48 protein-coding genes and 1 other RNA gene (2 of these 49 cut by a window edge) are annotated in these 57,671 nt (G+C 52.2%); 19 read left to right on the top strand and 30 right to left on the bottom strand.

The window, feature by feature from the left end; all coding sequences use genetic code 11:
- The 4 genes from CX650_RS06960 to CX650_RS06945 all read right to left on the bottom strand — a co-directional run.
- Positions 1–261, bottom strand: the 5' portion of a protein-coding gene (locus CX650_RS06960) for a rhomboid family intramembrane serine protease (protein WP_039035796.1). Its footprint begins 822 nt before the window's first position; the window shows 261 of its 1,083 coding nt (coding positions 1–261); it begins with the start codon at positions 259–261; the stop codon falls past the left edge of the window.
- A gap of 3 nt (positions 262–264) precedes the next feature.
- On the bottom strand, positions 265–852 hold the full coding sequence (locus CX650_RS06955; protein WP_039035795.1) for a hypothetical protein: 588 nt from the start codon (positions 850–852) through the stop codon (positions 265–267).
- A gap of 91 nt (positions 853–943) precedes the next feature.
- Complete coding sequence (locus tag CX650_RS06950; protein ID WP_039035794.1) at positions 944–1,525, bottom strand: hypothetical protein; 582 nt, start codon at positions 1,523–1,525, stop codon at positions 944–946.
- A 96-nt stretch (positions 1,526–1,621) separates the two neighbouring features.
- The gene (locus CX650_RS06945) at positions 1,622–1,906 is read right to left on the bottom strand and encodes a type VI secretion system PAAR protein (RefSeq protein WP_101095392.1); all 285 of its coding nucleotides are present in this window, start codon (positions 1,904–1,906) and stop codon (positions 1,622–1,624) included.
- 478 nt (positions 1,907–2,384) lie between these two features.
- Between CX650_RS06945 and CX650_RS06935 the strand changes: the two genes are divergently transcribed.
- Positions 2,385–2,621: an HP1242/YdcH family protein gene (locus CX650_RS06935; protein ID WP_039035791.1), complete on the top strand. Its 237-nt coding sequence runs from the start codon at positions 2,385–2,387 to the stop codon at positions 2,619–2,621.
- Positions 2,622–2,736: 115 nt separating this feature from the next.
- On the opposite strand, the gene CX650_RS06930 is transcribed toward CX650_RS06935, so the two are convergent.
- On the bottom strand, positions 2,737–3,318 hold the full coding sequence (locus CX650_RS06930) for a hypothetical protein (protein ID WP_101095390.1): 582 nt from the start codon (positions 3,316–3,318) through the stop codon (positions 2,737–2,739).
- A gap of 59 nt (positions 3,319–3,377) precedes the next feature.
- A complete protein-coding gene (locus tag CX650_RS06925; RefSeq protein WP_101095389.1) occupies positions 3,378–4,667 on the bottom strand; it encodes a DUF2254 domain-containing protein in 1,290 nt (429 codons plus the stop codon).
- Positions 4,668–4,839: 172 nt separating this feature from the next.
- Here CX650_RS06925 and CX650_RS06920 point away from each other — a divergent pair, with 172 nt between their 5' ends.
- A complete protein-coding gene (locus CX650_RS06920; RefSeq protein ID WP_039035788.1) occupies positions 4,840–5,778 on the top strand; it encodes a LysR family transcriptional regulator in 939 nt (312 codons plus the stop codon).
- A gap of 217 nt (positions 5,779–5,995) precedes the next feature.
- Here CX650_RS06920 and CX650_RS06910 read toward each other — a convergent pair whose 3' ends face one another.
- From CX650_RS06910 to CX650_RS06850, 12 genes are all read right to left on the bottom strand, one after another.
- Complete coding sequence (locus CX650_RS06910; protein WP_039035786.1) at positions 5,996–7,936, bottom strand: multiheme c-type cytochrome; 1,941 nt, start codon at positions 7,934–7,936, stop codon at positions 5,996–5,998.
- Positions 7,937–8,666: 730 nt separating this feature from the next.
- Positions 8,667–9,935 (bottom strand): serine hydrolase domain-containing protein, encoded by a 1,269-nt coding sequence (locus CX650_RS06905; protein WP_101095388.1) that lies wholly within the window; start codon positions 9,933–9,935, stop codon positions 8,667–8,669.
- A 587-nt stretch (positions 9,936–10,522) separates the two neighbouring features.
- Positions 10,523–12,196 (bottom strand): hypothetical protein, encoded by a 1,674-nt coding sequence (locus tag CX650_RS20240; protein ID WP_208622108.1) that lies wholly within the window; start codon positions 12,194–12,196, stop codon positions 10,523–10,525.
- A gap of 426 nt (positions 12,197–12,622) precedes the next feature.
- Positions 12,623–13,732: a hypothetical protein gene (locus CX650_RS06895; protein ID WP_157823004.1), complete on the bottom strand. Its 1,110-nt coding sequence runs from the start codon at positions 13,730–13,732 to the stop codon at positions 12,623–12,625.
- Positions 13,733–14,522: 790 nt separating this feature from the next.
- On the bottom strand, positions 14,523–14,972 hold the full coding sequence (locus tag CX650_RS06885; RefSeq protein WP_101095386.1) for a hypothetical protein: 450 nt from the start codon (positions 14,970–14,972) through the stop codon (positions 14,523–14,525).
- Positions 14,962–15,414: a hypothetical protein gene (locus CX650_RS06880; RefSeq protein WP_101095385.1), complete on the bottom strand. Its 453-nt coding sequence runs from the start codon at positions 15,412–15,414 to the stop codon at positions 14,962–14,964. Before CX650_RS06880 ends, CX650_RS06885 begins: the two co-directional genes overlap by 11 nt.
- Before the next feature lie 570 nt (positions 15,415–15,984).
- The gene (gene gcvP / locus CX650_RS06875) at positions 15,985–18,873 is read right to left on the bottom strand and encodes an aminomethyl-transferring glycine dehydrogenase (RefSeq protein ID WP_039034561.1); all 2,889 of its coding nucleotides are present in this window, start codon (positions 18,871–18,873) and stop codon (positions 15,985–15,987) included.
- A 114-nt stretch (positions 18,874–18,987) separates the two neighbouring features.
- Positions 18,988–19,377: a glycine cleavage system protein GcvH gene (gene gcvH / locus CX650_RS06870; RefSeq protein ID WP_025009008.1), complete on the bottom strand. Its 390-nt coding sequence runs from the start codon at positions 19,375–19,377 to the stop codon at positions 18,988–18,990.
- Between the two features lie 23 nt (positions 19,378–19,400).
- Positions 19,401–20,495, bottom strand: coding sequence for a glycine cleavage system aminomethyltransferase GcvT (gene gcvT / locus CX650_RS06865; RefSeq protein ID WP_101095384.1), 1,095 nt, complete (start codon positions 20,493–20,495; stop codon positions 19,401–19,403).
- A 249-nt stretch (positions 20,496–20,744) separates the two neighbouring features.
- A complete protein-coding gene (locus tag CX650_RS06860) occupies positions 20,745–21,956 on the bottom strand; it encodes an FAD-dependent monooxygenase (RefSeq protein ID WP_101052595.1) in 1,212 nt (403 codons plus the stop codon).
- 2 nt (positions 21,957–21,958) lie between these two features.
- Positions 21,959–23,230, bottom strand: coding sequence for a 2-octaprenyl-6-methoxyphenyl hydroxylase (gene ubiH, locus CX650_RS06855; RefSeq protein WP_101052597.1), 1,272 nt, complete (start codon positions 23,228–23,230; stop codon positions 21,959–21,961).
- A 67-nt stretch (positions 23,231–23,297) separates the two neighbouring features.
- Entirely contained in the window at positions 23,298–23,879 is a 582-nt protein-coding gene (locus CX650_RS06850) for a UPF0149 family protein (protein WP_028779383.1), read from the bottom strand.
- A 264-nt stretch (positions 23,880–24,143) separates the two neighbouring features.
- Between CX650_RS06850 and zapA the strand changes: the two genes are divergently transcribed.
- The 5 genes from zapA to sodC all read left to right on the top strand — a co-directional run bounded on the left by zapA (position 24,144) and on the right by sodC (position 26,580).
- A complete protein-coding gene (zapA, locus tag CX650_RS06845; RefSeq protein ID WP_039034557.1) occupies positions 24,144–24,452 on the top strand; it encodes a cell division protein ZapA in 309 nt (102 codons plus the stop codon).
- A 40-nt stretch (positions 24,453–24,492) separates the two neighbouring features.
- Positions 24,493–24,673, top strand: a non-coding RNA gene (ssrS, locus tag CX650_RS06840) — 6S RNA.
- A 7-nt stretch (positions 24,674–24,680) separates the two neighbouring features.
- Complete coding sequence (locus CX650_RS06835) at positions 24,681–25,337, top strand: 5-formyltetrahydrofolate cyclo-ligase (protein WP_101095383.1); 657 nt, start codon at positions 24,681–24,683, stop codon at positions 25,335–25,337.
- A gap of 50 nt (positions 25,338–25,387) precedes the next feature.
- Positions 25,388–25,846, top strand: coding sequence for a hypothetical protein (locus CX650_RS06830; RefSeq protein ID WP_101052601.1), 459 nt, complete (start codon positions 25,388–25,390; stop codon positions 25,844–25,846).
- Positions 25,847–26,058: 212 nt separating this feature from the next.
- Positions 26,059–26,580 carry a superoxide dismutase family protein gene (gene sodC, locus CX650_RS06825; protein ID WP_101052603.1) on the top strand — a complete coding sequence of 174 codons (522 nt, stop codon included), beginning with the start codon at positions 26,059–26,061 and terminating at the stop codon, positions 26,578–26,580.
- A gap of 76 nt (positions 26,581–26,656) precedes the next feature.
- On the opposite strand, the gene CX650_RS06820 is transcribed toward sodC, so the two are convergent.
- Positions 26,657–27,610 carry a DUF808 domain-containing protein gene (locus CX650_RS06820; protein ID WP_101095382.1) on the bottom strand — a complete coding sequence of 318 codons (954 nt, stop codon included), beginning with the start codon at positions 27,608–27,610 and terminating at the stop codon, positions 26,657–26,659.
- Positions 27,611–27,899: 289 nt separating this feature from the next.
- Between CX650_RS06820 and rpiA the strand changes: the two genes are divergently transcribed.
- Positions 27,900–28,556 (top strand): ribose-5-phosphate isomerase RpiA, encoded by a 657-nt coding sequence (rpiA, locus tag CX650_RS06815; protein WP_071475467.1) that lies wholly within the window; start codon positions 27,900–27,902, stop codon positions 28,554–28,556.
- Positions 28,557–28,650: 94 nt separating this feature from the next.
- On the opposite strand, the gene CX650_RS06810 is transcribed toward rpiA, so the two are convergent.
- From CX650_RS06810 to brnQ, 5 genes are all read right to left on the bottom strand, one after another.
- A complete protein-coding gene (locus tag CX650_RS06810) occupies positions 28,651–28,965 on the bottom strand; it encodes a cupin domain-containing protein (RefSeq protein ID WP_101095381.1) in 315 nt (104 codons plus the stop codon).
- Between the two features lie 134 nt (positions 28,966–29,099).
- Positions 29,100–30,824: a single-stranded-DNA-specific exonuclease RecJ gene (gene recJ, locus CX650_RS06805; RefSeq protein ID WP_101095380.1), complete on the bottom strand. Its 1,725-nt coding sequence runs from the start codon at positions 30,822–30,824 to the stop codon at positions 29,100–29,102.
- An 86-nt stretch (positions 30,825–30,910) separates the two neighbouring features.
- Entirely contained in the window at positions 30,911–31,639 is a 729-nt protein-coding gene (dsbC, locus tag CX650_RS06800; RefSeq protein ID WP_039034550.1) for a bifunctional protein-disulfide isomerase/oxidoreductase DsbC, read from the bottom strand.
- Between the two features lie 187 nt (positions 31,640–31,826).
- Positions 31,827–32,771: a site-specific tyrosine recombinase XerD gene (gene xerD, locus CX650_RS06795; RefSeq protein WP_083399719.1), complete on the bottom strand. Its 945-nt coding sequence runs from the start codon at positions 32,769–32,771 to the stop codon at positions 31,827–31,829.
- 143 nt (positions 32,772–32,914) lie between these two features.
- On the bottom strand, positions 32,915–34,324 hold the full coding sequence (gene brnQ / locus CX650_RS06790; protein WP_071475464.1) for a branched-chain amino acid transport system II carrier protein: 1,410 nt from the start codon (positions 34,322–34,324) through the stop codon (positions 32,915–32,917).
- 575 nt (positions 34,325–34,899) lie between these two features.
- Between brnQ and CX650_RS06785 the strand changes: the two genes are divergently transcribed.
- From CX650_RS06785 to CX650_RS06760, 6 genes are all read left to right on the top strand, one after another.
- A complete protein-coding gene (locus CX650_RS06785) occupies positions 34,900–35,631 on the top strand; it encodes a tRNA1(Val) (adenine(37)-N6)-methyltransferase (protein ID WP_101095379.1) in 732 nt (243 codons plus the stop codon).
- A gap of 174 nt (positions 35,632–35,805) precedes the next feature.
- Positions 35,806–37,029 (top strand): ATP-dependent RNA helicase SrmB, encoded by a 1,224-nt coding sequence (gene srmB / locus CX650_RS06780; protein WP_101095404.1) that lies wholly within the window; start codon positions 35,806–35,808, stop codon positions 37,027–37,029.
- A gap of 281 nt (positions 37,030–37,310) precedes the next feature.
- A complete protein-coding gene (locus CX650_RS06775; protein WP_101095403.1) occupies positions 37,311–38,525 on the top strand; it encodes an efflux RND transporter periplasmic adaptor subunit in 1,215 nt (404 codons plus the stop codon).
- On the top strand, positions 38,525–41,674 hold the full coding sequence (locus CX650_RS06770) for an efflux RND transporter permease subunit (RefSeq protein ID WP_101095378.1): 3,150 nt from the start codon (positions 38,525–38,527) through the stop codon (positions 41,672–41,674). Before CX650_RS06775 ends, CX650_RS06770 begins: the two co-directional genes overlap by 1 nt.
- Before the next feature lie 164 nt (positions 41,675–41,838).
- Positions 41,839–42,456, top strand: a complete 618-nt coding sequence (locus CX650_RS06765) for a TatD family nuclease-associated radical SAM protein (RefSeq protein WP_101095377.1) — start codon at positions 41,839–41,841, stop codon at positions 42,454–42,456.
- Positions 42,457–42,637: 181 nt separating this feature from the next.
- Positions 42,638–44,857 (top strand): PAS domain-containing protein, encoded by a 2,220-nt coding sequence (locus tag CX650_RS06760; protein WP_101095376.1) that lies wholly within the window; start codon positions 42,638–42,640, stop codon positions 44,855–44,857.
- A 187-nt stretch (positions 44,858–45,044) separates the two neighbouring features.
- Here CX650_RS06760 and CX650_RS06755 read toward each other — a convergent pair whose 3' ends face one another.
- The 3 genes from CX650_RS06755 to hldE form a co-directional block, all read right to left on the bottom strand.
- Positions 45,045–45,524 (bottom strand): TetR family transcriptional regulator, encoded by a 480-nt coding sequence (locus CX650_RS06755; protein WP_071475461.1) that lies wholly within the window; start codon positions 45,522–45,524, stop codon positions 45,045–45,047.
- A 155-nt stretch (positions 45,525–45,679) separates the two neighbouring features.
- A complete protein-coding gene (locus CX650_RS06750) occupies positions 45,680–46,507 on the bottom strand; it encodes a hypothetical protein (RefSeq protein ID WP_101095375.1) in 828 nt (275 codons plus the stop codon).
- Entirely contained in the window at positions 46,507–47,937 is a 1,431-nt protein-coding gene (hldE, locus tag CX650_RS06745; RefSeq protein ID WP_039034542.1) for a bifunctional D-glycero-beta-D-manno-heptose-7-phosphate kinase/D-glycero-beta-D-manno-heptose 1-phosphate adenylyltransferase HldE, read from the bottom strand. The genes CX650_RS06750 and hldE overlap by 1 nt, the downstream gene beginning before the upstream one ends.
- A 106-nt stretch (positions 47,938–48,043) precedes the next feature.
- Between hldE and lpxL the strand changes: the two genes are divergently transcribed.
- A complete protein-coding gene (lpxL, locus tag CX650_RS06740; protein ID WP_101095374.1) occupies positions 48,044–48,967 on the top strand; it encodes an LpxL/LpxP family Kdo(2)-lipid IV(A) lauroyl/palmitoleoyl acyltransferase in 924 nt (307 codons plus the stop codon).
- Between the two features lie 51 nt (positions 48,968–49,018).
- Here the strand turns inward: lpxL and CX650_RS06735 are convergent, their stop codons facing one another.
- Complete coding sequence (locus tag CX650_RS06735; RefSeq protein WP_101095373.1) at positions 49,019–50,743, bottom strand: potassium/proton antiporter; 1,725 nt, start codon at positions 50,741–50,743, stop codon at positions 49,019–49,021.
- Positions 50,744–51,257: 514 nt separating this feature from the next.
- Here CX650_RS06735 and CX650_RS06730 point away from each other — a divergent pair.
- The 3 genes from CX650_RS06730 (at position 51,258) to CX650_RS06720 (ending at position 56,162) form a co-directional block, all read left to right on the top strand.
- Entirely contained in the window at positions 51,258–53,531 is a 2,274-nt protein-coding gene (locus CX650_RS06730) for a nitric-oxide reductase large subunit (protein WP_101095372.1), read from the top strand.
- Positions 53,532–53,615: 84 nt separating this feature from the next.
- Positions 53,616–55,136, top strand: a complete 1,521-nt coding sequence (norR, locus tag CX650_RS06725) for a nitric oxide reductase transcriptional regulator NorR (protein WP_101095371.1) — start codon at positions 53,616–53,618, stop codon at positions 55,134–55,136.
- A 111-nt stretch (positions 55,137–55,247) separates the two neighbouring features.
- A complete protein-coding gene (locus CX650_RS06720) occupies positions 55,248–56,162 on the top strand; it encodes a L,D-transpeptidase family protein (protein WP_025890079.1) in 915 nt (304 codons plus the stop codon).
- Positions 56,163–56,214: 52 nt separating this feature from the next.
- On the opposite strand, the gene CX650_RS06715 is transcribed toward CX650_RS06720, so the two are convergent.
- Positions 56,215–57,036, bottom strand: a complete 822-nt coding sequence (locus CX650_RS06715) for an N-acetyl-ornithine deacetylase (RefSeq protein ID WP_101095402.1) — start codon at positions 57,034–57,036, stop codon at positions 56,215–56,217.
- Positions 57,037–57,136: 100 nt separating this feature from the next.
- A complete protein-coding gene (locus tag CX650_RS06710) occupies positions 57,137–57,478 on the bottom strand; it encodes an FKBP-type peptidyl-prolyl cis-trans isomerase (RefSeq protein ID WP_025890081.1) in 342 nt (113 codons plus the stop codon).
- A gap of 184 nt (positions 57,479–57,662) precedes the next feature.
- On the opposite strand from CX650_RS06710, the gene zapE reads away from it, so the two are divergent.
- On the top strand, positions 57,663–57,671 hold the beginning of the coding sequence (gene zapE, locus CX650_RS06705; RefSeq protein WP_101095370.1) for a cell division protein ZapE. The gene runs 1,110 nt beyond the window's last position; 9 of the gene's 1,119 nt are visible here — the first part of the coding sequence; it begins with the start codon at positions 57,663–57,665; its stop codon lies beyond the right edge, outside the window.

Raw genomic sequence — 57,671 nt, 5'->3', positions numbered from 1 at the left:
CTGATAGCCGTCCATCAGATGGTATCTGTGCATCTGTTCTTCACAGTGCATGCAGTGCCGCTTGGAAAGCCCAAGATGAGGCCCGAGCGACTCTTCAATGCGTACATGATCATTGCCATTGTCAGCAGTTGACAGCGCGCCGTTAAGCTCGCCATTATCAAACCAAATGCCTTCACAGTGATTGCAGCTGTCCACCTGCTCACCGTATAGTTCGAAGGTGCGCATCGATTCGCTGTAACACCCGGGACATTTTAAATTCATGGATTATTCCTCTGTGATATTCACATCCACGCCACTACGTTGCAACTCAAGCTCCATACGCTGAAAATTCAGTTGCAGCTTAGGCAAAGTGTCGGCCGAAATCTTCCCTACCAAGGCTCTTAACCTGGTTGTACCGACACCACGGCTCAACTCTTGCTTTTCCATTTTTTCAATCAGCTGGGCAGATTCAATTCTGAACCTGCGGATAGCGGTCAGGATCTCAGCCGGTGTTTCCAGCGCATTGGCCGAGTAATACATGTTTTGCCAAACAAAATCACTGAGCTGGGGATGCAATGACTTCAAGTCCAGCGGTCTCTGTTTATCTATGTCCGCCATATAGGCTTCCAGCGTCTGCAAGTTATCCCGCACTTCATCATACAAGGCTCGCTGCAGATGATAGTTATTCTGGGTATTAACCAGAGAGTCAAACTTAATCGCCTGTGACAGCCCTTGCTGCGCCGCCAAATAAACGCCCAGAACCGTTGCCAGCACCATAAACAGTTGGCTCACCCAGAAGCTGGTTTTAACCAACTCACTATTGTCAAAATGAATTTTACGACCGTTTGATACCGACTCAGATTTCCTTTCCATAGCAACTCCCGATGATGGTATTTAACCTGTCATTGTGAGTCAGAAAAACCTGGTTATCCGTCGGCCAATTCCCAAGTAACAACCTGAGTTGTCAGTTAACGTCGATCCCGGCGCGCTTGAGCTCATCAGCCATCTTTTTATAGCTCTGCTCTAACTTAGGTAAGGTGTGGGTTTCCACCTCTTCAATCAGGGTTCGCAGCTGTTTGGAGCCAAAGCTGGGTCCATAAAACTTACGTTCTATCTTGCCGACAATATCAGCAGAACCCATATAGAAACGGCGGGCACCGGAGAGAATATCACTGGGGGTTTCCAGGGTATAGGCCGAGTACTTCATATTTTCCCAGATGAAGTCTGCCATAACTGGATGATATTCTTTGATATTATAAGGTTTTTCTTTCTCGATAAGCTCAGTGTACTCTGTCATGACTTTGACATTGTCTTTCAGCTCCTCATAGAGAGAGTGCTGCAGATGATAATTGTTCTGCATATTGGTCAGGCTATCAAACTTAATCGCCTGTGACAGACCTTCCTGCGCCGCCAAATAAACCCCGGCAACCGTGGCGATAATCATAAAAATCTGGCTGACCCAAAAACTGGTTTTCACCAACTCCTGATTATCGAATCTGATCTTTTTGGCGCCCCGGCGCTGACTTGACTCTTGATTGACTTCCATTTCAATACCTCTATGAAACTGAATGGGTTTTTAAGGTCGACATCATACAGAAGGGCAATGCAACGAGCTAGCCAAAAGGGCTTTTCTCCTCTGTTCTCAACCGATATTCACAGTACCACCGCCCACCAGAATACCGCCGCAGTCAACCGCATCGCCGGTTCTGGCGGCGGGTTTCCCATCGATAAAAACACTGCCCGAACCCGCGGCAATGGTACGAGGGTGCGGCGGATGCTTGGGCTTGTCGTGGGGGGCCAATGAATCGCCCTGACGTGCCAGCGGAATATCATCCACCTTGACCGTGGAAGAGGCCGAAGTCACCGGCGTGGGTGGAAACCCATCATGATCTGTCCCTATATCGCCCAACTTAACGGCATTACCCATAACTGACTCCTTAATACCTTGATTAACGTCCGCAAAATTCATCTGCCCATTGCTACACCTTGGCAAGCGCTGCCTCCGTTAATTGGATATTGTTGACCAAACATCTTTTCCACTGAAATTTATGCCTTAACTTATTAAATATTATGCTATTGGTATCGACAGATGCCATATGTATGCAGGAAACTTAAATTCCTTCGACTTCAAAAAAGAGGCCATAGTTAGTAATGCTTTTAGTCAACAACACACTTTCCGCTACAAGCCAAGGAAGCTAAAGCGGCAGTTATACAGGGGTCCAATCCAACTACAGCTTTATCAGCTCAGTTTTGCCGTGTCCGGCATTGTGGTTAATCGGTATAGCCAAGACAGGGATTAGCGTCAGTTGTCGGCTTTCTCTGGATGACAGACAAGGCGTCACTGGGTAGAGTAGGAATCAAGGCTTAAGCCTGCGTCGACCAGACACCATTGGAGGAGATAGCTTATGTTGGGCGAAAATCATGCGCTGATCCTGGAGTTTCCGGAGTACAAACAGAAAATCCATCAACTCAAGGAAAACGATCCGCACTTTAGTGAATTGGCGGCAGAGTATCAGGCTCTCGACCTTGAGATCCGCGGTCTGGAAGAAAACTGTGTGCCCACGGCAGAAGAACGTTTCAGCCAACTGACATTGCGCCGCGCCGAACTCAAGTCCTGGCTCTACCAGCAGTTACTGCGCTGAGGAACACTCGCTCCCAAACACCCCCGGATATCTCCCTGTAAAACAAGAGCTCCGTGTTGCTTAAAGCGCCGGAGCCCTATCAAGCCGATACTTCAGCATTCAAAAACACCAAAGCTTAGAGCTTATCCAGTTGCAGAGCATTGGCAAACGCCTGTAATTCACTGACCTTAACCCCTTCACCCGAGAGGGTAAACATGGCATTGCCATTGACTATCACAGTCAACTCAGGCTCACCGGACTCTGTGCTCAGCATGGCGTTATGCCCCTGAACCTTGACCAGCTTGCCGCCGCTCATGGCAATCATTGAAGGATTGGTCAGCATGGCCATCACAGACTGCAATAAGGGAGAATCAAGCACCAACTCTATCTCCAACCGCGCACTGTCTTCTTTATAATAATGGCGGCTGGCATTGATGCCGCCCCCCAACATCATGCCACCACTTTCACTTGCAGGTTCATCTGCTTGCCAGCCAGGTAATGGCTCTGGAAATACCCCCACCACTTCCCCGGCCCGCTGCTGCCGGATAAGGGCTGAAGCATAATCCAGCTGGGAACTGGCCTGGCTCAATTCACCCTTACGGTAATGCTGTAACCCGGCCTCAATAGCTTCGGCTACAGCAGGATCTTCAGCGGCCTGCAGCGGCGCCGCCAATGCCAATGCCAATGAGGCAACAAGTAATAGATTTGAAGGTTTCATTATCTTTCCCTGATAAAAAGTCCGCGATTAGCATAGCCGCAAGCTGAACCCTACGCCAGCTATCCGTTACCGGGCCCTTGCTGTAGCTCGGCGGCAAGCTTCCGAAGCAGTGTAACATCTGGCTCAAACGTCAGTGCCTGCTCGGCTCTTGCCAGCGCCAGCTCAGAGTGTTTACGACACACCTCGGCAAACTCTGCCCGGTTGGACAAGGCTTGAAAGGCTTTTTGCAGCCGAATATGAATTTCCACCAGCGCCGCACCATCCCGGGCGATCGGCATAAAGAAGTCATCGAACAGTTCTTCAAGACGTATCGGCAGCATCCAAACTCTGGGATAGGGAATAGCCTCCGGCGCCGGCAGATTCTGCTCATCGGTCACCTGCCATTTGGCTATCAATCTAACTCCGCGGCCAATCACATCTATCGCTGTGCCAGGATCATTCACCGCCGCCGACAAGGCCCTCGATGCCACTTCGGCCAATACCGATAACCCAAAGCGAGGGTCTTGATCGAAAGAACGTTCATTAGCCACGGTAAAAGCCTTGTGCAATGGTTGCAACTGAGCGTCATCGACACCGCCATCCTCGGCCTGAAAACTCAACCACAGCAGTGGCCGTCCCTGATGGACAAAGGCACCTGGCAATGACGTGATATAGGCTTCGGCGCCGTAATCTTCGGCCCATTGATTGATGCTGCCGAGATCCACATGCTGCACATAGCCTGTGTCGGCCGGATAGAGAGCTAAAGCCCCTTTGGGAATCTCCTCCTCTGATGCCAGGCGCTGCCCATCCAGCCAAGGATGCTCACAGCGCCGCTGGATAGCCGCTCCGGCCGCCTTTTCAATTCTGTCTGTGGTTTCCCCTACCCGGCCTAGCTTGGACAGATGATTGATCCAAACCAGAATAGTGGCCACTATCAATACCACCACTGCCACAGTCACCAGAAACAGTACCACCCGCCCCTCTTCGCCATAAACACCGGTACTGAGGGCGATAATGCCCACTATGCTGAAAACAAAGGAGCCGACAAAGGTGGCCAGCGCCTGCTGGGCAGTGGAGTCTTCCATCAACAGTTTGGTGGCTCTGGGGGAAATATTGCTGGTGGCTGCGCCATAGGCTGAAATCATCACACTCAGGGAAAAGGTGGTCACGGCCAACATGCTGGAGGCGAGGATATTGAGCAGCTTATCCACCGCATCTGCACCTATCATGCCCGACAGCGAAGGGGGAATAACCCCCTGCACCACTATCGCCAGCAATGCGGTAACCACCGCCAGAATCGCAAACAGCACAGTGCGCATCCAGAGTTTGCGGCTCAATTGCAACAGTCGCCAGCCCCATTTACTCAGCATAATCCCACTCCTTTGATGACTCTCTCCCTGGCCAGAATAGCAGCCTTTTGTTCTTTGGACAGGCAGATCAAACTGTTAGACTTGAGAAGGTGCAAACAAGTCCTATAGTGCAAGCCAGAGCGTTACCAGGACCTATTAGCGCCTTCCCTTAAACTTCTACCCTGCGGCCAGGATAATAATGAAAGTCGATCTCAACCTGCTTCCGGTATTGGAAGTCCTGCTGGAAGAACAAAGCGTTACCGGCGCGGCCAGGCGGTTGCACCTGAGTCAATCGGCCGTCAGTAAGCAGCTCAACCGCCTGCGGGAGTTGTTCAATGACCCGCTGTTTGAACGTAGCGCCTTTGGTCTCAAGCCCACTCCCAGAGCGCTGGCTCTGGGGCCAGAGCTGCAGCAATGGCTCAGGTTGGCCGAGCGGTTGACGCTACCGGACAAGTTTGACCCCGCCGCCAGTGAACGTCAGTTTCGTATGCACTTGGTGGAAACCGCCTACTCCCTCACCCTGCCGCATTTTATGCCTTCCTTGCTGCGCCAGGCTCCGGGGCTGGATATCAACTGCAAGACCTGGCACCCGGGCACCATGGAGCAGCTGCTGCGCTGCGAGCTGGACTTTGCCATAGGCTGCCGCGAGTGGGATCCGCGCTCGCTAATGCATATCAATAGCCTACCGGATGAACTCGAGTATCTGGAGCTGACCCGCGACAAGCCCATCTGTCTGCTGCCGCCGGATCATCCTGCGCTTGAGGGCGACTGGAACCTGGAGCGTTTTCTCAGCTTCGAGCATCTGCAGGTAGCCTTTGGCGGTATCGAACATTGGCTGCTGGATGATGTACTGGCACTCAATCACAAGACCCGACGGATCCGCGCTAACATCACTGACTTTCCTACTGCAATTGAGCTGTGCCGTCACAGCGAATTGCTACTATGCGCACCTGCCAAATATGCGGCCCAGGCGCTGCAACATGTTGAGCTGGCGACGCTGGAAGTGCCGATAGATCTAGTGCCAGGCGCATACGTGTTGTTGTGGCACAAACATTTCAACCAGGATTCGGCCCACAAATGGCTCAGGCAGATGATTGCCGACACAGTAATCCCGGCCAATACTTTAAGGTAAAAAACTGTTTGGAAAACGCCGCCAAGATGCTCAAATCCGGTGTTATCTTTTTTCAGCATATGCTGCAAACACCTGTAGCTGACTCTAACGGTCAAGATTACTTCAACAGTTCAAACATCGATCAAAAAGTCACAGTAATAAAAGGCCCGGTTCAGCGTCATCGGAAAGTTGAAAATTCCGGATGCTGTCCCGGGCCTATTAGCCTCTATCCTACCAGTTAATACTGATGGGCCTCAGCCATCCTCGCAGGGGTATGACACACGGAGCAAGATTCAACGATCGGAGCCGGATCGAATACATTGAATTCGGCGCTTTCGCCTTGATGAACGGCTGATGGCGTGACGGCTACATTAAAGTCACCACCTTGGGTACTCATATGAGCCTTGGCGGCCGGAGTGCTATGACATGCCGCGCAGTTCGCAGAAATGGCGGTAATACCATAGACACTGTTTTCATCAAGCCCGTTGAGCACGACTGCCGGCGCAACCTTTTCCAGATTGATCTCACCGGTATGACAAGCCACACATTCCACCTTCTTGTTCTTGTCTGTAGTAGGCATATCATTCACGCCACGTTTAACCTTGTAATCACCAAAGTGCATGTTGTGCACCAAAGGTCCCCAAGCCATAGGATAGTCTTCACCCTGTTTACCCGGAGCCCAGTTGTAAGCGCTGTGGCACTGGGTACAGGCATCCCCGCCGAGATCAAAGCCCCCCCGCTGCCCACCATGCCCCTGCAAACCTTCGGTATGGCAGTTAAGGCACTTCATGCCATCAGAGCTGGTACGACGCACCTCTTTGATATTGGATACAGTAATAGGTGCATTACCATCGGCATAGGCGATTCGACCGTCGACACCGCCCACCAGAACTTCACCTTCTTCGTATGGTGCGGCATGTTCAATAGTATAGGTATACGAACCATCCTCGTTGGTTACCCCTGCTGTAGAACGTGCCACATGGCCTTCATCACGACCAGGCAGTACAGCTTCACCATGTTTGACAATAGTTGCCCAACCACGGGGAGTCGCATCGCTGATAGCAGCAATATCCACGGATTTTCCATCGGCATCAGTCGCTTTTACCGTGACTTCAATTTGACTCTTATCGGCAGAACGCTGTACTGAGATTAGCTCAAATTGGTAACGGTTAAGGGCTTCATCCCGCGCCGCACCATTGTTATGAGCATACATGTAACCATCGGGTCCATGACAGGTCTGGCATGAAGCATCGGTAAAGCCGGTATGATTAACATTACCAACTCGATCGGCATCAAACAGGCCGGTGTGACAAGTCACGCAGCCATTAATGGAGGCTGTGAACTGAACATCATCGGCATGACAGGTAGAACAACGCTTCATGTTCATGGAGTAATTCCCCCATAAAGCCGCATGACCTTTGGAAACCTTACCTCCCTCGCCATCAGACATTTTCCCGTGACCTATCATTGCCAAGGTATTTAACGCATAGCCACCATCTTTTTTCTCTGTCTGGGTATGGCAACTCAAACAAGCTTCAACAATTACTACTTCTTGATCATTATTTAAGGCGTGATGGTGTTGGTGCCATCCCCAAGTGGAATTGCCTGTCGCTGCAGTAAACTCACCATGACACGCCACACATTTGGCATCTTCTGTAGTGCTGACCTGGGCATATTGATCTGTTTGAGTCAGCATTACCCGCTTAGTACGCGGCATACCATTATTACCATTACCCGGACGAATATAACCTATACCCACTGATTCAGATGTCACGCCTTCACGGGGCATAGACAAGGTATAAACCCCGTCACCTTCGTGAGTCAAAGTCCCCTTGGAATTAGACTCTCCGGCAAAATAAGTCATTGTTACTGTATCGGCAAGGAAGCCCTGCGCATTGGTTACAGTAGACAACAATTCGACCTTGTCTAAATCTTCAACGGGTACACCATCTTGATTTTCAACGGTAAACTCGACATTGACCAGACCATCACCAAAGTGCCAGTCCAGCACCTTGGCAACCGCAGATGTAGTCACTACTGGCGGCTCTCCAGGCGTACCGGGAATACCTGGGGTTCCGGGCTCACCCGGTTTTCCATCCTTACCGTCACTGCCACAGGCCGACACGCCTAATGCTGCAGCAATTATCATCACCATCTGGTATTTCTTTATTTTTCTCATTATTTTCCCCTAATGCGTAAGAGGTACTACGAAATGAGTACCAAATATTAGAATAGGAAAATAAAAAAATTTACTTTGTAAATAAGATCACAATTTAGACAAATAAAGTAAATACAATCAACATTAAAAACAACCCACCAACACACGAACATTAATTGAAACTTAATTTTAAATTAAATATTTATTAACCAAATAAAGATTTAACGAGAAAAATGAAACTTAAGTTTGAAAAGCAAACAATAGTTCAGCGTGCTTCAACCAGAAAGTTCAACGTTCCCATTGAATGAACAACCTATGCACGGCACATAAGCCCTGCACACCAAAACACTTAAAATACTGATTTAATTACTTAAAAACCATAATACGCTTGAGTTGGCGAAAAACAACAACACAGTATCTTTACGAAAAATATCTTTAAATTCAAAATATTGATAAGACATAAAGTTAAAATCAGCAAAAAACATCCAGCTTCGGCGGATAATTACAGCCAATGCTGACTTCGCGCATATTTTTAAAAGCTCAACACAATTTACCAGGAACGATATTAGTCACCGAAAAATAAAAAGAAGAATACACAAGGGACATTTTCGAATCCTTTTGAAATATCTTGCCAGACTCTATTTCCCTTAAAAGATATAAGAGTTTCCTCAGTCAATGCCGACAGATAGGTAATCATAACCACTATGCTGCTACAGGTTGCTTATCAGTGCATTATGCAGATAAGCAATATTCAGGGAATATAGAGCATGTTAATTAGGGCCGCCGCTATGGTGGTAGCCGGATCTTTGCCATCCACAGCCGGTGCCAGGTTAGTCCAAACCACCAGAGTCACCTTGTTAACAGGATCATGCCCCATAAAAGAGTTATAGCCGGGCAGCTCACCTGTATGCCCATAGAGGTTGCCAAACTTGGCGATCCCCAAGCCGTAATAGGCAGTGTTGGGATTCTCGGGATCTATCGGCCTGACACTATCCAGACGCCTTCGCTGCCAATCGGCATTCAGCAGTTCTCCGGCAACCAAAGCCTCTACCCAGGTTGCCAACTCATTGGCAGTGGAGATCCCGGCGCCGGCCGCCCAGCCCCAGGAAGGATTGGCCTCGGTTTGATCTATGGGTGCCAGAATGCCCTCTCGGGCTTCTTGTTGCATCTTTTCCGGCAGCATATAGGGTGGATCCATAGTCAACACATTGGTGCCATACATATAGCCCCGTGCCAAGGGCGTGGGAAGAGTATTCGAATGGATATCGGGAAACAGAGTCCGCTCAAGCCCCAAGGGAGCAAACAACCTCTGCTGCATCACAGCCGCCAGCGGCTTGGCATCGATTTGCTCGGCAATCAGTCCCAGCAAGACGGTATTGGTATTGGAGTATTCAAATGCGCTGCCGGGGGCAAAACCTGGCCTATGGGCAAAACTCATTGCCAGTAGCTCATTCTGAGTCCACACCTTGGTTGGCTGCTCATCAAGCGTCTGATTCAACTCGAGCGTTGTGGTGTAATTGAACAGGCCGCTGCGCATCGTAAGCAAATGCTCTATAGTGATCGACTCACCGTTTGGCACATTGTTGAGAAACATAGAGACAGTGTCATTCAGTTGCAATCGCCCTTGTTGCACCATCTGCAAAATCACGGTACCGACCCATGTCTTGGTATTGGAGCCCACCCTGACATGCTGATCAAAGTCGGTCGCTTCACTGCCGCCATAACGGGTTACCCCATAGGCGGTTTTAAAATCGCCCCTGGGCGTTCGCAGAATGACCACAGCGCCAGGCACCAGCATCTCCTTGGCCAGTTGTTCCACCGTCTGCTGCATCTTGGCCGTGTCGACAGGATTGAGCACCACCTCTTGCGAATCCGAATTGCAGGCGCTAAGCACACTCACAGAGACCAAGATAGACGCGTAGATAGGCAGATAAGCCCAACCCCCCTTGGCACTAACGGCCGCCTTATCGCCAAAGTAACTCGCTCCCAAGCCCACCCTACTCAACACTCGATTGAACATAAACAGCCTCTCCCTATCTGTTACCGCATACCGGCGAGCCAGACTATCCCGCCTTCCATTGCATCACACAAAGCTAGTCAGCTTTGGCATTGGATTCAAGTTGTTGTGAGAGAAATGGCAAATATTTCCAGAAGGAGGCCTAGCTGGCTAAATCCTTGGAATGGGGAAAATAAAGCATAAAAACTTTTGAAAAACAGGCAAATAGAAATACCACATAGGCAACTATCATTTTTATAGCCCTACCCTGCCTGAAATTTTAAATTTTGTATTCATTTATCACCTGAACGAGCCCAAATCGACTTAGATGCCAATGACTCATCATTAAAAGCATCTAGCATTGGGTACCCTGGCAGCTAGAGTCTTGACTCATTCAGTAATGGATGCGTCATTTTATTGTTGGCAGTGACGCCACCTTTAACTCGACGCTATACATAGGCATGTCTATTTATACTGTGCTACCAGTTAAGAGGCGAATAATCCACCGCCTAACTGGTAACCACTTTTTCGCATTAGGATAAAACTGAAATGCACTGCTTCATACTTTAATATAGGCTTGACTCACACCTATTGAGAACAGCTGAAACCGGTCAAAGAGCATCACACAACATTTCCCTAACCCCCTTACCACTCTTGAAGGCACAATCAATGGCTAATTGTCTATCGGCACTGAGGTTACCCATCTCCTGGTCAATTAACTCTGCACCTTGTTCCAGGGTATTGGCGTCCATCACAGTTTGAAAAAGCTGCAAATACCAGTTTTGGTTCGGCCGTAACGCTATTCCTTGTCTTTCAAAGTACTGACATGTCCGAATGATCACAGAGCATTGCATCATCACATAGGTGGATTTCACTTCTGTACGGCGCCATAACCGCTCTACGCTCATTAACGCAAATAAGCCAGACAATGTTTGAGCGAGTAAGTATTGCCCCACCAATTCAGCTGTATCTTGATGCCGATATTTTAAGTGGGAGTCAACAATGAAAAAGGTACTAAAACAACATTCCGCCATCGAAGTAACCAACTGTTTGTTTTCGGGGTATCCCTTGTCCCTCAAGCCGGAAACAACATCATCCAATACCACTTCGTATATGTTGGATAACAAAGTATCCAAAGCAGCAGGTAATTCAAGCTGCTCGTCAGTATCCGATACGGAGTCAGACTTACGCAATGCGACCACTAGCTCTTCGAGCATATTCGTCAATATCAAAACTTCGTTTTCAGAAAACTGATCCAAGTACTGGAAGTCATAATCATTGATAAACAGAGTTTTTTTATCACAGCGAATACTACGAATTTCACTTAAGGAAAAGCTCTCTACCTTTCTTAGCGTACCTTTAGCCCAAATGGCGTGAGGAGTCACAACCAGAAAATCTTTGGTTGTTTGCATAAAGGTGTTATCCACAATCATCAGGATATCGTAAGGTTCAATTTTACCCTCTGATATCTCAATGACTTTTCTGACTTTGTGGACTTTGATAGCCGGCGCGATTTGGATTTGCTGGGATAGACGATGCCTCTTGGCCACAGCGTTAACTATATCCAAGTATTCCCGCTGATAGCTACCTTCAAAAGCAGGCTTGGAACTGGATTCCTGCTGCGGCTTTTCAGGCGTAAGGCTTGCCGGTGCAGCGCTTTCAGCACTGACGCTCGCCGGCGCTGTATTGGTGATAGATACGTCACCATTTGCATCTGCTGCCGGAGTAACACTCTCGGTTGTAACGCCTTCAGAGGAAAGATTTTCAGTAATAGCGCTCGCCGAAGCTGTATTGCAGACAGAAGCTTCACTATTTGCATCTGCTGCCGGAGTAACGCCGGCTTGTGCCACATTCGAAACTTCAGCAGTTTCTGTCGTCCCTGTATTGCCTTGTATCTTTTGGGTCAGTCTTTCCAATAGTGTCAATAAAACCGCGGGCTTCATCCCGGAACCCGCCATACCAAAAGCACAGCCTTGCCCCAACAACAGCTCGGAACCGTCAACGGCATGCTCTTGACTGGTGTTTATCAACTCTTCCCACGACATTTGGTTTTTTGCAGAAGTTGTAGTCCAGTCATTTTTCCAAAACAATCCTTCAGATGTAAATGCCAGACCATTTTTTGCAGAACCAAAAACCGTAGAATCGACTATGGCATAAATATTGACTGACGCAGGCATGCCATAACATGCACTGGCATTTTTAGCTTTCTTACTGGGTATGTTGGGAGCAACAAAAAGCCCATCAGAGTGGAAGTTCTGCAAAATCTCCAGCACATCTATTTCCATTTATCTTGTTCCTTGTATAAAACCGTGCTCAATACTTAGCTATGTAAAGCATTGATATCATTTGAGTAAGGTTCAGGATAAATGTTACAAGCAGCCTTCTGCAATGCTTTCTTAGCGGAAATTTGAACTCTAACGACATCATCAATCCTGCCCCTGCGTTCTACAGATTCTACCGGGTGCCTGCAATGACAAGCACGGCCATATTGAACTGCTTAAACACTCCATCAATGGCGAGCTTAACCAAGGGCCTTAGTCGGTTGTTCAAAGGGTCGGATGGTACGCTGGGAGCGGTTATGGAGAAAACGAGAGTTTCCGTAAAAATCATCTATTTCAATGGACAAGAAGCAGCCCAAGCTTTTAAAGCAATATGATAGGGATAGCTGGCTCTTATGAGCAATAAAAGCCAGCCTAAATAAAAAATCAGATTTAACATTCATTAACTGGAACTCTAAATACGTATTTTAGAGCACCTACCTGATAGAAATAAACCGTACAAGTTTGGTACCCGCCGTCACTAGATTCGCCGGTATTTTCACCAACATTGCTGAAGTTGGAGGGACCACCTGATGAGTTTTTAAAGTCACCGCTTTCACCTAGTGTTTTTAACTTGCTAAGAATGCAGGGTTCAGTAAAAACGAGAGGGCCATTTTTCCCCTTCAACTGTGCTAAAGTATAGCCTCCAGCGACGACTGAAAGATCATTCAATGTTAAATCAATTATTGGTGTAGCTGCGATGTTGTCATTTTTAATAACACTTAAGTCAAATAGAAGATAATCTGTCATAAACCCACCGCCCTCAGACTGTCTAAAGCCGAACTGAAGTGATAAGGATGGATCTTTATTTGTATAGTTAAGACCTACTGTTCCCAGCCGATTACTTAGAGTTACTTGTACATCATTTATATCGATTGACGAACCATTCTTACTCAATACAGCATGAATATCCTCCAAAAGACGAGTACCGCTAACTACATCTGACTTTAATTTATTTTCTATATCTGTTAATTTATTTGGATCAACTATAGCAGCAAGTGCAGTATCGGTTGGGCAACCGCTTGAAACACCAGAACTGCTACCCTGCTTACTATCATATAATCCAACTTGATTAATTCCAGCTGAGATAATACCAATCTCGTCTCGACGGATTTTATTTTGTTCTAAAACTGATTTTTTTAAGGCTCCATAGGCTAGCCCGGCATCTGACAAAAGAGACTTTTTTTCTGATGTTATAGCAAAAGGCCAAGTCGTCGCTTTATAAGCTGTCCCATCAAACCCATGCCCTACACTGAAACTATAAACAACACCGGTATTTGGATTGACCAGGGCTATTTTATTGCTCGTTGAGCCACAAATCATATTATCTGGTGTCATGGGTTGAGTTCTGTCTTCCGGGTAACAATTTAGACGTGGCGTAAAATTTTTAACAGCAAACTGTCGTGCACTAGCATCATTTGTACAACTTGAGCACAAATAGTTCTGAGTAGCCATTGATGAAAATGGTAGAATCCCTACCAGTAAGAGAAATATTTTTTTCACTTTACACCTCCTTGTTAACACCACCAGTACCAGCTTATAACCCACCAGTCAACCACCACAACAATTGTTCTTCAATCACCTTTTTAATGCTGGGTGATGTAACCTATTAGCCTGCATGGTTTATGCTGACCTGAACCCTATTCGCGCTGGAATAAGCAAAACCCTGGAGGACTCAGACTATAGCAGCATTGAATGGCAGATACGGGCGGGGATACTGGGTAAAAACACCTGAACTATTACCCTTTGGCGACAATAAACGGTATAACATGCCACAAGGATTGCACTTTGAAGCCAAGGATTATTTAATAACAGGTCGATGATACCGGATACATTATCCGTCACAACAAGCGCAGCCATATTGAACCGCTTACCCATCGATAACAGGCTCAAGCTGACGACCGGCTTTAACCATGTATTCAAAGGGCCGGACAGTACGCTGGAGCCACTTACAGCGCTTTGTAAAGCCAGAGCTGTGGATCTGCAACGACGGCAAAGGCAAGGAGCAGTTAATTGTCGGAAGCTTTTTAGCTGAATCCCCGAGGCTCCCTGGTACTAATCTCGGGGAAAGGTCACCTCCAATCGAACTTTATTCGATTTCAATAATCTCTGACATTCGACTATTACACTCACTTCAATAGTCGAATGGCCTTAAAAGGGTTAAAGAATTATGTGCTTCACTGGAAACATCATGCTGTCACTCACACAGGCGACTAGAGCCTTCACTCAGCTAATCCTGAGTATTTCTATTATTTTCGGTTTTCCATTTATTGTTTCAGGGTGATTACATTTGTTATGCATTACCAATACCAATCATCGTTCCAATATTCTTAAATATACTACTTGTAAATGTTTGATTCATAACCATAAGCCGCTTATCATCTGCAACAACATTTAGCCCAAATGGCTTCAAATTCAGTAGTTTTACATCAATTATTCCATCGTCCAATTTATAACACTCTAGAATGATTCCATCGGGTGTTGTAATTTTTATGGATTTTTTTGACTCTAGAACAACAACTTTGTCGTTAGTTGAAAAATTATCCTTAACAAGTGGGTACCATTCACTCCCCTCGCGATTTGTTGGAATATTTATCCAAACCCTAGGCTTTTTTCCGTCACCGATCAAGATAGGAACAAAGCCATTAAAAGAAAGGAGTAAATTTACATTTTCTAGTGTATTAGTTCCTAGCACTATTTTTTGGGGGGCTTTATAACCTGATGGGAGTTCATCAACTTTCATCTCTTCCTCCCTTTGTTAAATGAAGGTGGCGTGGCTTATTTTGTTCAAAATGATTATCAATAACACTAATTAATTTATATTTTTCTTTGTCTTCTTCAGATTTTAATTTGCATTTCAACATGTAAGATAATATGCCACCGACAATAACAGCGATAACTTCCCAGATTTCAAGTGTTGGATTTTGTTTTGCAATTAATGCTGCAATAGATTTGCAAATAACGGATAGAACCACACCAGCCGTTGCACCAGATACTAAAGCAAACCGAAAGTCTACAGCGTTTGACTTACGGAGAATTGAATATTCGAATCTTGTTAAATCAAATGGTTTTTCAGCAATATAACGCTCTGGCTCAGAGTCGATATGACCAGGCAAAATCAACGGTTCGTCGAACATTCGCCCCTCATATGATTGTGATTTTGTGTCTTCCAGCTCTTTGCTCATAGGCTTTCCGCCCTAATGATTGTTTTTTACACAAGAGTTATATGGTACAAATGCACGTTTTAGTTTTCAGCGGAGTATGAAATAAAATAGAATTCATCCTAATATCCTTTTGCAGCTAAATGCACAAGTGCGGTTTTCAGTCCTAATGGCGCCAAGATTTAACGCCGCAGTAGCGAGTCCAAGCAGCAATAATAGCGCCACTGCCGAAGAGAAGACAATGAAGCCGAGCATTTTCGCCGCGCAGTTTACTTGAGTAAATGAGCAGCGAAAATGATTGGATGAAGCCCTAACTAACTGTGCTCCACTAAACCATAATTGCGTTGCTGACGAAGCACTCTTTGTGTAAACCCAAGCCGGGGGCAAATCGATGGCGCCAGCGCGCAGTTGACTGATGTCAATGAGCACTGGCGCCAAGATTTAACGCCGCAGTAGCGAGTCAAAACAGCAACCATGGCGTCACTGCCGAAGAGAAGGCAATGAAGCCGATCATTTTCGCCGCGCAGTTTACTTGAGTAAATGAGCAGCGAAAATGATTGGATGAAGCCGTATTATCGAGGCCAAGTAGCCATGTTATTCGTACTCAGACATGGGCACACAGGCACAAAACAAATTCCTATCCCCATACACATCATCAATACGATTCACGGTCGGCCAGAACTTATTGGCCTTGACTGTGGCATTCGGGAATACCGCCAGTTCGCGATCGTATGGACGGCTGTCGAAGGCGGGATCCATGATGTCGGCTAGCGTGTGTGGTGCATTGTGCAGCGGGTTATTGTCCGCAGGCCACTCACCGGCTTCGACCCGGGCGATTTCACCGCGGATGGCCACCATGGCTTCGATAAATCTGTCCAGCTCGGCCTTGGACTCAGACTCGGTCGGCTCGATCATCAAGGTTCCGGCAACCGGGAAGCTCATGGTCGGAGCGTGGAAGCCGTAGTCGTTGAGACGCTTGGCAACATCCATTTCGGTGACGCCGGAGGCTTCTTTCAGCGGGCGCAGATCGATAATGCACTCGTGAGCCACACGGTCATTACGGCCGCGGTACAGCACTGGATAGTGCTCTGACAGCTTCTTCATCACATAGTTGGCGTTGAGCATGGCGTTCTGGGTTGATTCACGCAGGCCCTTGGCGCCCAGCAGCTTGATGTACATCCAGCTGATTGGCAGTATGCTGGCGCTGCCGTAAGGCGCGGCAGAAACGGCGCCGTTGTTGTCGCTTTCGCGGCCCGGCTTAACCAGAGTATGACCGGCAACGAAAGGAGCCAAATGCGCTTTTACGCCGATAGGGCCCATGCCTGGACCACCGCCGCCATGAGGGATGGCGAAGGTCTTGTGCAGGTTGAGGTGGGAAACGTCCGCGCCGATAAAGCCGGGAGTGGTCACCCCCACCTGGGCATTCATGTTGGCACCGTCCAGATACACCTGGCCGCCGTGTTGATGGATCACCTCACAGATCTCCGAGACGGTTTCTTCATACACGCCGTGGGTGGAAGGATAAGTGATCATGATGCAGGACAGGTTGCCCGCCACTTCGGCCGCCTTGGCGCGCAGATCTTCCATATCCACGTTACCGCGCTTGTCACAGGCCACAACCACTATCTTCATACCGGCCATCTGCGCCGAAGCCGGGTTGGTACCGTGAGCCGACTGAGGGATCAGACAGACATTGCGGTGCCCCTCGCCGCGGGATTCATGGTACTTCTTGATGGCCAATAGACCGGCGTATTCGCCGGATGCACCCGAGTTGGGCTGCAGGCACATGGCGTCATAGCCGGTGATTTCCACCAGATAGTCAGACAGCTCATTGAGCAGCTTTTCATAGCCCTTGGCTTGATCCAGCGGGCAGAATGGATGCAGGTTGGCAAATTCCGGCCAGCTGATAGGCAGCATTTCGGCGGTGGCGTTCAGCTTCATGGTGCATGAACCCAGAGAGATCATCGAGTGGTTCAGCGCCAGGTCTTTGTTTTCAAGACGCTTGATGTAGCGCAGCATCTCGGTTTCGCTGTGGAAGCTGTTGAAGGTTGGATGCGTCAGGATAGCCTCATCACGCAGCAGCGCCGCAGGGATGGACTCACTGCCCTTGGCAAGGATTTCAGCGTCCAGTGCCGCCACATCCAGGCCATGACCGGCGCCCAGAATGATATCGAACAGGGCTGCCAGATCGTCAGCAGTCGTGGTTTCATCCAGGCTGACACCCAGAGTGCCTTCGGCATCAATACGCAGATTGCTCTCGGCGGCAATGGCACGGGCCAGCACGGCGTCTTTGTCGGCCACTTTGAAGGTCAGAGTGTCGAACCAGCTAGCGTTGACCAACTCAACGCCCTTGGCCTTGAGGCCGGCGGCGAGAATGTCGGTCAGACGGTGAATACGCTCGGCTATGGTCTTCAGCCCTTGTGGGCCATGGTATACGGCGTAGAAAGAGGCCATGTTGGCCAGCAGGATCTGCGCGGTACAGATATTGGAGTTGGCCTTTTCGCGGCGGATATGCTGCTCACGGGTTTGCATCGCCATCCGCAGCGCTGTGTTGCCGCGGCTGTCTTTGGAAACGCCTATAATACGGCCAGGCATGGAACGCTTGTGCTCATCTCGGGTCACAAAGAAGGCGGCGTGCGGGCCACCATATCCCATAGGCACGCCGAAGCGCTGCGCGCTGCCAAAGACCACATCGGCGCCCAGACTACCGGGAGACTTGAGCAATACCAGCGACATGATATCGGCGGCAACAGCCACAACCGCTTTCTGCTCGCGCAGCTTGGCGAAGAGTTCACGCTGATCGTTCAGCTCGCCTGTCTTGCCGCTGTACTGAAACAGGGCACCAAAGAGTTCATGATTGAGCGCTTCCTCGGCGGGGCCTACGACGACTTCAAAACCAAAGCATTCGGCGCGGGTCTTGACCACATCCAGCGTCTGCGGGAATACGTCATCGGCAACGAAGAAGATATTGGCTTTCTTGGCCTTGGATACCCGTTTGGCCAGCGCCATGGCTTCGGCGGCGGCAGTGGCTTCGTCCAGCAGCGAGGCGGAGGCCAGATCCAGGCCGGAGAGGTCCATCGACATCTGCTGGAAATTCAGTACCGCTTCCAGACGACCCTGGGCGATTTCCGGCTGGTATGGGGTATAAGCCGTGTACCAACCCGGGTTTTCCAGCACATTGCGCAAAATGACGTTAGGCACTTCAGTGCCGTAGTAGCCCATGCCTATGTAGCTCTTGAATACCTTGTTCTGCTTGGCCAGGCCCTTGATATAGGCCAGACCTTCGGCTTCGCCACAGGCTTCGCCCACGGCCAGATCCCGGTTCAGACGAATCGACTCCGGTACTATCTGCGCCGTCAGATCTTCCAGTGACTCGGCGCCAACATAGTTCAGCATCTCTTGCTGCTGCAGGGCGTCGGAGCCGATATGACGACGGATAAAGAGTTCGTGCTGCTCTAACTGAGTGAGGGTTTGCTTGGTCATGATTAACCTTGTTCCATGTTCGCCGGTATCCAGCCGTAGGGAGGCGGTGTACCAGTCTCTTTATTTAGTGGTAAAACAAACGAAGCCCCGGAGGGCTTCGTTTTTCAGCGACGCTTATTCTTCGTCGATGACAGCCTGATATCCTTCGGCATCCAGCAGGTTATCCAGCTCAGACAGGTCAGAAGGCATGATACGGAAGAACCAGCCGTCACCGAATGCATCGCTGTTGACCAGCTCAGGGCTGTCTTCCAGCGCTTCGTTGATGGCAATCACTTCACCGGACAGAGGGGCATAGATATCTGAAGCGGCCTTAACAGACTCGGCCACAGCGCAATCCTCAGAGGCGCTGACAGTGTCGCCTACTTCCGGCAATTCAACGAAAACCATATCACCCAGCAGCTCCTGCGCATGTTCAGTGATACCGACTGTGTAGCTACCGTCTTCTTCCTTGCGGATCCATTCGTGAGAAGAAGCGTACTTCAGTTCGCTTGGAATATTGCTCATTATTCTTGTTCCTTTCCCGTGTTTTAGAATGCTTGTTTACCGTTACGCACAAAGCCTGGCGCCACTACTTTAACAGCGACGCGCTTCTTGCGCATTTCGACTTCGGCCGTATCCCCAATGGAGTTCGGTACCCGGGCCATCGCAATAGAATAGCCCAATGTCGGTGAGAATGTACCGCTGGTGATCACGCCTTCCTGCTCTTGGCCGTTGGCATCGGTAAAGAATACCGGCATGCCGTGGCGCAGCACGCCTTTTTGCTCCATCACCAGGCCAATAAACTTGTCGGCTCCGGCCGCTTTGATGGCTGTCAGGGCTTCACGACCGATAAAGTCACGATCGCTCGGCTCCCAGGCAATGGTCCAGCCCATATTGGCGGCCAATGGGTTAATGGTTTCGTCCATGTCCTGACCGTAGAGGTTCATCCCGGCTTCCAGGCGCAGCGTATCACGGGCGCCCAGACCACATGGCTTAACACCGGCATCGAGCAGCGCTTGCCACAGAGCTTCGGCTTCTTCTGCCGGCACGGTAATTTCGTAACCTTCTTCACCTGTGTAACCTGTGGTAGCCACAAACAGGTTGCCCGCCTGCACACCGAAGAAAGGCTTCATGCCTTCAACGGCCGCGTTTTGCTCGGCAGTGAACACAGTGGCGGCTTTGGCCTTGGCGTTAGGGCCCTGCACGGCAATCATCGCCAGCTCAGGACGCTCTGTCACTGTGACATCATAGGGCTTGGACTGCTCGGCAATCCAGGCGAGATCTTTGTCGCGGGTGGCTGAGTTGACAACAACCCGGTAATGGGTGTCATCGAGATAATAAGTGATCAGATCGTCAATCACCCCGGCTTCATGGTTCAGCATGCCGCTGTACAGCGCCTTGCCGGAAACCTTGAGTTTGGCGATATCGTTGGCCAGCAGTTTACGCAGGAAGGCTTTGGCGTCGCTGCCGCTGACATCAACAACCGTCATATGGGAGACGTCGAACATACCGGCGTCCTGACGCACTGCGTGATGTTCTTCTATCTGCGAACCATAGTTGAGTGGCATCTCCCAACCATGAAAATCAACCATCTTGGCATTGGCTTCCAAGTGCTTGTTAAAGAGTACAGTTTTATTAGCCATTGTTATCCCTTCTAGTCGGGGCTTTACAGTGTCACCCAGGGGCAACACTGAGTTAAAATGCAGCGAAATTATACCCTGCGTCACAAATTTGTATACAAGTGATTTTTCTAATCCGAACTATTATGGATTAATTTTTCTCATGGTTTGCCTGTAATTTTTTTACAGCAAATCACAGTTAAAGCATAAAAAACGCCCAAGAACGACTGTTTTTGGGCATTTTCCTTCACATTCGGCTAACCGGGATGAAGATTATTCAGGACGGCACAGACGCGGCAGCTTGAATTTGTGCCCCATGGCCTGTTGCATGAACACTGTTTTCAGCCCAGCGAAATTGTCCACTAAGTTGAGACCGAGATCGCGAATCGCCTTCTTCAAAGGATTACTGCCGGCAAACAACCGCTTGAACCCCTCCATGGCGGCTATCATCTCCATCGCCTCGGCCTTGCGCCAGCGCTCGAGAGCGCGCAGTTCGCCATAGGCGCCAATATCCTTGCCTTCACCGTGCAATGCCGCCACGGTTTCCACTATGGCGCCGGCATCGAGGAAGCCCAGGTTAACCCCCTGCCCCGCCAACGGATGTATGGTGTGCGCCGCATCGCCGGCCAGCAACAAACGATGGCGGGCGAAATGGCGCGCATAACGCATCCGCAGCGGAACACTCCGGCGTTCACTCTCCAGCTGACACAGGCCCAGTCGACCATCGAAGGCGGCGGTCAGCGCCCGGGAGAAGGCCTCATCATCCAAAGCCTGCAAGGCTTCGGCCTTTTGCGGCGGCACCGACCAGACGATGGAGCAGAGGTCGCTCTCATAAAGCGGCAGAAACGCCAGTGGGCCGTCGGCACTGAACACCTGGCGGGCGCAGTCACCATGGGGCAACTGAGTGCGAATGCTGGCGACTATGGCGTGATGACCGTAATCCCAGAACGTCAGTGGGATCTGGCACTGTTGGCGAACCCAGGAGTTGGCGCCATCGGCAGCCACCACCAGGGCGGCACTGAGGTTATCGCCGTTATCCAGCGTCAGCCAGGCTTCACGCTCACCAAAGGCGATACGCTCAAGCCGGGTGTGTTCCAGCAGTGTCAGCTGTTCCAGCTCTGCGGCTCGCTGGGCCAGGGCGTAGTGAATGGCATCGTTTTCGATTATGGTGCCAAGGGAAGTCTCGCACTGGCTCTGGGCATCAAACTGGATGCGCCCCATGCCGTCTTTTTCCCAGACATCCATTTTGCTGTATGGCCCGAGACGGGACTTGTCCAGATAGGCCCAGGCACCCAAGTGTTCAAGCAGCGCCTGGCTGGCCTTGTTGATGGCACTGACCCTCAGGCGCGGCGCACCCTCGACCGGCGCGGCACCGGCGGCATCTATCACCACCACCTTGAGCCCGGCCTGCTCCAAACCGCAGGCCGTTGCCAGTCCCACCATACCGCCGCCCACCACGGCCACATCATAGCTTTGGAAATTCATCGTCACTGACTCCTGGAAAACAAACAAGCAGCCGATTGCCTGTGCCACCCCATGGCTCTGTGGGCCACCGGGGTCTTGAGAGGTGGACACCAGGAGAGGATCCTGAGTCCCAAATTACGTCCGGCCACCAGCGGCCAGTAGTTGTTGGAAAAACCGCGCACCAGAAACTCAATATTGTTGATGGTCTGGCGTCTGTCCTGCTCACGGGCGGCATGATAGGCATGCAGCACCTGGGCTGCGCCTGGGTCAGTGCCTTTGGCCAATACCGGCTCCAGCGTTTCCAGCACAGTGACCAGATCCCTGAGTCCCAGATTGAACCCCTGCCCGGCTATCGGGTGCAGAGTCTGGGCGGCATTGCCCAAATAAAGCGTGCGGTGATAGATGGGTCTTGGCATGTAAGAGAGACTCAGTGGGTAACGGTGACGCTCCCCCACGGCCACAAAACGCCCGGCCCGATAACCGAAGGCCTGTTGCAGCTGCTGCAAAAACTCGGCCTGCGGCAAAGCTTGCACCCGCTCGGCCTCTTCATGGGGCAAGGCCCACACCAGAGAGAGCCGGGCCTGGCCGTCGCTGTCGCCCATAGGCAGCAAAGCCAGCGGGCCGTGCTCGGTGAAGCGCTCCCAGGCCATGCCATTATGGGGCTTGTCGGTAGCAACATTGGCGATAACCGCGCTCTGACCAAACTCAAACTGCTGCAACGCCTGTTGCTGCTGGGCACGCACCGAGGAGTTAACCCCATCTGCCGCCAGCAATAAGCGGCAGGAAAGCCGCTGACCATTACTGAGCGTTAAACTATGGCCCGCAGCCGAGGTTTGCAGCTTCTCGAGACGCGCCGGGCAATAAAGCTGGATATCACTCTTGCCGATGGCGCCAAACAGCCGCTGGCCGACCCGCTCGAGTTCCACCACCTGGCCGAGGGAGTCCAGCGCAAACTGCTCGGAGTTGAGTTCTGTCATGCCGAAATGGCCGCGATCCGAGACATGAATATCGGTTATCGCCGTGCCCAGGTCTGCAAGCAAAGGCCAGATACCGAGGCGCTTGAGTTCAAACACTGAGCCATTGGCTATGGCGATGGAGCGGGCATCGAAACCAGGATGTTGCCTGGCGGGATCGAAGGCCTCGATAACGGCTATTTTCAGCGGACGGGAGAGTTTCCTGGCCAGGTCGGCCAGCCCCAATGCCAAGGTGGCACCGGCCATGGCGCCGCCGACAATGGCGATATCCAGCTCAGTGCATTCCTGACTCACAGCTTGGGCGTCAACTTGCGGGTTCATCTTTCCTCTACTCAGGCACGCTCAATGGGTGCCGTCACAGAAAATGACCGGGCGAACGGGCGCCCTGTCAATGCAGCGTATTATTGTCTTGTGTTTCGGCGTCGAGATCAGGCAACTCTGGGCCGAACTCTGAATAGCAGAGAATGGCGGCCATGCGAACAAACTCCAGCAGCTCGAGATATGCACTTTCAGATTCGTCATCGTCGGCAACATCGAACTCTACCTGGGCAATTTCCGCCAGATCTTTGATCACTTCACGAACATCTTCCGATGCCTGATTCAAACCCGGTTGAATAATGGCGATGCCGGTGAGGAAGCTCTGGGTCCAGAGCGAGAGCGCTTCGACCCGCACTGTCAGAGGTTCTTCCTCTTCCGGCAGCAGCAGGGTGAAGCCAAAGTCTGGATCCTGCAGTCGATTGACGGTATCACCAAAAAGTTCGGTTATCAGTTGTGTCAGTTCGTCGGGCAGGCGCTGACCGTCGTTCATCAGCTCGAGCAGTGGCTGATACCAGGCCTGCTCCTGCTGTGGCACGCCGCCACAAATCAGGCCCACCAAAGCGCCATGCACTTCAACCGGATGCTGACCTATGTCGGCGTTGTCGAGCGCACTGCGCAGGCTTTCGATACGTAATGAGGGTGGGGTTGCCATAAAGCTGTCCAAGTATTGAATTTACCCCCGTCATGCTAGCAGAGTTAGGGGTGGCGACCAAGACTCGAATCTTACCCAAGCTGCGAGCCAGGTCGTGCATTTGCAATGCATCCAGGCTTCGCCGTTTAGCTACTGCCGGGATTTTGCGCCAGGGAAGCTCATAGAACCAGCAGCCGACGCAACAAAGTGGCGCTTGTCTTGCACTTTAACGCTGAGCTAGATATATTCCGCCACAGAGCCAAAGAAAAGGATCCCGTGCGGAAGATGAGTAACAGTGCCATAGATATCACCCTGTTGGGGCGCACCTACTCCATCGCCTGTCCCCCGGGTCAGGAACAGGCACTGCAAGCGGTGGCGCAGAAATTGGAGCTGCAACTGGGCAAGATAAAGGCCCGCACCAACGCCATCAGCCGTGAGGAAATGGCTTTGATGGCCGCACTCAACATAGGCTATGAGCTCTATGAAGAGCAGCGGAAGAATCAAGATTATATGAGCCAAATGGATGACAGAATCCGTTTGCTGCAATCCACTCTTGAGCACGCATTGGTTGAGCGAAGCGCAAGAGAGGATTAAACTGAAATAGCACGAACCCTCACAGGTTCGACCCAGAATTTGCTCCCTGGGGTGTGCGACAGCTGGTAATGTCCCTGTGCCGATATTTTTAATCTCAGGGTGAATGTTTTACTGACATTGTGCATGCTCGGCGCGAACCGAGAAGCCTTAGGAGGTAATCATTTACCCGCCTTGAACCTACGGTTCAAGGGCTACACCGGCATCGACATTCTGGGGAGCATCCTCTTTATGACCCACACAGACTCAAGCAGCCAACCCCGTGATGCGCGTTGCAAGACGCTCAGGCAGGCTATTCGCCATGCCCGCAGAGCCATTCCCGAAGCCGAGCAGCATGTCGCCGCCCTCAAGGGTTGTGAGCAGTTTCTAACCTTGCTCGATGAACTGAGCGCCCAGGGCAGAGCCATCAAGACAGTCGCCCTCTACTTTAGCTGTGACGGCGAGCTGGACACGGCTCCCCTTATCGAAGCGCTATGGCAACGGGGAATCACCACCTGTCTGCCAATCATTCATCCCTTTGCCCCGGGACGTTTACTGTTTCTGCGTTATCAACTCGCCAGTGAACTGCACGCCAACCGCTTTGGTATCCCCGAGCCCAGGCTGGATATCCGCAGTCTGGTGCCTTTGGCTAAGCTGGATCTCATCCTTACGCCATTGGTGGCCTTCGATGCCCAGGGCAACCGTATGGGCATGGGCGGCGGCTTCTACGACAGAACACTGGCCGCGGCGCAGCAAGGCGACCGAACTGTGCCATTGCTGGCAGTCGGCTTTGCCCATACCCTGCAGCTGGTGGACTCCCTGCCCCTCGCCCCCTGGGATATCCCGCTGCCCTTTATCGTTACTCCGGACAAGCTGCATAGCTTCAACACTCTGACGGCTGAATCTTGACCCAAAAAAGTGGTATAAAGTCAGCCAGAGATGTCGCGGAGTAAGCAAGTATGGCACGCCAGTATCGCAGCCTTGATAGACCAGACAGTGCCCAGCGGGCCAAGGTTAAGCAGCAGATGCAGCGGGAAACCTATCAAAATATGCGCCGGCAACAGTCACGGCCCAAGGCAATGCTCGGCGCCTTGCTGGGCGCCATTCTTGCTGTATGGCTGTTTCTATTTATGGCCAGCAGCAACAGCACTCTGGTTTGGCTGTATATGCTGCCGGCGGTGGCTGTGGGCCTGGGTGCCAGATGGCTGGGGAAGTGTTTCGAGTGGCAGCTTTTGCTGCCGGTTCCGCTGATTACGCTACTGCTTTATAGCCTGGCACTCTGGTTGTTACTGCGCTTTCATGCCTCGGATCTCCTGATAGTGCCGCTTTGCTGCGGTATCAGCCTTTACTGCGCCCGCCGTTCACTGAGCCCCATGGAGCAAAGCGCCCTGTGGCAGGCCAAGCTGGAGCAACACTGAGACCTGGCTCCAGGCGGTTATTGCTGTTACTGAATATCTTGGCGAATCCTCTTCTGGCGTTGGCTTGAATGTCAGAGCCGGTTAATAACGTCCGCCCTGTTGGCACTCTGTCCAAACGACTTCTATGCTGAAAGCCATATATACAGCTGATTATCATGCCGCCGAGTCGGCCTTGTCGTTTTTGGAATTCCACTCAAAGGAGAGAACAAGCGATGAAAAAGTCCATCCTGATCCCGGGTTGTTTGTCACTGGTGTTTGCCGCATCACATCTGGCCGCCGAAGAGGTCAGCATCTCATTACTGTCGGCCGATGGCCCAAGCCCCATAGGCAGCATCAGTCTCAGCGATTCTGCCTACGGCCTGGTGTTAACCCCCAATCTTAAGCAACTCACGCCCGGCGTTCACGGCTTCCATGTGCATCAAAATGGCAGTTGTGACACCAGCAGCAAAGACGGCAAGACGGTATTGGGCGGCGCGGCCGGAGGTCACTTCGACCCTGATGGCAGCGGCAAGCACGGTTACCCCTGGACAGATGACAATCACAAGGGTGATCTGCCACCGCTCTATGTCGATGCTGATGGCATGGCTTCCACACCTGTGTTGGCACCAAGGTTGAAACTGGCCGACGTCAAGGGCAAAGCGCTGATGATCCACATGGGAGGCGATAACCATTCAGATCACCCGTCACCACTGGGCGGCGGTGGCGCCCGCATGGCCTGTGGCGTGATTAACTGAGCCGCACCAAACACAAAAAACGCGGCTCTTGAGCCGCGTTTTTTATTACAATTCCGGAATCTATAGTTTGGCTTGTTTAGTGGCTTTCGCCCTTGCCTCTCAAACGCGCCAGCAGACTCATCAAGGCCACGGCGATGGCACCGGCCAAAATGCCGAACAGGGCGTTGAGCAAGGTAGGTGTCAGCGCTGCCAGCACAGGGCCGGCCACAGCCAGAGAGCCTACCCAGTTGGCAACATGGGTTATCTGCTCACTGACCCAATGCAGGCCATGAGTGAGAATACCGCCCCCCACCATAAACATGGCGGCGGTACCTACTATGGTGAGCAGCTTCATCAGCTTGGGCGCGGCGCTGACCAGCATAAGCCCAATACGCCTGAGGTTGTGAGCCGAAAAACCCTCGCCTCTGCGCCTTGAAAGATACAGCCCGGCGTCATCCAGCTTAACGATACCGGCCACCAAGCCATAGACCCCGATAGTCATGACCACGGCAATGATAGACAGAGTGGCCAACTGGGTCATAAAGGCTTTTTCCGCCACAATCCCTAAGGTGATGGCGATGATTTCCGCCGATAACACAAAGTCGGTACGTATCGCCCCTTTGACTTTCTGTGCCTCCCAGGCGCGAATATCCTCGACCTCTTTCATGGCAGCTTCGATGACGGCTTCATCGTCTGCTTCGGCAGAAGCCTTGCTATGGCTGGCCTTGTGCCAGAGTTTTTCAAAGCCTTCAAAACAGAGAAACAAACCACCGAACATCAATAGCGGTGTAACGGCCCAGGGTATAAAGGCGCTGATCAGCAGGGCTGCCGGCACCAGAATAAGCTTGTTGCGAAAAGAGCCCTTGGCAACGGCCCATACCACAGGCAGCTCCCGATCGGCGCTGATCCCTGTTACCTGCTGCGCATTGAGCGCCAAATCATCTCCCAACACCCCGGCAGTTTTCTTGGCAGCAACCTTACTCATTACCGCCACATCATCCAGGATGGTGGCAATATCATCCAAAAGAGTCAGTAGACTCGCTCCAGCCATTTAAATCTCCTTAAACCAGGTCAGTTTTGCGCTCTAAATAGGTTCGGTATGCGACATATTCAAGCGGCACCAGTGCACTTTTTCAGCGCAGTACTGCCACATCAGCCTGGCCGTTCCCCCACCGGCTATGGTAGCGCATGGGCGCAGGCGGGCGCAGTAAAAAATGCTTAACCTATGTTGTTCTTCAAGAACTATTCTTCAGGACAAGATTGAGCGGCACTTTTCACTGCAACTCGGAGTATACTAGGGCAAGTTCAAGTGAATTTGTCAGAATCAACAGGATGGCATTATGACCCAAGATGAAATGAAGAAGGCGGCCGGTTGGGCGGCGCTGGAATATGTCGAGAAAGACAGCATAGTTGGCGTGGGCACCGGCTCTACCGTCAACCACTTTATCGATGCTCTGGCCACGATAAAGGCCGAAATTGAAGGCGCGGTTTCCAGCTCTGAAGCCTCCACCGCCAAACTCAAACAGTTGGGGATCCCTGTATTTGATCTCAATTCGGTAGACAAGCTGTCTGTGTATGTCGATGGCGCCGATGAAATCAACGGCCACATGGACATGATCAAGGGGGGCGGCGCCGCGCTGACCCGGGAAAAGATAGTTGCGGCCGTGGCCGACAAGTTTATCTGTATCGTCGATAACACCAAGCAAGTCGATGTGCTGGGCAACTTCCCGCTGCCGGTAGAAGTGATCCCCATGGCCCGCTCCTATGTGGCCCGTGAGCTGGTGAAACTGGGTGGCGATCCTGTCTATCGTGAGGGTGTGGTAACAGATAACGGCAACGTCATTCTGGATGTCTATAACCTGAAGATACTGAATCCCAAAGAGCTGGAAGTGCAGATCAATGCCATAGTGGGCGTAGTGACCAATGGTCTATTCGCCAACCGTGGCGCCGATGTGCTACTGGTGGGCACCCCAGAAGGGGTTAAAACCATCAAGTAAGCCCTAAGCTTGAATGCCAAAAGCCGCCTGCTGGCGGCTTTTTTGTGGAAAATTGAGCGGATTGCAGGGCAAGAGCAGAGCAAGAACCGTCGGTTCAGGAGTAAAAAATGGCCAACCAGACGCTGGTTTGATCCTCGGCGGTCCAGCTGACTCTGTGGCGTACATGAGCGGGGATATTGAGCCAGTCCCCCGGGTTCAGGCTCACTTCTGAACCATCTTCATATTGCAGCCGGGCGGCGCCCTGCAGCAGCAATACCCATTCATGCTGCGCTTGATCGTACCATTGCCCTTCGGGCGTTACCTGACCGTGGGACAGAATGCGCTCAATTTTAAGATCCGGCGTAGCCAAAAGCGCGTCAAACTGCTCGGCATCGAGCTGCTTGGGTATGTTGGCAAACAGATTATTCATCTTGCTCTCCTGCGACATATGAGCCGTTACTCAGCCTGTCTCTATCTTAAATAGACCCCGGTTTGCACTTGGTTTTACTGCCTGTTTTACTGCTTGTTTTACTGCTTGTTTTACTGCTTGTTTTACTGCTTGTTTTACAGGGGCTCCAGCTGCTCAACCAGCAACTGCAGGTTACTGTTGCCGCGAAACTCGTTCACATCCAGCTTATACAGCAGGCGCACATGATTGATGCTGGCATCGGGCCAGGTCTTGAGATCCACATTGAAGGCGATTGCATCGGCCATGATCCGGCCGCACTCAGTCTCCAGCACCAGTTTAAGGTGTTTCTCTGCCACCAGTCTCTGCTGCAGAATTCTGAAATGGCCATCAAATAGCGGCTCGGGGAAGGCCTGGCCCCAGGGACCGGCATCTCTGAGCAGTTGCGCCGTATCCAGGGTAAAGCATTCAAGCGGCAATTCACCGTCGGAGAACAGCTCGCCATTGAGATCTTCCAGGGTCAGCAGCTCACGGACACAGGTGTCAAAGGCCGCGGCAAACTGCTCAAAGGCATCCTTACGCAAAGAGAGCCCGGCGGCCATGGCATGACCACCGAACTTGAGGATCATTCCGGGATGACGGGCATTGATAAGCTCCAGCAGATCGCGCATATGCAGCCCCTTGATGGAGCGGGCTGAGCCCTTGATTTCAGTGTCGCTGGCTTCGGCAAAGGCGATTACCGGGCGGTGAAACCTGTCTTTAATCCGGGAAGCCAGAATACCTATCACCCCCTGATGCCAGTCCGGCTGATACAGGGCTATGCCCCAGGGCTGTTCACTCTCTTTGAGCTGCAGCGCCTCCAGGCTCTTCATCGCTTCTTGCTGCATGCCGGTTTCCAGCTCGCGGCGCTCGGCATTGAGGCCATCGAGCTCGGCCGCCATCCTTCTTGCCTTGAGCATGTCATCACACAAGAGGGTTTCGACCCCGAGTGCCATCTCATCCAGCCTTCCGGCGGCGTTGAGTCTGGGGCCAACCGCAAAGCCGAAATCGGCGGCCACCAAACGCGCCGGATTGCGGCGGGCCACCTCCAGCAAGGCGGTGATCCCCGGACGACAGGCGCCGTTTCGCACCCGTTTGATACCGGCATCCACCAAAATACGGTTGTTGGCATCGAGCGACACTACATCGGCCACTGTGCCCAGGGCCACCAAGTCCAGCAATACGCTCAAGTTGGGCTCGGCCAAGGCATGATTAACAAACCAGTGACGTTTTCTCAGCTCGGCCCGCAGTGCCAACATCAGATAGAAAGCCACCCCGACCCCGGCAATCGACTTGGAAGCGAAGCTGCAACCGGGTTGGTTGGGGTTAATAATGGCATCGGCCTCGGGTAATTCATTGCCCGGCAAATGGTGATCTGTGATGACAACCGTCATCCCCAGCGCCTTGGCGGCCCTGACGCCTTCGATGGAGGAAATACCGTTATCAACAGTGATCAGCAACTCAGCGCCCTTGCCGTGCGCCACCGCCACTATTTCAGGGCTGAGGCCATAACCATAATCGAAACGATTGGGGATCAGATAATCACAGTTTTCCATTCCCATCATTCTGAGCGCCAACAGACACACACTGGTGGAGGTGGCGCCATCAGCATCGAAATCACCCATGATCAGAATACGGCGGTTGGCGGCGATGGCATCGGCCACCAGCTCAGCCCCTTGCTGCAAGCCCAGCATGGTATCCGGCCTGAGCAGACGCTTGAGCACCAGTTCGCACTCGGGAGCCTGAACGCCGCGACTGGCGTAAATCTGTTTTAAAAGCGGGTGCAAATTAGCGGGTAAATGGCTGTCGTCCACCCTGGGACGACGGACGATTTTGTGGATCACTGTGGGTTATTCTTGAAAATGGCTTTGGCGGGCAAGATAACAAAAAGGCGAGTGGGTTGCTCGCCTTTTTGAATGGGATTTTTCGATTACTGCTGAGCACGCTCAAGATTATACAACAACTCTTTCGGTGGCTGATAACCCGGGATCAGGCTGCCATCTTCGAGGATAACCGCCGGAGTACCATTGATGCCGAAACTCATCCCCAGTTGATACTGCCCAGGAATATTGGCATCGCACTTGGCCATTTTGATACTCTTGCCGGCCTTGGCGTCATCCATGGCCTTGTGAGGGTCCTTGGCACACCAAACCGCTTCCATCTCCTCGGCGTTGGGTGAAGGCACGCCCTGACGGGGATAGGCCAGATAGCGCACTGTTATCCCCAAATCGTTGTATTCCTGCATCTGGTTATGCAGCTTACGGCAATAACCACAGGTGATATCGGTAAAGACAGTCACCACATGCTTTTCGTTCTTGGCCTTGTAGACCAGCATCTTGTCTTCAAATGGCTTGAGCATCTCGAGTCTTGGGCCTGCAAGCGCCGCCTCGGTGAGGTTTTTCATCCCTTGGTTCAGATCATAAACATTGCCATGCAGCAGCTTGGAACCATCTTTGCTGATATAGAGTACGCCACGGTTGGTGATTGCCTGATACAGGCCTGGGATAGGTGAATCTGCCATAGAGATCACTTCAATACCCAAGGTGTCACTGAGCTTTTGCTTCAGTTGATCACCCGGCTCGGAAGCCGCTGAGGCAGCACCGACAAAGGGTGTAACCGCCAGCGCCAGACACAGGGAAAATGCACGGGTTAACTTCATTGGAAATCCTATCTTATTTGGGCCTGATTGGGTTTTATCGTCTTTCATCAGACCGGGCCAGAGGCTGAAAAGTTACAGGCTGTTGTCAGTTAAAGCAACTAATACCATCTTATACAAGAGCTTGCTCTCATCAAACCCCTCTCGGCCATTAGCGTTAAAGCCAAATGGTTTACAGGGGATAACCTATTCAACCTCTTGGATGATGCTGTTGATGTAGCGACTGCAACCTGGCATTGGCCACATGGGTATAGATTTGGGTGGTAGACAGCGAGCTGTGCCCCAGCAGCAACTGCACTACCCGCAAGTCAGCGCCATGGTTAAGCAAATGGGTGGCAAAGGCATGCCTCAGGGTATGGGGCGACAACTCAGTACTGATACCAGCCCGCAACGCATAAAGCTTGATCCTGTGCCAAAAGGTCTGGCGGGTCATCATCTGGGCGCGCTTGGAGGGAAACACCACATCACTCTGTTTACCGCCAAGCAGCTCGGCGCGCGCCAACTTGAGGAAGGACTCTATTTCACTGACGGCCACCTCGCCCATGGGCACCAGACGCTCCTTGCCGCCTTTCCCCGTGATCCGTACCAGCCCCTGACGCAGACTCACCTGCTCCAGCGTCAACCCCACCAGCTCACTGACCCTGAGCCCGGTGGCGTATAACAGCTCCAGCATCGCCTTGTCTCTGGCTTCGACCGGATCTTCCCGTATGGGCTCAGCCAACAAGGCATCCACCTCGGCCTCGCTGAGACTGCCGGGCAGTTTGCGCTTGAGCTTGGTGGAGGCGATACGCGCCATAGGATCTTCCGTTATCAGTTGCCGACGCAGCAAAAAACCATAAAAGCGCCGCAAGCTGCTCTTCAACCTGGCGCTGCTGCTCTCGGCTCCCCCTTTATCGAATCGAAAACCGAGATAATCCTGCACCACTTCGCGCCCGGCACTACTGAGCGTCAGCCCTCTTCCCTGCAGGTACTGATCAAAATGGCGCAAATCATTGCGATAGGCAGCCAGTGTGTTGTCGCTCAACCCCTTACTGGACCATAAATCATCGAGAAAACCTTCAATCAAGGGATCCTGGACATAAGCGGATGAAGAAGTCGCGGCCACAAACAATACTCCAATAAAAAACGGCGTCATCAAGGATAACGCCGTCTCGAAATAGACTCCAGCCACTCAGAGCTCTTGCAAAGGACTTAAGGTTAGTTGCTGCGAACTATGCCTTACATCAGCCCGGTAAGCCAATGCAGAGCATAGATGCAACTTGCGAGTGAATACCTTCCTCAGGTCGTTTGCGCGGCCTTAGGGCTGACAAACAGACAGATAATCATCACTGTCAGAGTTGGCGGTAGCCAGGCCATGCCCTCTTCGTAAAGCGGCAAGGTAGACATCACAGGGGCCAGGCTTTCCACCCCTGAAACAAATGCCAACAGCAAACCATTGGGTTCGGCAACTTCAGTCAACGGCTTGAGTGAAGCCACAGTCACCTTAAGCGCATCAAAAATCCCGAAGAACAAGGCCACCGACAGCGCCAATCTGTGGGCAAATTTCGGATTGCGGAAATACGGTGTCAGGAAGGTCACCAACACCAAAGCAATAGCCACTGGGTAGATGGTCATCAACACGGGGATACTGATAGCCAGCAGTTGGGTTAGACCTACGTTGGCTACCACGGCACAGATCACGCTGAACAGCACCACCAGGAAGCGATAAGTGGCACCCGGGATCAACTCCTGAAAAAAGTCAGAGCAGGCACTCACCAAGCCTACGGCCGTGGTCAAACAGGCAAGAGTCACCACTGTGGACAGCAGGATAATCCCCATGTCACCGAACTCATGAGTCACATAATTGGTGAGGATCTGACCACCGCTCTCTGCGCCCTTGGCCATATCGCCGGCAGTTGCCCCAAGGAAAAACAGTGACACATACACAAATGCCAGCCCGGCAGCGGCCACCAAGGCGGCACGCACCAGATAGCGGGTCTGTAAGCCTGGCTCAGACACCCCTTTGTTACGCAAAATATCGATAATCAGCATACCGAACATCAAGGACGCCAGGGTGTCCATAGTGTTATAACCTTCGATAATGCCTTTGGTCAGCGGATGCTTGATATAGTCGCCGCTGGCGGCCGGTACCTCACTGCCGGGCAGCAAGATCACCGAGACAGCCAGTCCTACCAGCAGCAGAATCAGCACAGGAGTCAACACCTTGCCTATGCTATCCATCAGCTTGCCTGGAAACAGTGCCAGCAGCATAGTCACAATAAAAAATCCCAGGGTATAAAATAGTTGCGGCTTATTCAGTTCAAGTCCAAGGATATTGACTACCGATGCTGGGTCTTGAATGAAAGGCAGCGCACCAATCTCATAGGCCACCAGGCCGGTACGAGGCGCCGCGAAGGCTGGGCCAATAATGATATAAATTGCCACCGCCAGAGCTGTCGCGGCAAAGGCCGGCAACAGCTTCATCACCTTGCCCTGCGCCTTGGCGACAGCTATCAAGCCAGCCAGCGGTAACCCCACGGCGGTAATCAAAAAGCCAATCATGGCCAGTGGCATATTGTCGCCGGCCAGTTGTCCGGCAAAAGGAGGAAAAATCAGGTTGCCCGCCCCCAGGAAAAACGCAAAGGTCATGAATCCCAGGCCCAGGGTGTCACCAAGTGTCAATTGAGTCTTGTGCACTGTATGCCCCATCTTGTTATGTTTTTTTAATAAACTTAAGTGATTGCGACATTTTTAGCTATAGCTGAAATAACAGCCGCCGCGCTCGCCCTATTCGAGTGTAAAGCCTTTATTACAGGCATCCGTGGTAAATTCGGCCCATTCTTGGCGAGTTTATGAACAAATGGCAGGGGTTTTCGCTGCTTTGCTTATCCTAAAACTGTTTTACCTTGATCTAATTCGCAGAATGCTGCGAATTAAGGGGAAACACTAATACCAGACCCAACCAAAGTACGCAATAACACGCCCCAACAGCCGACCAAAAACACAACAGATGCAAATCTCAGGATGAAAAAAAGTTGTTCAAGGTCACACCCCGCCCCAAACGAGGCAACAGACATAGCATTTTGCAAACATTTACTGGCGGCCCAACCTCCCTGCTGGTACGACCTTTAACACTCGCCCGACATCACTAACCTAAAGTGAGCAGCATCCCCTGCCAAAGTATGAACTCCAGCGAAACAAAGCTATGGCAAAGCCTTGGCGAATCACGACTCTTTCGGGATAAAATCACCGCCAAGCATTTTGCTTGAGAGGTTGGGCAGTTAATGGCATTCAGTTTCAAGGCATTTCATATCGAAGATCACGGCTGCGGTATGCCGGTCAGCACCGATGGGGTGCTCTTGGGCGCCTGGGCGCCCTTAACCGGGGCCAAACGAGTATTGGATATAGGGGCCGGCAGCGGCTTGCTGAGTCTGATGGCGGCGCAGCGCAGTGAGGCCGAAATACTGGCGGTTGAGATCGACCACAGCGCAGCCCATGCCAGCAATGCCAACTTCAAGGCTTCACCCTGGTCGAGCAGACTCGCTCTGTTTCAAGGCTCGATTCAGGCCTATTGCGATGAACTTGCCTTGGCAGACTCAGCGCTGTTCGACCATATTCTCTGTAACCCGCCCTATTTCGAAACCGGCCCGCGCTCCAATGACCCCAAACGGGCCACAGCGAGACATACGGAGCAACTGAACTTTGACGAGCTGTGTCTGGCGATAAAGCAGTTGTTAAAACCACAGGGGCAGGCGAGTCTTATTCTGCCAATCCAGAGCCTAGAGAGATTTGAGCGCGCCGCAATTGAGCAAGGTTTGCAACTGGCCGCACGGGTCAGTGTCAGCAGCACGCCTCAAAAGCCCTGTAACCGACAGTTGTTACTGCTTGAGCATGTCAAGGAAGGCGAAGCGGTTACCGAGCCAAAAGCCCATTCTTCCCTTTATATAAGAGAAGCTGACGGCCGTTATTCAGAGGCCATGATACAACTGACCCGGGATTTTTACCTGAAACTTTAAACCATTGCTTACAGTAAAGGACTTGGGCATTCGTTGCCAACCAAACCCGGGATCCAAGCCGTTAAGCCGCCACAGACCACAGATGGGATTTATTCACAGCTTCCCAAGCTCCAAGCTGTGCACGGCAACCCAGACAAGGTATACTCCCGCGCATTATTGTTTGAGATGCTTCCCATGCTATTTGAAGATTTTGATCTGGACCATAGGCTTTTAGATTCGCTGAAAGCTATGGGCCACAAGACACCGACCAGTATTCAACAATTGGCTCTGCCTTTGGCGCTGGAGCAGCGGGATATTCTTGCCCACGCCCCGACCGGCACAGGTAAGACCGCCAGTTTCCTGCTGCCGGCACTGCAACACCTGATTGACTTCCCCCGTCGTCGTCCCGGCCAGGCCAGAGTACTGGTGTTGACCCCGACCCGCGAGCTGGCTAGTCAGGTACACAGATACGCCTGCCATCTGGCGACCGGACTTGGGCTGGACATAGGCATCATCACAGGCGGCGTTCCATACGCCCCCCAGGAAGAAGCCCTGGCCGGTAACCTGGATATTCTGGTGGCGACTCCGGGTCGCCTGCTCGAATACTTGGAGAAGCGTAAGTTTGAAGCCACCGAAGTGGAACTGCTTATCATAGATGAAGCCGACCGCATGCTGGATATGGGCTTCTCTCAGGTGGTGCAGACCATAGCCATAGAAGCGCAGGGACGTAAGCAGAACATGCTGTTCTCCGCCACGCTGGAAGGTAGCGGCGTGCGCCGTTTTGCCGGCGAGCTGCTCAATGATCCTGTGTTAGTAGAAGCCGAACCACCTCGCAGCGAAAAGGCCAAGATCCATCAATGGATCCACCTGGCCGATAATAGAGAGCACAAGTTTGCTCTCTTGTGTCACCTGCTCAATCAGGAAGAAACCAAACGCGCCATCGTCTTTTGCAAGACCCGCGAAGTGGTCAGCAGCCTGGAAGGCTTGTTGCTGCAGGCCGGGATCCCCGCCGCCTTTATGCGCGGCGATATGGAGCAAAAGAAACGTTTCCAGGCGCTGGGGCGTTTCACCAAGGGGGAAGTCAAGGTACTGTTGGCTACCGACGTCGCTGCCCGCGGCATAGATATCGAAGGCATCACCCATGTGATCAACTATGATATGCCCCGCTCTGCCGACGCCTATGTGCACAGAATTGGCCGTACCGGCCGCGCCGGAGCCAAGGGCACAGCCATCTCTCTGGTGGAAGCCCATGATATGCGGATCCTCAACAAGATTGAGCGCTATATTGAGCAAAAGCTGAAACGGCGGATCATCGAAGAGCTGCGTCCCAAGCACAAAGAAGCCAAGGTGCCGACCAAGAAAAAGGTCAAAACCAAGGATGCCAGCACCAAGAGCGGCAAGAAAAAGAAGAAGAAATAAGCAAGGGGCGAACAAGTCCCATGCGTGCTCTAGGCAGGCTTACCGACCTGAGTAAAAGACATGGTTCGCAGTAAATGGAATAAGTCTTTTGCAAGAACACCATAAGCTTCGGCTTAAGCTATCGCCAAAAAGGACCCTAGGGTCCTTTTTTGTTACCTGCCTCACAGCCTTCTCGCCACTAACAGCTTTTGACACATTTTATTTACAAAAACACATTTATTGGCCGTTGCTTGTCTGGTAATTTAGGCTCAGATCAAGCCGCAAGCATGGATATGCAGAAGATTATGAAGACATTTTTCCGAAGAATAGCACCATTGATCATCATAGCGGTCGCCATAATTGGCGCCGAACTCCTGATGATGACCAAACAGGAGCCGGAGCAAAAAGCGGAAGAGATCCCGCTGCCTGTGGTCGATGTGACTCAGGTCGAACAGCAGACAATGTCACTCAACCTGCCCTCCTACGGCACTGTGACCCCCAAGAATAAGACCCAGCTGGTCAGCGAAGTTCAAGGCCGTATCCTCAGCATAGCCCCGAGCTTTGTGGCCGGTGGCGTAGTGCACCAGGGCGATGAACTGGCGGTGATAGAACCTTCTGACTATGAGGCCGACCTGATGCAAGCCCAGGCGACTCTGGCCCAGGCCAAGGCAGCATTGGATGAAGAAATCGCCCGCGGCGAAGTCGCCAAGATAGAATTCAGCGGTTATGACAACGGCATGCCACCCGAGCTTGGCTTGCGGGTTCCTCAGTTAAAGAAAGAGCAAGCCAACGTCAAGTATGCCGAAGCGGCACTCGCCAGAGCCAAACGCAACCTGGAACGCACAGTTATCCGGGCCCCTTTCGATGCCATAGTGCGCGCCCGCAGTGTCGATTTGGGACAATACGTAGCCATAGGCAGTAACCTGGGAGAGCTTTACGACACGGCCGTGGCCGAAGTGCGCCTGCCGCTGGCCAACAAAGACCTGGCCTATCTGGAGTCGGTGGATAACCCTGATACTCAGGTGACCCTGAGCGCCGCCTTAGCGGGTAAAACCGTGACCTGGACAGGTAAGGTAGTACGCAGTGAAGGGGTGATAGATCCGGATAACCGCATGGTCTATCTGGTGGCCGAAGTGCAGGATCCTTATCTGAGAAAGCAGAAACAGAGCGGCCAACTGCCACTGAAATTCGGCAGCTTTGTCAATGCCGTGATCAAGGGCCGCACCGTCGATGGTCTGGTGAAACTGCCAAGGTATATGGTGCGTAATCAGCATGTGGCCGTAGTAAACAAGGACAACAAGATAGAGATGCGTCTGGTCAATGTGGTGCGCACAGATCTTGAGTATGTCTACATCAAGGACAGCCTCAAAGATGGCGAGCGGGTTTCCAAAACCAACCTTAACAATATGACCAATGGTCAATTGGTGCGTGTCGCCAATGACAAGGACAAAGACGCTTCCCACAGTGAAGATAATGATACTCAGGAGCAGCGCCTGGCTGCGGCGGGTGAACTCTGATGGAGCAGGAAAAAGGGATCATTGCCTGGTTTACCCGCAACAATGTCGCCGCCAACCTCTTGATGTGGGTTTTGCTTATCGGCGGGATCTTCAGCGCCTTTCTGATCAATAAAGAGGTGTTTCCCAGCTTCGAACTCAACTATTTGCGGATCTCGGTCGCCTACCCCGGCGCCGCGCCGCAAGAGATTGAAGAAGGGATCACCATCAAAATTGAAGAGGCGATTCAAGACATCAGCGGCATCAAGAAGGTTACCTCGGTAGCCAGTGAAGGGGTGGGCTCAGTCACCATAGAGGTGGAAGACGGCTATGATGCCAAAGAGGTGCTGGATGAGGCCAAACTCAGGGTCGATGCCATCGCCACCTTCCCGGCCAATATCGAAAAGCCTGATATCTACCGGATCAAACCGGAAAACAACGTTATTTGGGTGTCAGTCTATGGCGACATGACACTGCACGACATGAAAGAGCTGGCCAAGGAGATCCGTGATGAGATCACCAACCTGCCGGCGGTGACCCGTGCCGAAGTGACCGGGGTACGCGACTATGAAATCGGTATCGAAGTCTCGGAAGATAAGCTCAGAGAGTACGGCCTCACCTTCACTCAGGTAGCGCAGGCAGTGCAAAACACCTCGATAGATCTGCCCGGTGGCTCAATTCGGGCTCAGGACGGTGACATACTGCTGCGTACCAAGGGCCAAGCCTATACGGGAGATGACTTTGCCAACATAGTGGTCAGCACTCGCGCCGATGGCAGCCGGGTGATGCTGCCCATGGTGGCCGAGATCAAGGATGACTTTGAGGAGCGACTCGAGTACACCCGCTTCGATGGCATGCCGGCGGCCATCATAGAGATCACCAGCATAGACGATCAAAACGCCCTGGCGATTGCCGATCAGGTCAAAGGTTTTATTGCCGAGCGTCAAGCCACTCTGCCCAGTGGTGCCAAACTGGACTACTGGGGCGACCTGACCCACTATCTCAAAGGTCGCCTCAACATGATGCTGTCCAACATGTTTATGGGAGCCTTGCTGGTGTTCATTATCCTGGCGCTGTTTCTGGATCTGAAACTGGCCTTCTGGGTCATGCTGGGGCTGCCTGTGTGCTTCCTCGGTGCCATGGCGCTGATGCCGATGGAACCTTTTGGCTTGTCGATCAACATGTTGACTCTATTCGCCTTTATTTTGGTGCTGGGGATAGTGGTGGATGATGCGATAGTCATAGGCGAGAGTGCCCATACCGAGGTTGAGCGCCACGGCCACTCGATCACCAATGTGATCCGCGGCGCCAAGAAGGTCGCCATGCCCGCCACTTTCGGGGTGCTGACCACAATTGCCGCCTTTATCCCCATGTTGATGGTGCCAGGTCCCATGGGGATCATCTGGAAATCCATCGGCATGATAGTGATCCTCTGCCTGGCCTTTTCACTGGTAGAGTCCAAGTTCATTCTGCCGGCGCACCTGGCGCACATGAAGCCCAGCAAACCCAATCCTAACCCTGGGCCATTTGGCCGCTTCAAGCGCGCCTTCAACGAAAAAGTGCAGCATTTTATCCACCACAGTTACCGCAACTTTATGGAGCGGATGATCCCCCACAGATATACCCTGGTGGCGGGCTTTATCGGCGTGCTTATTCTGTCGGTCGCCATGGTTACCAGTGGCAAGGTGCGCTGGGTGTTCTTCCCGGATATTCCATCTGACTTTATCCAGGTCAATCTGGAAATGGATGAAGGCAGCTCAGAACTCAACACCCTGGATGTAGTGCAGAAAATTGAAAATGCTCTCTATACCATGAACCAGCAGATGGAGTCCGAAATCGGCTACCCTGTGGTGAAGCACAGCTTTATCAATATGAGCAGCCGCACCTCGGCATTTATCTTTGCCGAGCTGACCAAGGGTGAAGACAGGGAAGTAGACGGCGTGACCATAGCCGAGGCCTGGCGCAAGCAGTTACCGGACTTGGTGGCGGTGAAAAAACTCAATATCAATGCCAGTACCAACGATGCCGGCGGCGATATCTCTTTCCGCTTTACCTCCACCGACCTGACTCAGCTGTCTGCGGCCGCCAAAGAACTGAAACAGAAGCTTGCCAGCTATGAAGGTGTTTATGATATTGCCGATAACTTCTCCTCCGGCAGCCATGAAATTCGCCTCAAGATTCGCCCCGAGGCCGAAGCGCTGGGACTGACGTTATCGGATCTGGCACGCCAGGTACGTTATGGCTTCTATGGTTATGAGGCGCAGCGGATTTTGCGCAACAAGGAAGAGGTCAAGGTAATGGTGCGTTATCCGCTGGAGCAGCGCCGCACCATAGGCCACCTGGAGAACATGATGATCCGCACGCCAAACGGCATGGCGGTGCCCTTCTCTACCGTGGCCGAACTGGAGCTGGGGGAATCTTACTCTTCCATAACCCGGGTGGATGGTCGCAGGGCGATTACCGTAACCGCCAACGCCAACAAGGATAAAGTGGAGCCCTCCAAGGTGGTGCAGGAGATCCAGGAGAAGTTTATGCCCGAGCTCGAGCGTAAATATCCCCATATTTCCGCCAGTCTCGACGGTGCCAGCCAGGATGAACAGGCCGCCATGGTCGGCTTACTGCAAGGTTTCTTCTTCGCGATATTTACCATCTATGCCTTGATGGCCATTCCGCTCAAGTCCTACAGCCAGCCGCTGATCATCATGTCGGTGATCCCCTTCGGTATGATAGGTGCGCTGTTTGGTCACTTTATTCTGGGGCTATCCATGAGCATTCTCAGTCTCTGCGGCATCGTTGCTCTGGCTGGGGTAGTGGTGAATGATTCATTGATTTTGGTGGACTTCGTCAACCGCGCCCGAGAGCAGGGCCAATCTGTGGTCAAGGCGGCCATAGATTCGGGTTGTTATCGTTTCCGGGCGATTATCCTCACCTCGCTGACCACTTTTGTCGGCCTGGTGCCCATCATCATGGAGCGCAGCCTGCAAGCACAGATAGTGATCCCCATGGCCACCTCTCTGGCATTCGGTATTCTGTTCTCCACCTTGGTAACCCTGATCCTGGTGCCCATGCTCTATATCATTCTCGATGATCTGAGCCACAAGAGCCGGGCCCTGTACCAGTGGTGGTGGCGCCCGAAAGAGGCAGAGGCCCAGATGAATGATCCTCAACATTGATTGGGTTATGGAGGGAGCCGAAAGGCTCCCTTTTTATCGGCCAGCAACAAACTCAACTCTATCGAGCCCCGTACCAAGTGGGTGTTTTCTGATCCTGCTAGCATTTTCAACAGGGATTCTTGGTTAGACTCGAAGATATACCCTGCATGCCCTATTGAGTCGTTATGAGCAGCACAGCCCAAAGTCAACCCACACTCGTCTATGACATACGCAACAGTCGCTATCTGAATATTACCGGCCGCTGCACCTTGAGATGTCGCTTCTGTCCCAAGCACAACGGCAGCAAGAGTATTCATGAGTATCAACTGGATCTCAAGGTTCGTCCCCGCGGCAACGATATGATTCCGCTGCTGGGCGAGGTAACCCGTTTCGATGAATATGTGTTCTGCGGCTACGGTGAGCCAACGCTCAATCTCGACACCTTGCTGGAAGTGGCCCGCGAAATAAAACGCCGCGGCGGTAAGGTTAGAGTCAATACCGATGGCCTCGGCAACCTGTTTCACAGGCGCAACATATTGCCTGAGCTGGCCGAGTGCGTCGATGCCCTGTCGGTCTCACTCAATGCCGACACTGAAGCGGGCTACATCAAGCACTGTCGACCACGGCTGGCGGGCTCCTGGGATGCGGTCAACGCCTTTATCCGCGAAGCGCCCCGTTACATCGAACAGGTACAGGTATCGGCACTCGATGGCCTGGAAGGGGTGGATATCGACGCCTGTCGCAAGATAGTGGAAGACGCCGGTTGTCAATTCAAGCACAGGATCCTCGGGCAGTTGGGATAATTAAGCTGCCGCCCCCTGCCGATGATGCCATAACCCAGGTCAAAGGCGTCACATAACTGATTTGCGCCTTGCTTGGCCCCATTGTTAACCGCCCGGTGAGCACTCAGTCACCGTCGATGCCCGCCGGATTAATTCGTGTTAACATGAGCGCAATTTTTCACTCCGGAGCCAGCACAGTTCCATGTTCAAAAAGAATACCGGACTCAAAGACACGCCTTTGCTTATCTCGGCTCAGGGTATTCACTGGTCCCAGCAGCGCTTGCTGGCCGTTGCCAGTCAGCTGAGCATGCTGGTGATCACTGTGATACTTATTACTAATGTGTTAATCACATTGGGCGAACGACGTCTTCAGGAAGAGTGGGCGGTGCAAAGATACAGCGAGCTGCAAACCGTCGGCGCCCTGCTGGCCGATAAAATCTCCTTCCAACAGTTTCGCACCCAAATGTTTGCCAAGTCCGAGTATCTGCGACAGTACCTGGATAATCCGGGGCACAAGGAATATCAGCGTCTATTAACAAGCTGGGACAGCCTGAAGCGTAGCACCCCCGAGCTGCTGGATCTGGCCCTGTTTGATGCCGACGGCAAGTTTCGGATCGCTACCAGTAATAACTTCGGCAGCATGTCGATGCCGCCGGCACTCTTGGGTAACAAGCATAACCTCGGAAGCCAGGATATTTATACCTCGGCATTGGAGTTTGCCCCGATTGGCGGGCGTCTCGAACCTTACATCTATCAAGTAGCCCGATTGGAAACTCAGGATCAGACTGTGCGCGGTTATCTAGTCACCTACAACTCCATGTTGCAAATGCTGCAGGCGATAAAACCCGCTTTCTCCAGCAATGCTTCACCGCTATTGCTGTTTGACAATCAAGGCCTGCTCTATGCAGGAGCATCGGATCTGGAGCCCTTGGCAAGGTTACCGGAAACCATGGGCAGCAGCATAAGACAGAGCTACCCGGCACTATGGAGCAAGATGGCCGCAAGCAACTTTGGCCAATTCCACGGTGAAGACGCCACCTTCGTCTACCTTAAATTGCAGTTGGCCTCGCCCAATGATGCCAAACGTGAATATCTGCTGCTTTCCTATATCCGCAATCACGATATCGCTTCGCGCTTTTTCCAATGGCGCAATATGCTGTTGGCCTGTGCCGCCATACTGACCATTCTGGCGACCGCGGTTATTCTGCTGACCCATATGTTCCGCCTTGAACAACGTGCCAGGCAAAACAGCATTGAGTTGGCCCGTGGCCTGTTCCGCTCCAACCTGGGGTGTGTGCTGGTCAATCCCAGTGGCCGTATCGTCAGCGCCAACGCCACCGCGGCCCGTATTCTGCAACTCGAACAAGATGAGCTGCCGGATCGCAGTTTGCAGCGGATCCTGCAGTTGGAAGATGAGCTCTACTCATCAATGAAGCAGCAATTGGCAGATATCGGAGAGTGGCGCGGTGAGGTGCAACTCGAGTCACTGGATAACGCCCAACTCAGGCTGCATATCCGCCGTTACTATGCCAGCCGACAGACTTATCTACTGATTACCCTCGAGGATATCGGCGAACTGAAACAAGCCCAACAGGAAGCCTTCCTCAGTAAGCTGTTGACCGGCAGCAATGTTGCCACCGCCCTAACCACGCCATCAGGACAGTTGCTCAAGGTCAACGACGCCTTCGATAAGCTAATGCAGCTCAATGGCGATATCAGCCATAGTCTGGCGGCTCTACTGGAAAACGATCTTGGCAACCAGTGGCAAAGAATAAGCCAATTGGTAAGTATGCAAGGCCAGTGGCAGGGGCAGATCCTTTGTACCCAGCGTCATGGCAGTTGCCTGCAGGCCACGCTCAAGGGCTACCTGGATCAAGACGGCGAGATTGAGTATCTGGTATGTACCCTGGAGCAGGCAACCCCAAGAAATAAAGTTGAAGCCAGTGGCGATCTGGTGCCTCACCGCAGCACCATCCTGGTGAATCTCAGAGATCTGGATCGCTACTTCAAGTCCATGTCCGAAGAGGAAAAACTGCAGGCCAGTCTGCTTCTGATGGACATCAGCCCAGAGGGCATGCTCAGTCATATGAGTGATATTGGCCAGTTGGAAAACCGCCAACATGAGGTGGAGATGCAACTACTCAGGGATCTGCCCAACAGCTATCAAATGTCCCACTGGCAGTTGGGAAAACTCATTATCATATTGCCGGAAACCGATGCTAACCAGGCACACCACTATGCGGTCAAGGCACTGGCCAGCCTAAGTGAAAACGGCTTGGCCGAAGGGATCAGCATAGGCATAGCCGCCTATCTGCCGGGCCAGAGTCTGGAGCAATTCCTCGGCAATGCCGAAGTAGCACTGAAACGAGCCAAGCAGACGGGTGAGCAGAATATCTGCCAGGCCTATACCCGCCAGCTCTAATATAAGTTGCCTTTGATACTAAAGAGTTGCTATCTGCGGCGCGGCTTTTCGCAGCGCCGACTACTGAGTACGGCTTAAGCGACAACTGGCCTTGATATACAGAGCGTCCAAATAAAACAGCAAGCCTAAGCCTGCTGCCTCAATTATCTCTATGAATCGCTTGAATGGGCGTCACTTAAACGGGATTTTAAGCGGCGTAAGAGATACCCGGATCGGACAACAACATAACAGCACTGCGCCCCAGGAGATCGTTGATCATCTGCTCGCCCTTATCCCCCAGCTCTATTTGGGCGTTTTCTCTGGCCATGGCCACGGCACGAAATAGAGTGATCTCTGGATTATTGTATCCACAGAGACTAAAGAAAAGCCTCAATACCGCCCTATGCTCTGCTTGATTCAGCGCCTGCATCCAGGAATGCTCGAGTGCTCCAACACTGGAAAAATCCAGAGCAGCCAGAAACAGTCGACCAATACGCACATCTAACCTTGTTAAAAAATCAATTTTGCGCGGAAAATGATGACTAATTCCCGTGCGGCTAATCCCCGTTGCTTCAGAAAGTGTTGTATAAGACATAGCCTCAAAGCCAATAGTTAAGATCTGTTTGAGAGCTTCGTCCATAATCTGATTGATAGTCAGCTCAGTCTGAGCCTTTGAACGCTTGGCCATTCTTGTTTGCCTCTTATCCCTGTTGTTTTTATTGCCACCGAGCTTATCAAAGGGATAAAGAGAATACTGCCAAAAATAGGGGTGCCAACAGTGTTTTTCACTTTCGTTCAGCAAATGTTCAGCTAAGAAAACTGAAAAAAATGCTTATTTTCACATTATTGCAACATACCCTCTTTAAACAACAAAATATTGGCGCTTTCGGTTCCCAGCAGCTGTTCCAGGGTGGGTTGCAACACTCTACCCAACTGCTCACGACGCCAAAACATATAGCTGGGAAGGACTTGCCGACGGTTTCGAGAAAAAAGATACTGCAGTAAGCTGGAAAATTCCGCCACTTCGTCCTGAGAATAACCACTGACTATCGGATAAAAATCGAGCACAAATGTTGCAAAATCAGCAAATCCTGCGATTTCTTGCTGATCATATTTTTTTAACACTTGTATCAGATACAATGGGCTCCAGTGTGACAAATTGCCGATATCAGAAATGACGGCCAGGTTGCGACGATGGTATTGTTGCCACACAAGTTCCAGACTGTTCCATTCTTTAGCACAACGCCAAGCGAGATAAGTATCAGCCAACCACTCATGCTCCAGTTCAGACAACTCGGCAGGCAAAACATCTCCTTGCAGACGCTTTACTTCCAAATGTCCCAACTCATGCCAGAGAGTTAATTGCGGCTGATGCCGCAACACCAGTTCATGATTTTGACCATTCCAGATAGCAGTTTGACTTTGAGGGATATATTGCGGTGCCCAGAGAACCATGCCGGCAATTTTGTCATCTTCGACGGGCAGAGACATGGCGCCTCTCATCCCCAAAGCATCGAAGAAAGCTTGTTGAGACAGGGGCAATTGCCGCTTGACCCTATCGGGGAGTTGCTGCAGACACAGTGGCAATTCAGATGGCGGACATATCAAGGCCTGTTTCGGACCCACATCGGTCCAAAACAAGCTTCCCGATAGCAACGCCGCCATCAACATCAGGATTTGGTCATAATATTCTGAATGATAGCTGTAGTGGAGATACCATCTTCGAATCCCAGCACCTTGACACTGCCACCGGCAGCGATCACTTCTTCACCGCCGGCAATCTCTTCCACCCGATAGTCTCCGCCCTTGACCAGGAGATCCGGCAACAATCTGGAAATCACCCGCTGCGGCGTATCTTCGCTGAAAGGCACTACCCAATCGACGGAAGCTAACCCTGCCAAAACAGCCATCCGCCGCTCCAAGCTGTTGACCGGACGTCCTTCGCCCTTAAGACGTTTTACCGAAGCGTCGTCATTAACCGCCACTATCAATCTATCGCCCAAAGCCCTGGCTTCTTTGAGATAACTGACGTGCCCGGCATGGAGTATGTCAAAGCAACCATTGGTCATCACCACTCGTTCGCCTCTAAGCTTTGCTTGCTGAATGGCGTACAGCAGTTGATCTTCGCTGACCACCCCAAAGCCCGACTCCCCCTGATGTAAAGCCAAAGCCTCAATGAGTTCAATACGACTGACAGTGGAAGTCCCCAGTTTGCCAACCACCACACCTGCGGCGCTATTAGCAATGGCGCAAGCTTGTGGCAGGTCGCTGCCAGCCGCCAAAGCAGTGGCAAGCGCCGATATCACAGTATCTCCGGCACCTGTCACATCATAGACTTCCCTGGCCATAGTCGGGATATGCAACTCATCTCCTTCACTGGTGATAAGTGTCATGCCCTTCTCCGAACGAGTAACCAGAATCGCCCCCAGTTGATGCTCACTAATCAAGGCCTGCGCCTTGGCTACCAAATCGGCCTCCGAACTGACAGTGCCCACGACAGCCTCAAACTCATTCATATTGGGGGTGATCAGGCTGGCTCCGGCATAACGACCGAAATCACTGCCCTTGGGATCCACCAAGACACTGATCCCCTTTGCTCTGGCCTTGGCAATAAAGGCCTGAGGCTCAAAGATGGCCCCTTTCGCGTAGTCAGACAATACCAGTACCTTGCAATCATCCAACAAAGCCTCACTCTGCGCCAATAGCGCCTGGCTCTGTTCCCGGGCAAAGGTCTCTTCAAAATCCAAGCGGATAAGCTGTTGATTACAGCTCAGCACGCGCAGCTTAGTGATCGTGGGCTTATCTTCGACCGTCAACCACTTAGGCTCCACACCTAAAGCACTGATGCCCATATGCAGGGCTGCTGCGGCCTCATCGGCACCAACAATACCGGCCAGTTGTACCGACCCACCCAGCGCCGCGATATTCAGTGCCACGTTGGCGGCACCACCGGGCCTATCCTCTATTTGATTGATTCGCACCACAGGTACAGGCGCCTCGGGTGAAATGCGGCCGGTTGAGCCACCCCAGTATCGGTCGAGCATGACATCACCAACGACCAGAACCTTGGCTTTTTCAAATGGGGGCAGAGTTACCTTCATAACGAACTTGTCTTCTTAGGGCCAAATAAACCCTAATTGTACCTAATTTTCACAATAAATTGGGTTAGAATATGCGTTAATTTTTCCAGTAAACGGGTTTATCGTTTTGGTAGAGAAAGCGCAATTTTCCACTCACTTGTATCATCCTAAATTCTGGTTGCTGTGGCTTGCTGTCGGTCTGGCCAGGCTGACTCTCCTGCTGCCACTTAAATGGCAAATGAAGCTTGGCAGCACCTTCGGCCTTGTGGCAATGAAGCTGGCCGGAAGCCGGGTCAACACCGCCAGACGCAACCTGGAGCTGTGTTTTCCACAAATGAGTAACGCGGAGCGGGAAAACCTGCTTAAGCGTAACTTTCAAGAAACCGGCAAGGCCATTTTCGACACTATCAACGCCTGGTGGTGGAACAACGACAAGGTGCAAAAGCACATGCAGATAAAGGGCCAGGAGCATGTAGAGCAGACACTGGCTGCCGGTCAAGGGGTTATTCTGTTTGCGGTTCACTGCTTGCCGCTGGAAATGGGCGCAAGAATATTCGGCCAATTTCAGCCCGGGGTTGGTGTGTATCGCCCCCATAACAATCCTGTAATGGAATACCTGCAGGTAAAGGGGCGTTTGCGTTCAAACAAGGCGCTGGTTCCCAAGCGGGATCTTAGGCAGATGGTGCGTTGCCTGCGTAACCCTGATGTCATCTGGTATACAGCAGATCAGGACTTTGGCCGCTCCAGTGCCGTCTTTATCCCCTTCTTCGCCGTTCCCGATGCCGCCACCATTACCGGCGGTACCACCTTGGCCAAACTGGGTAAAGCCAAAGTGCTGCCTTTCTTTGTCGAGCGCAACGCCGACGATACGGGTTACAACATAGAGATCCAGGCACCACTGGATAACTTTCCCGGCGAAAATGAGGTGGAAGACGCCAAACGCGGCAACGTCATTGTCGAGCAGCTGATCAGCCGTAACCCGGCGCAGTACATGTGGCTGCACCGCAGGTTCAAGACCCGCCCCACTGAGAGCACGCCCTCGCTCTATTAAGAAAATAACCGTAAAAATGCCGACTCAGGGTCGGCATTTCTTCGCTTTTTTTCAGTCTTCAGAGGGCAATCTCAAACCAACTCGGCTGACAGTCCCTTCCTGCACCTCTGCGACAATCCAGTCCAGCCCTTGCCAGAGGAATTGATCTCCCACTACAGGGTGACTGCCAAGTTGTTGCTGCAGTAAGTCAGCAACCCGCATCTGCTCATATTCGGATTCCAGCTGCATGCCGTAAATAGGTGCCATATCGGCCAGCATCACATCCACTGAAATAAAGAAGTCACCAAAGAAGCGGGGCGCCTCGCGTTTTTCTGGCGCCTCACTGAACAGCTGACTCAAAGGTTCCAAATCGTCCTCTTGCCCCAGCACACAAAGAATGTCATCGGCCATCAGCCTGGTACTCCCCGAAGGGTGCAACAGTTCGTTATTGCGAAATACGGCGGCAATCCGGGTTCCCGCCGGCATGGCAAGGCGCCTTAGAGGTTCACCGATACACCATTTGTTTTCGCTGAGGCGATAGACAAATATCTCCCATTCACTGGTGGGATAAATTTCCACCCCGGCGCGGGATATGGGTGCCGGTTTGGGGGGCAACTCCACCTTGGCCAGCTGCGCCGCCTTGGACAAGGTACTGCCCTGCAGCAGCAAGGAAACCATCACCACGAAGAAGGCCAGGTTGAAGTAAAGCTGCGCCTGTGGCAGCCCCGCCATCATGGGAAATACCGCCAAAATAATGGGCACTGCACCGCGCAGCCCAACCCAGGAGATAAACCATCTGTCTCTGTCATGGAAGCTGCGAAACGGTAGCAAACTGAGCCAAACCGCAATCGGCCGTGCCAGAAAGATCATCCCAAAGGCCAGTGCCAAACCCGGTAAGGCGATATCTTTCAGATCCGATGGCGTCAGCAAGAGTCCCAGTACCAGGAACATGCCTATCTGACTGAGCCAGGTCATACCATCGAGGACGTTGAGAATCGAGTGTTTGCCACGGGTCGCCTTGTTACCGAGAAACAGACCCACCAGGTAAATAGACAGAATACCACTGCCTCCCAGGGCATTGGAGATAGCGAAGATCATCAGTGCGCCACTCAGTACCAAAATGGAATAGAGGCCTTCGGGCAATTGATTGCGATTGATAACCTGCCACAGCAGCCAACCGCCGCCGACACCGAGGATCCCGCCCAGGCCAAACTGTTTGATAAAGCTCAGTGCCAGATAGCTGCCCGAGAGTTCATCGCCACTACTGCCGAGAATGGCAATCAGCGTCACGGTCAAAAACACGGCCATGGGGTCATTACAACCGGATTCGATTTCCAGTGTCGAACCGACACGCTCATTCACGTTTTTGCCTTTGAGCAGGCTAAATACCGCCGCGGCATCGGTCGAACCAACAATGGCCCCCACCAACATGCCCTGAAGTAAGCTGAGATCAAACAGCCAGGCAGCCAATAAACCTGTCAGCGTGGTGGTTAACGCCACCCCAAAAGTGGCCAAGGACAAGGCCGGCCACAATGCCACCCTGAAACTGGCAACCCGGGTACGCATGCCACCATCGAGCAGAATAACCGCCAGCGCCAGGTTACTGACCAAATAAGCAACTGAATAGTCATTGAATACTATGCCGCCGGGGCCATCTTCACCGGCAAATATACCCACCGCAAGAAATACCACCAAAATAGGAATACCGAGTCGCGACGACACCGGACTGAGCAGTACACTGACTGCGACAAGCAAGGCCCCGACAAGGAAAAAGCTGTTGATGATATCTGCGTTCAAATGACCCTCCAGTTGAAAATGCGGGGAAGCTAATAAAAGAGAAACCTGACTCTAACGAGACTCCGGAAAACACGTGGGTTACAAACGAAATTATATCATTAATTAGGGTTATTTTTCAGTAGAAACAGTTGACTTATTTTCGCTTTCAGCGAAAAAGACCAGCAAAAGAAGCCGTGCAACCCCTTAAAAAATAGAAAATTTACCAATAAAACATCAAATATGAAGCTAAAGAAACATAAACTCAAATTAATGGAAAAAACTTCATTTTTTCAATTAACTAAAGAATTTGAAATTCAAGAATTCTCATCAATCTATCAGTGATGGCTTCAGGACAAACGCTCAGTGTCATAATGACACAAGACAATGTTAAAAAGACATTCAAAATACAATCAAAATGACACAATCAAAAACACACAAAAAAGTAAGGCACTGATTAAAAACAAGAATAAAAATTGGCACATTAGCTGCTCTATGAAGGGAAACCTATCAAATAGACTTTGTCAGAGGGATGCCAATGAGCAGACAAAAATTCACCCTGATCGCACTGTTACTTGTGTTGGTCGCTTCTTTCACTGTACTTCTCAGTATCGGCAGTGAAATCTATCGGGAAAAACCACCGATTGCCGATGTCTATAGCGACAGCCAGGGCCAAGTGGTTTTCAGCAGCAAGGACATAGAACAAGGTCAGCTGGTTTGGCGTTCCATGGGCGGGCATCAGTTGGGCTCCGTCTGGGGCCATGGCGCCTATGTGGCTCCGGATTGGACCGCAGACTGGCTGCACCGTGAGGCCGAAGCCTGGCTGGATATTCGCGCCAAGGAGACATACAACAAGCCTTTCAATAGCCTGGACAAGAGTACTCAGGCCGCATTGGAGCAGGTTTTAAGGGACGATTTGCGCCATAACACTGTCACTAGAGACGAGAGAGGTCACACCCGGGTGGTGCTTTCCGACACCCGTATCGCTGCCATGGCGCAAGTGAGTCAGCACTATCAATCTTTGTTTGGTGACGATCCCGCGCTGAATGAGCTGCGAGAAGCCTATGCGATGAAAACCAATACCATAGGATCTGCCGAGCGCCGTCAGCAGCTCAATGCCTTCCTGTTTTGGGGCGCTTGGGCCGCAGTGACCGAGCGCCCGGATGCCAGTTACAGCTACACCAACAATTGGCCCTACGATCCGCAACTGGGCAACACACCGACCTCAGACAATATCGTCTGGTCGATTCTAAGCATAGTGACTCTGCTGGCCGGTATCGGTGCCCTGGTTTGGTATCATGCCGCCGGCAAACATGAAGCGCTGCCGGCTCCCGCCACAGAAGATCCCCTGTTCAGACACAAACCCACCCCTTCACAAAAGGCCACGGGTAAATATTTCATTACCGCCATCGGCCTATTTCTGCTGCAGATACTGCTAGGTGGCGTCACGGCGCACTATGCGGTTGAAGGTCAGGAGTTTTACGGTTTTCCCTTGAGTGAGATCCTGCCCTATTCAGTGACCCGCACCTGGCATACTCAACTGGCTGTATTCTGGATAGCGACGGCCTGGCTCGGTACCGGGCTCTATATCGCGCCGGCGCTTTCCGGCCACGAACCAAAATATCAACGCTTCGGTGTCAACCTACTGTGGGTCGCTCTTCTGGTAGTGGTGCTGGGCTCCATGGCCGGTGAATGGCTAGGGGTACAACAATATTTCTCGCTGGACAACAACTTCCTCTTCGGTCACCAGGGATATGAATACATAGATCTCGGCCGGATGTGGCAATTGCTGCTGTTGGCCGGATTGATGATCTGGCTGGCGCTGGTGAGCCGCGCCATGTTGCCCGCCCTGAAACAGGAGTCTGAGCTAAAGCCTGTGCTCTGGGTGCTCTACGCCTCCTGTGTCGCCATCGGCCTCTTCTATGGTGCCGGGCTGTTTATGGGCAAACACACTAACCTTGCCATCGCCGAATACTGGCGTTGGTGGGTAGTACATCTGTGGGTTGAAGGCTTCTTTGAAACCTTTGCCACCTCGGTTATCGCCCTGATGTTTGTGCGTCTTGGCCTTATCCGTGCCCGCAGTGCCAATGGTGCGGTACTCTTCTCCACCCTGATCTTCCTGACCGGGGGCCTGATAGGCACACTGCATCACCTCTATTTCACCGGCACCCCCACTTCGGTCATCGCCTGGGGCGCTATCTTCTCGGCGCTGGAAGTGGTGCCTCTGGCCCTTATCGGTTTTGAAGCGGTGGAAAGCTATCGCCTGCGCCGAGCCGCTCCCTGGATGCAACGCTATCACTGGGCCATCATGTTCTTTGTTGCCACCGCTTTCTGGAATCTGGTGGGCGCCGGTGTACTGGGCTTCCTGATCAATCCACCGATTGCTCTCTATTACATTCAAGGGCTGAATACTACGGCTACCCACGCCCACGGCGCCTTTATGGGAGTCTATGGCATGCTGGGGATAGGCCTGATGTTGTTCTGCCTGTCAGGGCTGGCCGGTAAACTGCGCTGGGAAGACAAATGGCTCAAGGGAGCATTCTGGAGCCTGAATCTGGGGCTGGCCGCCATGCTGTTCCTGTCATTGCTGCCGGTGGGCATAGTGCAGTTCTTTGCCGTGCTGGATCATGGCTACTGGTTTGCCCGCTCGGCAGAGGTGATCCACAGTCCGCTGGTAGAACGCCTGGTATGGATGCGGATGTTCGGGGACATCATCTTCTCCGTCGGTGGTTTATTGCTGGGCGCCTTCCTGCTGGGATTGTTGCGACAGGCAGTCAAGGCCAAACGCTTGGCCATTGCTACCAGTCACTAGCCACTCACACTGCAAACAATGTCAAAATGACATCCCATTATCCCTGGGGTAGACTCACCCCAGGGATTCTATTCAGGTCAGCTTATGCCACTCAGCCATTCCGATCTCACCCGTATCGCGCTGGATATCACCTCAGGTTTGCCAAACAGCGACCGATTCAGCCGTCTGCTGGCAACGGTACGGGACAATCTCCATTGTGATGCCGCCGCTCTACTGAGGTTTCAGGGCAATAGCTTTATCCCACTGGCAATCGACGGCCTCAGGGCCGATGTACTCGGTCGCAGCTTCAACATCACAGAGCACCCGAGACTGGAGGCCATCGCCCGCGCCGGCGATCTGGTGCGTTTTCCGGCAGACAGCCAATTGCCGGATCCCTACGATGGCCTGATAGCCGCCCACACAGATAAGCTCAAGGTGCATGCCTGTATCGGCCTGCCGCTGCTGGACAAGGAACAGCTGATAGGCGCCTTGACCATAGATGGTCTGGACCCTTGCCAGTTCGACGATTTCAGCGATGAAGATCTGCGAAGCCTGAGCGCCATCGCCGCCGCCTCCCTCGGCAATGCCCTGCTGCTGGATAAGTTGGAAAGCCTGTCGCTACAGAGCCAGAGTCGACCTTTGCCGGAAAGCGGCCACAGTGAACTTCTGGGGGAAAGCCCGCTGATGTTGGCGCTGAAGCGAGAAATTGCCGTGGTCGCTCCCAGCGATCTGAACGTGTTGATCCTCGGTGAAACCGGCACGGGTAAGGAGCTGGTTGCCAAGGCAGTACACGCCGCCTCGCCCAGAGGCAACAAGGCTCTGGTGTACCTCAACTGCGCCGCCCTACCCGAGTCGGTCGCCGAGAGTGAACTCTTCGGTCATGTCAAAGGCGCTTTTACCGGCGCCATCAGCAATCGCGCCGGTAAGTTTGAATTGGCCGACAAGGGGACTTTGTTTCTCGACGAGATAGGCGAGCTCAGCCTGCCGCTGCAGGCCAAGTTACTCAGGGTGCTGCAATACGGCGATCTGCAACGGGTTGGCGAAGATAGAAGCCTGACAGTGGATGTGCGGGTTATCGCCGCCACCAATAAGGATCTCAAAACCGAGGTGGTTGAAGGCCGCTTTCGCGCCGATCTCTACCACAGGCTGAGTGTTTTCCCGCTACTTGTGCCGCCACTGAGAGAAAGGGGCCGCGACATACTGCTGCTTGCCGGGCATTTTCTTGAACGTTGCCGCAGCAAGCTGGGACTGGAGCGCCTCAGTCTGTCCGCCGAATCGGAAGCCTGGCTGCTGGCCAACGACTGGCCCGGCAACGTCAGGGAACTGGAACACCTGTTGCACCGCGCCAGCGTGTTGGCGCGCGCCGCCAGTGACCATAATCAATGCCAGTTGCAACTGGGTGAGTTGCAGTCAAAGAGCTCCTCTCCAAGTGCGCTGCCGCGCCAGTTGGACACAACAGTGCCTGCAGAAGCCATCACGCTCAAGCAAGCCACAGAGGAGTTCCAAAGACAGCTGCTGCGCAGTGTGCTGGAACGGCACCAATACAACTGGGCCGCCAGTGCCCGCGAGTTGGGCGTCGACCCTGGCAACCTGCATCGACTGGCAAAACGCCTGCAACTGAAATAGTTTTTTTGCCGCAATCTGTTGAAATCTGCGCCGGAAAAGGTAAGGATGCCTGCTCGACTCTGATGCCTGAAACCATGGCGACTGACAGCGTTTAACGAAGAAAAATATCCTATGACAAGAATTCCCCGCCTCGCCCTGTTACTGGGCCTGTTGCTCCCCGCCTGCCTGTCGCAGGCAGTTGAATACCCTCTGCCGCCCGAGGGCAGCAGTATCGTCGGTGACAACCAGTATTATGTAGTGCCAGATGACAAACGCACACTGGAGAGTGTTGCCGACGAATATCAACTGGGACTGACCAACATGACCGAGGCCAACCCAGGGGTAGACCCTTTTCTTCCCAAGCCCCGCAGCACATTGCTGATCCCCCACAAGCTGATCCTGCCGGATGCCCCCCGTAAAGGGATAGTGATCAACGTGGCCGAAATGCGCCTCTACTACTATCCCAAAGACAGCAATACGGTACAGGTCTTACCCATAGGCATAGGCCAGATAGGCCGGGATACCCCGGAAAACTGGGTGACCAAGGTTTATCGCAAACGCGCCAACCCCACCTGGACCCCAACCGCCAGGATCCGCAAGGAATATGCCGCCAACGGCATCACCCTGCCCAAGGTCTGGCCCGCAGGCCCGGATAATCCCATGGGCTTGTATGCGCTTTATATCGGTAACCTGTACGCCATTCACGGCACCAATGCCAGCTTCGGTATTGGGCTACGTGTCAGCCAGGGTTGTGTCCGCCTACGCAATCAGGATATCGAGCATCTGTTCAATACTGTGCCCAACGGCACCCGTGTACAGTTTGTCAATCAGCCGATAAAGGCCAGCCTGGAGCCGGATGGCGGTCGCTATCTGGAAGTGCATCAGCCGCTGTCGCGCACCGAGGCCGAGTTTGAATCCACCGCGCCTGTGGTATTGAAGATGACCCCGGCCATCAGCCGCTTTATCGCACATGCCGATACCGACTCGACCGTGCTCAAACGCCTGTTGGATGACAGAAGCGGTATTCCTACCCGCCTCAATCCTTGAAAGCCTTTCAAAAGCAAGACCCCAGCCTAGGCTGGGGTCTTGCTTTTGGCTGTTACTCCTTGATGGGGGCCAACTGCTGCTGCACAAAGGCGTGCATCACGGCGCTGTTGGCCAGAATTCGCTGATCCAGATTCTGGGTCGCCGGTGTTTCACTGCACACCCCCACCTTGGCACCGGTGCGAACCAGCCAGGCCTCGAACGAAGTATCAAAGTGGTTGAAGATGACCCCGTCTTGCACCGGACAGCCATCGATATCGCCATCGGCGGCAATATCAAAGAAACGCCCCAGAGTATCACGCAGCTGCAAACTGAACTGACCAGGTGATTGTCTGGGCTCAAAAGAATAGATATAGGTATGCTGCTGCAACACATCCTCATGACAGGTCAATATGCCTTCGCGGCTGGCGCCCTGCAGCAGTTGACCATATTCCAGCAGCAGCTTGCCTTCAACCGAAGGTGAACTGGCTTCGCCCTCTTTGGGCTGCAAAAAACCCCGATTGGGGTTTTCACCGAACTTATTGAATCTGTGCCCCTTGGCAAAGCCAGTGGGGTTGACCAAGGGCAACAAGCTCAGATTAATTCGCTCGAAAATATCCTGTTGCAGTTCACTGAGAAAATGCAGCATACCCCAAGGGCCGGCCGCCTCTTCACCGTGGAATCCGGCACTGATCAACACAGAGGGCAGCTCCGCCGTCGCTGAGGGCGACTGATACAGTTCCAGTGGATAATCACCTATTTCGCCCAACTTCTTGCGCCCAAGCTGCAGACGATCAACTTCCTGTTGCAGTTGGGCATAGAAATGTTCGATATCCGTACTGTCGCAGGCAAAAATGTCTGAATGCCATTGAAAAGATGCGAAGGGGGAACGGCTCATAGTGCTTTTATGACTCAGATAAATGAAGGGCAAAGCTATAATATCAGCTTTATATAAAAACAAAATCCATCTGAGCCAATAGCGCTCAAAAGCCCAGGACTCAATCGTCGCGGGTCAGGACTTCCAGCAGTTCGATTTCAAATTCAAGATCCGAATTCGGCTTGATCAGCGCCCCAACCTGGCGTTCACCATAAGCCAGATGTGCCGGAACCTTGAGTCGGCGTTTGCCACCGACCTTCATTCCCATCAAGCCCAGATCCCAGCCCTTGATCACCCGCCCCGTGCCAATGACACACTGAAAGGGACGGCCCTTGTCCCAGGAAGAATCAAATTGAGTACCGTCACTCAACCAACCTCGGTAGTGAGCCGTGATAAGCGCTCCTTTCACCGCAGCTTTGCCCTGACCTTCCTCAATATCTATGATTGCCAATTCTGCCGTCATGGCTTGTTCCTCAACCTATGGTTCAAAAGGCGCATCTTAGCCGTAAAAGGAACTGAACACTATTCCATGGATAGATGACGCGGCATAGCAGGCACTTTTCCTTTAAGCTCAAGCCCTTGCTATACTGGCCGCCCGTGGCACTTATATGGCACTTAAATAACAGTCACAGGATGGGACGTCCAGAATGAAGCAC

This window comes from Shewanella indica (assembly GCF_002836975.1).
Lineage (GTDB): Bacteria > Pseudomonadota > Gammaproteobacteria > Enterobacterales > Shewanellaceae > Shewanella > Shewanella indica.
This window is presented reverse-complemented; position numbering and strand designations above follow the sequence as displayed.

Excerpts from the sequence above, each read along its gene's own strand:
- norR (WP_101095371.1), top strand. The coding sequence starts at position 53,616 with ATGCCACTCAGCCATTCCGATCTCACCCGTATCGCGCTGGATATCACC.
- sodC (WP_101052603.1), top strand. The coding sequence starts at position 26,059 with ATGAAAAAGTCCATCCTGATCCCGGGTTGTTTGTCACTGGTGTTTGCC.
- CX650_RS06715 (WP_101095402.1), bottom strand. The coding sequence starts at position 57,036 with ATGAGCCGTTCCCCCTTCGCATCTTTTCAATGGCATTCAGACATTTTT.
- CX650_RS06930 (WP_101095390.1), bottom strand. The coding sequence starts at position 3,318 with ATGAAACCTTCAAATCTATTACTTGTTGCCTCATTGGCATTGGCATTG.
- srmB (WP_101095404.1), top strand. The coding sequence starts at position 35,806 with ATGCTATTTGAAGATTTTGATCTGGACCATAGGCTTTTAGATTCGCTG.
- CX650_RS06860 (WP_101052595.1), bottom strand. The coding sequence starts at position 21,956 with ATGAATTTCCAAAGCTATGATGTGGCCGTGGTGGGCGGCGGTATGGTG.
- CX650_RS06880 (WP_101095385.1), bottom strand. The coding sequence starts at position 15,414 with ATGAGCAAAGAGCTGGAAGACACAAAATCACAATCATATGAGGGGCGA.
- CX650_RS06850 (WP_028779383.1), bottom strand. The coding sequence starts at position 23,879 with ATGGCAACCCCACCCTCATTACGTATCGAAAGCCTGCGCAGTGCGCTC.
- CX650_RS06820 (WP_101095382.1), bottom strand. The coding sequence starts at position 27,610 with ATGGCTGGAGCGAGTCTACTGACTCTTTTGGATGATATTGCCACCATC.
- xerD (WP_083399719.1), bottom strand. The coding sequence starts at position 32,771 with ATGACGCCGTTTTTTATTGGAGTATTGTTTGTGGCCGCGACTTCTTCA.
- zapA (WP_039034557.1), top strand. The coding sequence starts at position 24,144 with ATGAGTAACAGTGCCATAGATATCACCCTGTTGGGGCGCACCTACTCC.
- CX650_RS06760 (WP_101095376.1), top strand. The coding sequence starts at position 42,638 with ATGTTCAAAAAGAATACCGGACTCAAAGACACGCCTTTGCTTATCTCG.
- CX650_RS06720 (WP_025890079.1), top strand. The coding sequence starts at position 55,248 with ATGACAAGAATTCCCCGCCTCGCCCTGTTACTGGGCCTGTTGCTCCCC.
- gcvH (WP_025009008.1), bottom strand. The coding sequence starts at position 19,377 with ATGAGCAATATTCCAAGCGAACTGAAGTACGCTTCTTCTCACGAATGG.
- CX650_RS06755 (WP_071475461.1), bottom strand. The coding sequence starts at position 45,524 with ATGGCCAAGCGTTCAAAGGCTCAGACTGAGCTGACTATCAATCAGATT.
- dsbC (WP_039034550.1), bottom strand. The coding sequence starts at position 31,639 with ATGAAGTTAACCCGTGCATTTTCCCTGTGTCTGGCGCTGGCGGTTACA.
- CX650_RS20240 (WP_208622108.1), bottom strand. The coding sequence starts at position 12,196 with ATGGAAATAGATGTGCTGGAGATTTTGCAGAACTTCCACTCTGATGGG.
- CX650_RS06785 (WP_101095379.1), top strand. The coding sequence starts at position 34,900 with ATGGCATTCAGTTTCAAGGCATTTCATATCGAAGATCACGGCTGCGGT.
- CX650_RS06770 (WP_101095378.1), top strand. The coding sequence starts at position 38,525 with ATGGAGCAGGAAAAAGGGATCATTGCCTGGTTTACCCGCAACAATGTC.
- CX650_RS06730 (WP_101095372.1), top strand. The coding sequence starts at position 51,258 with ATGAGCAGACAAAAATTCACCCTGATCGCACTGTTACTTGTGTTGGTC.
- gcvP (WP_039034561.1), bottom strand. The coding sequence starts at position 18,873 with ATGACCAAGCAAACCCTCACTCAGTTAGAGCAGCACGAACTCTTTATC.
- CX650_RS06925 (WP_101095389.1), bottom strand. The coding sequence starts at position 4,667 with ATGCTGAGTAAATGGGGCTGGCGACTGTTGCAATTGAGCCGCAAACTC.
- CX650_RS06905 (WP_101095388.1), bottom strand. The coding sequence starts at position 9,935 with ATGTTCAATCGAGTGTTGAGTAGGGTGGGCTTGGGAGCGAGTTACTTT.
- CX650_RS06830 (WP_101052601.1), top strand. The coding sequence starts at position 25,388 with ATGGCACGCCAGTATCGCAGCCTTGATAGACCAGACAGTGCCCAGCGG.
- CX650_RS06835 (WP_101095383.1), top strand. The coding sequence starts at position 24,681 with ATGACCCACACAGACTCAAGCAGCCAACCCCGTGATGCGCGTTGCAAG.
- CX650_RS06945 (WP_101095392.1), bottom strand. The coding sequence starts at position 1,906 with ATGGGTAATGCCGTTAAGTTGGGCGATATAGGGACAGATCATGATGGG.
- gcvT (WP_101095384.1), bottom strand. The coding sequence starts at position 20,495 with ATGGCTAATAAAACTGTACTCTTTAACAAGCACTTGGAAGCCAATGCC.
- ubiH (WP_101052597.1), bottom strand. The coding sequence starts at position 23,230 with ATGAACCCGCAAGTTGACGCCCAAGCTGTGAGTCAGGAATGCACTGAG.
- CX650_RS06950 (WP_039035794.1), bottom strand. The coding sequence starts at position 1,525 with ATGGAAGTCAATCAAGAGTCAAGTCAGCGCCGGGGCGCCAAAAAGATC.
- CX650_RS06710 (WP_025890081.1), bottom strand. The coding sequence starts at position 57,478 with ATGACGGCAGAATTGGCAATCATAGATATTGAGGAAGGTCAGGGCAAA.
- hldE (WP_039034542.1), bottom strand. The coding sequence starts at position 47,937 with ATGAAGGTAACTCTGCCCCCATTTGAAAAAGCCAAGGTTCTGGTCGTT.
- CX650_RS06885 (WP_101095386.1), bottom strand. The coding sequence starts at position 14,972 with ATGAAAGTTGATGAACTCCCATCAGGTTATAAAGCCCCCCAAAAAATA.
- brnQ (WP_071475464.1), bottom strand. The coding sequence starts at position 34,324 with ATGGGGCATACAGTGCACAAGACTCAATTGACACTTGGTGACACCCTG.
- CX650_RS06935 (WP_039035791.1), top strand. The coding sequence starts at position 2,385 with ATGTTGGGCGAAAATCATGCGCTGATCCTGGAGTTTCCGGAGTACAAA.
- CX650_RS06750 (WP_101095375.1), bottom strand. The coding sequence starts at position 46,507 with ATGTTGATGGCGGCGTTGCTATCGGGAAGCTTGTTTTGGACCGATGTG.
- CX650_RS06955 (WP_039035795.1), bottom strand. The coding sequence starts at position 852 with ATGGAAAGGAAATCTGAGTCGGTATCAAACGGTCGTAAAATTCATTTT.
- CX650_RS06810 (WP_101095381.1), bottom strand. The coding sequence starts at position 28,965 with ATGAATAATCTGTTTGCCAACATACCCAAGCAGCTCGATGCCGAGCAG.
- rpiA (WP_071475467.1), top strand. The coding sequence starts at position 27,900 with ATGACCCAAGATGAAATGAAGAAGGCGGCCGGTTGGGCGGCGCTGGAA.
- CX650_RS06765 (WP_101095377.1), top strand. The coding sequence starts at position 41,839 with ATGAGCAGCACAGCCCAAAGTCAACCCACACTCGTCTATGACATACGC.
- CX650_RS06910 (WP_039035786.1), bottom strand. The coding sequence starts at position 7,936 with ATGAGAAAAATAAAGAAATACCAGATGGTGATGATAATTGCTGCAGCA.